Source organism: Comamonas testosteroni, from assembly GCF_000761245.1.
GTDB classification, from domain to species: domain Bacteria; phylum Pseudomonadota; class Gammaproteobacteria; order Burkholderiales; family Burkholderiaceae_C; genus Comamonas; species Comamonas testosteroni_C.
Window position 1 is genome coordinate 115343 of the sequence record NZ_AWOR01000099.1, and the last position, 56212, is coordinate 171554.

Annotated in this window: 51 protein-coding genes and 1 pseudogene (2 of these 52 cut by a window edge); 27 read left to right on the top strand and 25 right to left on the bottom strand. The window is 60.9% G+C overall.

Annotated features, from left to right (window positions below):
• A protein-coding gene (locus P353_RS25830) for a suppressor of fused domain protein (RefSeq protein WP_034375965.1) crosses the window boundary here: on the top strand, window positions 1-402 show its 3' end. It extends 726 nt beyond the left edge of the window; only the last 402 of its 1128 coding nucleotides appear in the window; its start codon lies off the left edge, out of view; it ends in the stop codon at window positions 400-402.
• 81 nt (window positions 403-483) lie between these two features.
• Here P353_RS25830 and tsaA read toward each other — a convergent pair whose 3' ends face one another.
• The gene (tsaA, locus tag P353_RS25835; protein WP_034375967.1) at window positions 484-966 is read right to left on the bottom strand and encodes a tRNA (N6-threonylcarbamoyladenosine(37)-N6)-methyltransferase TrmO; all 483 of its coding nucleotides are present in this window, start codon (window positions 964-966) and stop codon (window positions 484-486) included.
• Window positions 966-1391: a TOBE domain-containing protein gene (locus P353_RS25840; protein WP_034375969.1), complete on the bottom strand. Its 426-nt coding sequence runs from the start codon at window positions 1389-1391 to the stop codon at window positions 966-968. The genes tsaA and P353_RS25840 overlap by 1 nt, the downstream gene beginning before the upstream one ends.
• A gap of 140 nt (window positions 1392-1531) precedes the next feature.
• On the opposite strand from P353_RS25840, the gene P353_RS25845 reads away from it, so the two are divergent.
• Both P353_RS25845 and P353_RS25850 read left to right on the top strand, forming a co-directional pair.
• Entirely contained in the window at window positions 1532-2065 is a 534-nt protein-coding gene (locus P353_RS25845) for a GNAT family N-acetyltransferase (protein ID WP_034375972.1), read from the top strand.
• 155 nt (window positions 2066-2220) lie between these two features.
• A complete protein-coding gene (locus P353_RS25850) occupies window positions 2221-2502 on the top strand; it encodes a YkvA family protein (protein ID WP_034375975.1) in 282 nt (93 codons plus the stop codon).
• Between the two features lie 61 nt (window positions 2503-2563).
• Here P353_RS25850 and P353_RS25855 read toward each other — a convergent pair whose 3' ends face one another.
• Window positions 2564-3481, bottom strand: coding sequence for a crotonase/enoyl-CoA hydratase family protein (locus P353_RS25855; protein WP_034375978.1), 918 nt, complete (start codon window positions 3479-3481; stop codon window positions 2564-2566).
• 140 nt (window positions 3482-3621) lie between these two features.
• Here P353_RS25855 and P353_RS25860 point away from each other — a divergent pair, with 140 nt between their 5' ends.
• Both P353_RS25860 and P353_RS25865 read left to right on the top strand, forming a co-directional pair.
• Window positions 3622-4254: a TetR/AcrR family transcriptional regulator gene (locus P353_RS25860; protein ID WP_034375981.1), complete on the top strand. Its 633-nt coding sequence runs from the start codon at window positions 3622-3624 to the stop codon at window positions 4252-4254.
• Between the two features lie 31 nt (window positions 4255-4285).
• Window positions 4286-5935, top strand: a complete 1650-nt coding sequence (locus P353_RS25865) for an AMP-binding protein (protein ID WP_034375984.1) — start codon at window positions 4286-4288, stop codon at window positions 5933-5935.
• A 335-nt stretch (window positions 5936-6270) separates the two neighbouring features.
• Here P353_RS25865 and P353_RS25870 read toward each other — a convergent pair whose 3' ends face one another.
• Window positions 6271-7344, bottom strand: coding sequence for a linear amide C-N hydrolase (locus P353_RS25870; protein ID WP_034375987.1), 1074 nt, complete (start codon window positions 7342-7344; stop codon window positions 6271-6273).
• Between the two features lie 41 nt (window positions 7345-7385).
• Here P353_RS25870 and P353_RS25875 point away from each other — a divergent pair, with 41 nt between their 5' ends.
• Complete coding sequence (locus P353_RS25875; protein ID WP_232776924.1) at window positions 7386-7949, top strand: hypothetical protein; 564 nt, start codon at window positions 7386-7388, stop codon at window positions 7947-7949.
• Window positions 7950-8021: 72 nt separating this feature from the next.
• On the opposite strand, the gene P353_RS25880 is transcribed toward P353_RS25875, so the two are convergent.
• A complete protein-coding gene (locus P353_RS25880; protein WP_034375990.1) occupies window positions 8022-9653 on the bottom strand; it encodes an ATP-binding cassette domain-containing protein in 1632 nt (543 codons plus the stop codon).
• A 168-nt stretch (window positions 9654-9821) separates the two neighbouring features.
• The gene (locus P353_RS25885) at window positions 9822-10739 is read right to left on the bottom strand and encodes a LysR family transcriptional regulator (protein WP_034376197.1); all 918 of its coding nucleotides are present in this window, start codon (window positions 10737-10739) and stop codon (window positions 9822-9824) included.
• A gap of 421 nt (window positions 10740-11160) precedes the next feature.
• On the opposite strand from P353_RS25885, the gene P353_RS25890 reads away from it, so the two are divergent.
• Together P353_RS25890 and P353_RS25895 are read left to right on the top strand one after the other, a co-directional pair.
• Complete coding sequence (locus P353_RS25890) at window positions 11161-11556, top strand: VOC family protein (protein WP_034376199.1); 396 nt, start codon at window positions 11161-11163, stop codon at window positions 11554-11556.
• Window positions 11557-11699: 143 nt separating this feature from the next.
• A complete protein-coding gene (locus P353_RS25895) occupies window positions 11700-12344 on the top strand; it encodes a DUF2625 domain-containing protein (RefSeq protein ID WP_034375993.1) in 645 nt (214 codons plus the stop codon).
• Between the two features lie 127 nt (window positions 12345-12471).
• On the opposite strand, the gene P353_RS25900 is transcribed toward P353_RS25895, so the two are convergent.
• The 3 genes from P353_RS25900 to P353_RS25910 all read right to left on the bottom strand — a co-directional run bounded on the left by P353_RS25900 (window position 12472) and on the right by P353_RS25910 (window position 14762).
• Entirely contained in the window at window positions 12472-13014 is a 543-nt protein-coding gene (locus P353_RS25900) for a DUF1697 domain-containing protein (RefSeq protein ID WP_034375996.1), read from the bottom strand.
• 274 nt (window positions 13015-13288) lie between these two features.
• Window positions 13289-13984: a hypothetical protein gene (locus P353_RS29710; protein WP_198529160.1), complete on the bottom strand. Its 696-nt coding sequence runs from the start codon at window positions 13982-13984 to the stop codon at window positions 13289-13291.
• A 79-nt stretch (window positions 13985-14063) separates the two neighbouring features.
• Entirely contained in the window at window positions 14064-14762 is a 699-nt protein-coding gene (locus P353_RS25910) for a hypothetical protein (RefSeq protein WP_034376203.1), read from the bottom strand.
• Here P353_RS25910 and P353_RS29390 point away from each other — a divergent pair.
• Window positions 14647-15000, top strand: a complete 354-nt coding sequence (locus P353_RS29390; protein ID WP_198529170.1) for a hypothetical protein — start codon at window positions 14647-14649, stop codon at window positions 14998-15000. The two genes, P353_RS25910 and P353_RS29390, sit on opposite strands and share 116 nt — an antisense overlap.
• 484 nt (window positions 15001-15484) lie before the next feature.
• Here P353_RS29390 and P353_RS25915 read toward each other — a convergent pair whose 3' ends face one another.
• The 4 genes from P353_RS25915 to P353_RS30215 form a co-directional block, all read right to left on the bottom strand.
• On the bottom strand, window positions 15485-18664 hold the full coding sequence (locus P353_RS25915) for a tetrathionate reductase subunit A (protein WP_034376205.1): 3180 nt from the start codon (window positions 18662-18664) through the stop codon (window positions 15485-15487).
• Window positions 18665-18772: 108 nt separating this feature from the next.
• Complete coding sequence (gene nrfD, locus P353_RS25920; protein WP_034375998.1) at window positions 18773-19813, bottom strand: NrfD/PsrC family molybdoenzyme membrane anchor subunit; 1041 nt, start codon at window positions 19811-19813, stop codon at window positions 18773-18775.
• A 13-nt stretch (window positions 19814-19826) separates the two neighbouring features.
• Window positions 19827-20675: a sulfate reduction electron transfer complex DsrMKJOP subunit DsrO gene (gene dsrO / locus P353_RS25925; RefSeq protein ID WP_034376002.1), complete on the bottom strand. Its 849-nt coding sequence runs from the start codon at window positions 20673-20675 to the stop codon at window positions 19827-19829.
• 260 nt (window positions 20676-20935) lie between these two features.
• On the bottom strand, window positions 20936-21064 hold the full coding sequence (locus tag P353_RS30215) for a hypothetical protein (RefSeq protein ID WP_269799983.1): 129 nt from the start codon (window positions 21062-21064) through the stop codon (window positions 20936-20938).
• Window positions 21065-21267: 203 nt separating this feature from the next.
• On the opposite strand from P353_RS30215, the gene P353_RS25930 reads away from it, so the two are divergent.
• From P353_RS25930 to P353_RS25940, 3 genes are read left to right on the top strand one after another with little or no spacing between them, the layout of a single operon-like run.
• A complete protein-coding gene (locus P353_RS25930) occupies window positions 21268-21579 on the top strand; it encodes a glycine zipper domain-containing protein (protein WP_034376005.1) in 312 nt (103 codons plus the stop codon).
• A 25-nt stretch (window positions 21580-21604) separates the two neighbouring features.
• Entirely contained in the window at window positions 21605-22006 is a 402-nt protein-coding gene (locus P353_RS25935; RefSeq protein WP_080750689.1) for a phage holin family protein, read from the top strand.
• 1 nt (window position 22007) lies between these two features.
• Complete coding sequence (locus P353_RS25940) at window positions 22008-22382, top strand: hypothetical protein (protein WP_034376011.1); 375 nt, start codon at window positions 22008-22010, stop codon at window positions 22380-22382.
• An 89-nt stretch (window positions 22383-22471) separates the two neighbouring features.
• Here P353_RS25940 and P353_RS25945 read toward each other — a convergent pair whose 3' ends face one another.
• Window positions 22472-23518, bottom strand: coding sequence for a quinone-dependent dihydroorotate dehydrogenase (locus P353_RS25945; protein WP_034376014.1), 1047 nt, complete (start codon window positions 23516-23518; stop codon window positions 22472-22474).
• Window positions 23519-23552: 34 nt separating this feature from the next.
• On the opposite strand from P353_RS25945, the gene rpiA reads away from it, so the two are divergent.
• Window positions 23553-24251 carry a ribose-5-phosphate isomerase RpiA gene (gene rpiA, locus P353_RS25950; RefSeq protein WP_034376018.1) on the top strand — a complete coding sequence of 233 codons (699 nt, stop codon included), beginning with the start codon at window positions 23553-23555 and terminating at the stop codon, window positions 24249-24251.
• A gap of 119 nt (window positions 24252-24370) precedes the next feature.
• Here the strand turns inward: rpiA and P353_RS25955 are convergent, their stop codons facing one another.
• The 5 genes from P353_RS25955 to P353_RS25975 all read right to left on the bottom strand — a co-directional run bounded on the left by P353_RS25955 (window position 24371) and on the right by P353_RS25975 (window position 31763).
• Window positions 24371-25069 carry a glutaredoxin family protein gene (locus P353_RS25955; protein WP_052085026.1) on the bottom strand — a complete coding sequence of 233 codons (699 nt, stop codon included), beginning with the start codon at window positions 25067-25069 and terminating at the stop codon, window positions 24371-24373.
• Between the two features lie 219 nt (window positions 25070-25288).
• Window positions 25289-27340: a M3 family metallopeptidase gene (locus P353_RS25960; protein WP_034376021.1), complete on the bottom strand. Its 2052-nt coding sequence runs from the start codon at window positions 27338-27340 to the stop codon at window positions 25289-25291.
• Window positions 27341-27542: 202 nt separating this feature from the next.
• Window positions 27543-28397: a bifunctional methylenetetrahydrofolate dehydrogenase/methenyltetrahydrofolate cyclohydrolase FolD gene (folD, locus tag P353_RS25965; RefSeq protein ID WP_034376025.1), complete on the bottom strand. Its 855-nt coding sequence runs from the start codon at window positions 28395-28397 to the stop codon at window positions 27543-27545.
• A gap of 148 nt (window positions 28398-28545) precedes the next feature.
• On the bottom strand, window positions 28546-29199 hold the full coding sequence (locus P353_RS25970) for a response regulator transcription factor (protein ID WP_003055354.1): 654 nt from the start codon (window positions 29197-29199) through the stop codon (window positions 28546-28548).
• Entirely contained in the window at window positions 29196-31763 is a 2568-nt protein-coding gene (locus tag P353_RS25975; protein WP_034376028.1) for a PAS domain-containing sensor histidine kinase, read from the bottom strand. The genes P353_RS25970 and P353_RS25975 overlap by 4 nt, the downstream gene beginning before the upstream one ends.
• 309 nt (window positions 31764-32072) lie before the next feature.
• Between P353_RS25975 and aceE the strand changes: the two genes are divergently transcribed.
• The 6 genes from aceE (at window position 32073) to P353_RS26005 (ending at window position 40621) form a co-directional block, all read left to right on the top strand.
• On the top strand, window positions 32073-34787 hold the full coding sequence (gene aceE / locus P353_RS25980) for a pyruvate dehydrogenase (acetyl-transferring), homodimeric type (RefSeq protein ID WP_034376030.1): 2715 nt from the start codon (window positions 32073-32075) through the stop codon (window positions 34785-34787).
• An 18-nt stretch (window positions 34788-34805) separates the two neighbouring features.
• The gene (gene aceF / locus P353_RS25985; RefSeq protein WP_034376032.1) at window positions 34806-36491 is read left to right on the top strand and encodes a dihydrolipoyllysine-residue acetyltransferase; all 1686 of its coding nucleotides are present in this window, start codon (window positions 34806-34808) and stop codon (window positions 36489-36491) included.
• A gap of 115 nt (window positions 36492-36606) precedes the next feature.
• Window positions 36607-37482, top strand: a complete 876-nt coding sequence (locus tag P353_RS25990) for a hypothetical protein (protein ID WP_034376033.1) — start codon at window positions 36607-36609, stop codon at window positions 37480-37482.
• A gap of 94 nt (window positions 37483-37576) precedes the next feature.
• Window positions 37577-39412 (top strand): dihydrolipoyl dehydrogenase, encoded by a 1836-nt coding sequence (gene lpdA, locus P353_RS25995; protein WP_034376035.1) that lies wholly within the window; start codon window positions 37577-37579, stop codon window positions 39410-39412.
• A 110-nt stretch (window positions 39413-39522) separates the two neighbouring features.
• On the top strand, window positions 39523-39915 hold the full coding sequence (locus P353_RS26000) for a HipA domain-containing protein (protein ID WP_034376037.1): 393 nt from the start codon (window positions 39523-39525) through the stop codon (window positions 39913-39915).
• Window positions 39916-40144: 229 nt separating this feature from the next.
• On the top strand, window positions 40145-40621 hold the full coding sequence (locus P353_RS26005; RefSeq protein ID WP_080750694.1) for a GFA family protein: 477 nt from the start codon (window positions 40145-40147) through the stop codon (window positions 40619-40621).
• Window positions 40622-40764: 143 nt separating this feature from the next.
• Here the strand turns inward: P353_RS26005 and P353_RS26010 are convergent, their stop codons facing one another.
• The 3 genes from P353_RS26010 to P353_RS26020 all read right to left on the bottom strand — a co-directional run bounded on the left by P353_RS26010 (window position 40765) and on the right by P353_RS26020 (window position 44350).
• The gene (locus P353_RS26010; protein ID WP_034376042.1) at window positions 40765-42135 is read right to left on the bottom strand and encodes an MFS transporter; all 1371 of its coding nucleotides are present in this window, start codon (window positions 42133-42135) and stop codon (window positions 40765-40767) included.
• A gap of 751 nt (window positions 42136-42886) precedes the next feature.
• Window positions 42887-43243, bottom strand: a complete 357-nt coding sequence (locus P353_RS26015; RefSeq protein WP_034376044.1) for a zinc ribbon domain-containing protein YjdM — start codon at window positions 43241-43243, stop codon at window positions 42887-42889.
• Between the two features lie 195 nt (window positions 43244-43438).
• Window positions 43439-44350, bottom strand: coding sequence for a LysR family transcriptional regulator (locus P353_RS26020; protein WP_034376046.1), 912 nt, complete (start codon window positions 44348-44350; stop codon window positions 43439-43441).
• Between the two features lie 157 nt (window positions 44351-44507).
• Between P353_RS26020 and P353_RS30220 the strand changes: the two are divergent.
• From P353_RS30220 to P353_RS26030, 3 genes and pseudogenes are all read left to right on the top strand, one after another.
• Window positions 44508-44744, top strand: a pseudogene (locus tag P353_RS30220) (MFS transporter); the annotation flags it as partial.
• Between the two features lie 106 nt (window positions 44745-44850).
• Window positions 44851-45798, top strand: coding sequence for an MFS transporter (locus P353_RS26025; RefSeq protein ID WP_269799984.1), 948 nt, complete (start codon window positions 44851-44853; stop codon window positions 45796-45798).
• The gene (locus P353_RS26030) at window positions 45795-46196 is read left to right on the top strand and encodes a hypothetical protein (protein WP_034376049.1); all 402 of its coding nucleotides are present in this window, start codon (window positions 45795-45797) and stop codon (window positions 46194-46196) included. The genes P353_RS26025 and P353_RS26030 overlap by 4 nt, the downstream gene beginning before the upstream one ends.
• Before the next feature lie 31 nt (window positions 46197-46227).
• Here P353_RS26030 and P353_RS26035 read toward each other — a convergent pair whose 3' ends face one another.
• From P353_RS26035 to P353_RS26045, 3 genes are all read right to left on the bottom strand, one after another.
• Window positions 46228-48078, bottom strand: coding sequence for a DUF2201 family putative metallopeptidase (locus P353_RS26035; protein ID WP_034376050.1), 1851 nt, complete (start codon window positions 48076-48078; stop codon window positions 46228-46230).
• Between the two features lie 6 nt (window positions 48079-48084).
• Complete coding sequence (locus tag P353_RS26040; protein ID WP_034376051.1) at window positions 48085-49152, bottom strand: AAA family ATPase; 1068 nt, start codon at window positions 49150-49152, stop codon at window positions 48085-48087.
• Window positions 49153-49240: 88 nt separating this feature from the next.
• Window positions 49241-50179: a LysR family transcriptional regulator gene (locus P353_RS26045; RefSeq protein WP_052085022.1), complete on the bottom strand. Its 939-nt coding sequence runs from the start codon at window positions 50177-50179 to the stop codon at window positions 49241-49243.
• 177 nt (window positions 50180-50356) lie between these two features.
• Between P353_RS26045 and P353_RS26050 the strand changes: the two genes are divergently transcribed.
• The 5 genes from P353_RS26050 to P353_RS26070 form a co-directional block, all read left to right on the top strand.
• Entirely contained in the window at window positions 50357-51700 is a 1344-nt protein-coding gene (locus tag P353_RS26050) for a DUF3100 domain-containing protein (RefSeq protein ID WP_034376054.1), read from the top strand.
• Window positions 51701-51715: 15 nt separating this feature from the next.
• Window positions 51716-52891 (top strand): M20 aminoacylase family protein, encoded by a 1176-nt coding sequence (locus P353_RS26055; RefSeq protein ID WP_034376056.1) that lies wholly within the window; start codon window positions 51716-51718, stop codon window positions 52889-52891.
• A gap of 397 nt (window positions 52892-53288) precedes the next feature.
• Window positions 53289-54572, top strand: a complete 1284-nt coding sequence (locus P353_RS26060) for a cation:proton antiporter (protein WP_034376059.1) — start codon at window positions 53289-53291, stop codon at window positions 54570-54572.
• Window positions 54562-55722, top strand: a complete 1161-nt coding sequence (locus tag P353_RS26065; RefSeq protein ID WP_080750691.1) for a YbdK family carboxylate-amine ligase — start codon at window positions 54562-54564, stop codon at window positions 55720-55722. Before P353_RS26060 ends, P353_RS26065 begins: the two co-directional genes overlap by 11 nt.
• A gap of 175 nt (window positions 55723-55897) precedes the next feature.
• Window positions 55898-56212 carry the 5' end (the start) of a GGDEF domain-containing protein gene (locus P353_RS26070; protein ID WP_034376211.1) on the top strand. Its footprint extends 915 nt past the window's final position, so 315 of the gene's 1230 nt are visible here — the first part of the coding sequence; the start codon lies at window positions 55898-55900; the stop codon falls past the right edge of the window.

The following is a 56212-nucleotide window of genomic DNA, read 5'->3' on the forward strand; positions in this document are numbered from 1 at the left end:
ACGGGCGTGCTCTACAACGATGTGCTTGGCTTCAGCCATCGCAAGCGCCTGCTGCGCAGCCCGCAGACCGTGATACGTCTGGGAAGCCTGGGCGTGCGCGACCTCAAGGCCATGCTGCCGGCTCGCCTGCCCCATGGCCGCCCGCTGATTCTGGCGGGCGATGGTTCCACGCTGGAGCTGGTGCCTGCCGGCGACAGTGAAGGCGGGATGCTGGACTGGCATAGCGACCACGAGCTCAAGCTCAGCCTGACTCAGGCTCAGATGCAGGCATGGAAGCAAACTGTCAAGGGACGCGACGGTGAGTACACCGTGCCCGGACTCGATGGTCTGGTCTGGCAGGTCAAGAGCAGTGTAGTGACGGATAGCCAGGGGCGTGTGACCGGCAGGTACGAAGAGCGTTAAGTACCATGCCATGCATCAAGTAGCTGCAGGCCCTTTGGAGATAGATGTCTCAACTGCTCCAGTTCGGAACACAAGTAGCTCTTAACGCATGCGCTCATCGGAGAGTCTGCTTGGCAACTGATCCAGTCCTCTGGCAAACCAGCCTATGCGTTCTGTCTCGCGCACATCCAGCTGCGGTACATAGGGTTTGATATCGAGCACGGGCGTGCCATCCAGCATGTCGTTACCGCGGAAATGCAGCCAGCATCCGTCCGTGCCAAGTAGCTCGACAATGGACAGACCGATGCGGTTGGGCCTTGCCGGTGCCCTTGTGGCAAAAACGCCATGGCTGCGGGTATCCATAAAGGGCACGACTTCCAGCTTTTCCGTGGCCTCATGCAGGTGCGTGAGCAGGATCAGGTATTGAAACTCCTGCACATCGCGCAAGCCCGCGGCAAAAGGCGAAAAAACCTCGATCTTTCCCTCATGCTGCTGGGCAGCCACGGTCTGTATGGGCATGCCCACGGCATGCTTGAACGGGCTGTGTACGCGGCCTATGGGCTGCAGAACAATGGATTCGTTCATCAGGGCAGCACTGCCAGCACGACCTGGGATGCCTTGAACAAGGCCGTGGCCGTCTTGCCCACGGCAAGGCCCAGATTTTCGGTGCTTTCCTGGGTGACCATTGCCACCACCTGCAGGCCTTGAGCATCAATGGTCACTTCGGAGTTCACCGCGCCGGGCTTGATCCGGGTGATTTTGCCGTTGAGCTGGTTGCGTGCCGAAAAGCGTACGCCTTCGCAATCCGTCACCACCATCACGGAAGGTGCCTTGACCATGGCGATCACCGAGCTGCCGGCCTTCAGGCCCAGGCTGACGGCGCTGCCATGTGTGATGGTGGCCACCAGTTCGGCCTGGTGTTCGGTGCGGATCTGGACCTCATCGGTAACGATGCCATGGCTGATATGGGAGACATGACCCTTGAACTGGTTGCGTGCGCTGCTTTGCATGAGGGTTTCCTTAAAATGCCGCTGGGAACTTGGACCTATTCTTATAGCACCCGGACCAGTGCAGTTAAACGCTGCGAGAGCCACGGCTGCTGCAACCTTGCCCATAATACGGCTCTGATTTGGGTGCCTGAGGCCAAGAAATGAGTGATCTGAACATCGTGCAATGCACGCACGAACGCCACGCCGCTGCGATTCTGGACATTTTCAACGATGCCATCGTCAACTCCACGGCGCTCTACGACTACCAGCCGCGCACGGCGCAAAACATGGTCAGCTGGTTCGAGGCCAAGCGTGCAGGCGGTTTCCCCGTTATCGGCATTGAGGATGCACAAGGGCAGTTGCTGGGCTTTTGCAGCTGGGGAGGTTTTCGCGCCTACCCTGCCTACAAGTACACGGTTGAGCATTCGGTCTATGTCCATCCACAGCACCGGGGCCGAGGTTTGGGGCAGCAACTGATGGAGCTGCTGATTGCCGAAGCCAGGCAGCGTGGTGATGTGCATGTGCTCGTCGGTGCCATCGACGCCGCCAACGCGGGCAGCATTGCACTGCACAAGCGTCTGGGTTTTGAGTCTGTGGGCCTGATGCCACAGGTGGGCTTCAAGTTCGGGCGATGGCTGGATCTGGCCTTCTATCAGCTCACGCTGCAGACGCCGCTGAATCCGGTGGATGGTTGAGTTGCTCCGAAAAATCAGCTTGCAGCGATTGACTACAAAGCACTGCAGTGCCTGGATACATTTTGTGCCGCCAGAAAATGGCTGTGCTCTTGTTTTTCTGGACAGCGGTCGCAAGCTAAAGGCTGGTGTTTTGTCGCTTTGAAGGGGTCACCGCTATGTGGAAACTGGGCCGTTTGCTGAGTCGCTTTCGCAAAGAGCTGCTGCTTGCCTGGGCTGTGCTGCGCGACCCGCGCTCTCCCAGGGCCGCCAAGCTTGCCACTATGCTGGCGGCTCTCTACCTCATCACTCCCCTAGACTTCGTGCCCGATACCATTCTTGTTCTGGGCTGGCTGGACGACGGCCTGATCGGTTTTTTGCTGCTGCAACTGGCTTTCAGACTTTTGCCAGCTGAACTGCTGGGCTCACTGCGCGAACGCGTGGGTGCCAAAGCTGCTTGAGCAGCTGTCTCTAAACCTTGGCGACCAGCGCTGATACATCGGGCACTGGTCGTTTTTTGGTTCATTGCTTGGATGTCAGACGGGCAACCTGGGTCTCCAGTCTTTCAATCTCGCGGCGTGCCTCGTCGCCTTCTGGTATGTTGCGGCCTGAGTCGCGCCACTGTACGGCAGCCTTGAAGCCTTCAGCCTGTGCATAGCGGCGAAACCACATGCCTTCGGGGTTGTGGCGTGTGATGCCGTCAAACACCGTGGCCAGCATTTGGCCTTGTTCCAGACCCATGGTCAGCATGGTCTGGTTGACCACCAGCTTGTGCATGGCCAAGTGCCCGCGCGGCACAGCGGCAATGCGGTTGGCTATGGTCATGGTGCGGGCCTCCAACTCAGATGCGTCTACGGCTTCGGTGGCCAGCCCCCATTCAGCAGCTTGCGCACCGCTGATCACATCGCCTGTGAACATCATCTGCTTGGCTCGCATCGGTCCCAGACGCTGGGTCCACATTGCTGTGGTGGGGCATCCCCATACTCGTGTGGGCATATAGCCGATGCGGGCGTCATTAGCCATGATGAGCAGATCGCAGCACAGTGCAATATCGCTGCCACCAGCCACAGCGGCACCGTGTACCTTGGCAATCGTGGGCTTGCTGCAACGCCACAAGCTCATGAAGTCTTCGGTATTGCGCTTCATGAAAGCATAGTCTTCCATGGGATCCCAAGGCGCTTTTTCCTGCTGACAGGGGTGCTCAATTTCCTGTTCGGCGGTTTCTGCCAAGTCATAGCCACCGCAGAAGCCCTTGCCCGCGCCCTCAACAACGATGACATGGATATCCGGATTGTCCTGAGCCCACTCCACGGCCTTGCGAATCTCGCGCGGCGTCTGGTTGTTGATCGCATTCAGGCGCTCGGGGCGATTGAGTAGTAGCCGTGCAATGCGTGGATTGTGGGCGTCTGTGGTGATCGACAAAGTGCTGTAACTGGGCATGGATAGTCTCCTGATTGAAATGTGAAAATTTCAATAAACTATGAGTAATTAATTGATAAATAACTGTTTTTGACAGTCAGTATTGACTCTATGTGTATTTGTTTTTACAGTCAACTTAGACTGTCAAATTGGAGGTGAGTATGTCTGGCAACCTCAAAGCGGCTGAGAGCAGCACCTTGCGTGAACAACAGAAGCATGCGACACGTGCGCGCATTTTGAACAGCGCCATGACCTGCCTGATGGATCTGGGCGTTGCGCGTACCACTACGCTGGAAGTGCAGCGCCGAGCGGCAGTCAGCCGCGGTGCATTGCTGCACCACTTTCCTACGCATGCAGAGCTGCTTTGCGCAGTCGTCGATGCCATCGTAGTGCGCAACGAAGAGGCAGTCCTCAAGCATCTGCGCCGCAAAGCAAGGCGTAGTGACCCTGTCGAGCATGCGATTCACACACTGGTCGATAGCATGAGAGAGCCTTCATTTCTGGCTGAGCTGGAGCTGTGGGTAGTGGCACGTACCGATACCGAGCTGCGTGAAGCCCTGGTCGCTGCAGAGCGCAAAGCCTTGCGCGACAGGATGCGCGTACTTGATGAAATCTTCGCGCCACTGAGTGCCTTTCCGGCCTACGAGTTGGTAGTCAGCACCAGTGCTGAATTTGTGCGCGGTCTGGCGGTCTCTGGCATTTTGCGCAGCAACCCTCAGTCGGTGAAGGCGCTGACTCAGCAATGGATATGGGCAGTGAGGCAGCTGCTGCCACTGAAGCCGCCTGGCCAATGATTTTTTCTCATCACACACGGAGGAGATTGAGATGCCCCAGCTATCGAGCCCGCTGAACCGGTCCTACTGGCCTGCAGACACTTCGCGTGAGGTGCTTAACATCACCGAAGGGCAGGCGCTGCGTGAAGCGGCCTTGCAGGCGCCTGAGCGATGGGCGCTAGTAGAGAAAATGCCTGCCGGTTGGACGTCGCTGACCGGCGTTGCCGAGACTGGTAGACGCTGGACTTATGCGCAGTTGCTGGACGACGCTACGGCCTGTGCATATTGGCTTCTGCTGCGATACAAGCCTGGGCAGCGCATCTGCCTGTGGGCACCGAATGTGCCGGAATGGGTGATTTTGCAATACGGTGCATCGCTGGCCGGTATGGTGTTGGTCACCGCCAACCCGGCGCTGCGCGCACAGGAGCTGCAATATGTGCTGCGCCAGTCTCGCTCATGTGCCTTGTTCCATATCGACCGATTTCGCGGCAGCGATATGGCGGGTATGGCCAAAGCGACAGCTGAAGGGATGGCGGGTGTGGTCGATGTTATAAGCCTCAGCGGCTGGCTAAATGAGGTGCGACAGTTCCCGCGAGAAGGCTGCCTGCCCGATGTGGACCCGCGCAGTCCTGCGCAAATCCAGTACACCTCGGGAACTACGGGCGAGCCCAAGGGCGCATTGTTGCATCGTATGGGTTTGGTCACGAATGCATGTTTCGTTGCCGCACGTGCGCAGCAGCATGAGGATGTGTATGTCAGCCCCATGCCACTGTTCCACACGGCAGGCTCGGTGATGAGTGTGCTTGGCTGTGCCACTACCTTGTCCACTCTGGTGCTGGTCGTGGCTTTCGATCCAGACCTGGTTCTGCAGGCCATCGAGGACGAACGCGGCACCCGCTTTGGCGGCGTGCCCACTATGCTGCTCGCTTTGTTGGAGCAGTGTAAGGCCAAAGACTATGACCTATCCAGCCTCCAGTTGGCCATGTCCGGCGGGGCTCCTATACCGGTGGCGCTGACCGAGCGCGTGCGTGCCGAGCTGGGTTGTGATCTAGTCACCGTCTATGGTCAGACCGAACTCAGTCCCATTGTTTGCCAGACTGCACCCGATGACAGTGCCGCAGACAAGGCTCGGACTGCAGGTCAGCCGCTATGGCAGGTCGAGGTTCGTATCGCAGGGCTGCACGGCGAAGTCTTGCCTGTAGGTGAAGAAGGTGAGATTCAGGCGCGCGGCTATCAGGTCATGCTGGAATATTTCGAGCAGCCAGAAGTCACGGCTCAGACCTTGCTTAGCGATGGCTGGTTGCGCACGGGCGACCTGGGCATCATGGACGAACGCGGCTATTGCCGCGTCACCGGCAGGCTCAAGGACATGATTATCCGTGGCGGTGAGAATATCTACCCTGTGCAGGTAGAAGGCGTGTTGATGAAGCACCCGGCCGTGGCCGATGTTGCGGTGTTTGGCATGGCCGACGAGCACTGGGGTGAACAGGTGGCAGCTGCGATCCGCTTCAAATCTGGAGTAGATGTTTGCCCTGCCGAGGAACTGAGACAGTTCTGCCGCCAACATATCGCGCCCCACAAAACGCCAGAGCATTGGTTTATCTGCGAGGCTTTTCCGTTGACGGGTTCGGGAAAGGTGCAGAAATTTCGTCTCAAGGAGCTTGTGCGCGATCAGCAATTGAGCACATTGCCTAGACAATGACTCTTTGAAAGCATGGCTGCCAGCGCTTGCTTGCCAATGGCTGGCGCTGCATGAAGCGGTCAAGGTGTGGGTACCACAGCCCTCGCACCTGCCATGGTCTTGCGGTACTTTGATATTCCCGTCTGTCAAGCCCTGGGGCAAGACTTGGCTCACTGTACGTACGCCGAAAATTACCAGCCATCAAGATAATGCATGGGCCATAAATACGGGCCTACAGCTTGTAGTCAACAGCCAATACCATGAGCTTCCAAAGTACTTCGGCGGCCCGCTTTTTGGGCTTTGATGCCTATGCAGGGTGAGGCCTTGGAAGAGGATGTCTAATTCAAAGAGTAGCCTTAGATTCCCAGAAACTGAAAAGGCTTGGAGGGCTTGAATTCCGTGGTGGCATTGCCCGAATAGGTATGGCTCTGGTCGGCGCCCAGGTCCAGCTTCATGATCTTGCCGGTTTGCGCATTGAAATCCAGGGCCTTGAGATCGACCCAGAAGGTATTGGGTGTGAGAGCCGACTCGAAGAAGTACAGCTTGCGCTGGTGGTCAAACACCGTCCGCCAGCGGGTGGACGAGATATTGGGCTGATCGGGCGTGCTGATGCCGTAGGGTACCGAGACATTGCGGATTACGCTGAACACACTGGCCAGTGCCTTGTTGGGATTGGGGTCCTTGGGAATGGCGTTCACATAGAACGAGGCCCGCGCAAAGCGATCGGCTGCGCGGTTGGTGCCGGGCAGCATGATCGTGCCGCCGATCTGCTGCCAGTAGCTGTCGAGCGCCAGTTGCTGATCGAAGGTGGGAGAGTTGGTCATCACCTGGTACTTGCGGCCATGGTGAATGACTTGCTTGCCCTGGATGTATTCGACGATGGCGCTGTCGCCGCTGGCGTCCGACATGGACAGATGCAAGGTGGTCAGGCGGCTCTCTCCGGGCACATTGTCCGAGACAATGATGAAGGGCTCCTGCTCCAGCGCGGCCACTGCCTCCTTCACGCTGGCAAAGTTGTCCAGCACATATTGCGCCCAGGCGGCAATCGTCAGCCCGGGTTTGCTCTTGGCATCAAAGCTCGGATACTGGGACTCCACCAGCCACAGCAGGTTGGCGTTGAGACCGGCTTCATTGACGCCGTCCGTGGTCGAGATGTCATAGCCCGAAGTGATGACGCTGCCGTATTTGGATTTCCAGCGCAGCGTGTTCTGGCCGGTCTGACCGTTGCGTTCCATGCCGCGCGGCAGCACCCAGAGATTGCTGACAATGTCGCTTTTCCAGTCCATGGAGCGGGCCGTCATGACCTGACCGTCCACACCGTGGAAGACCAAGCGGGTGCAGGCCCAGGCGCTGGTGGTAGCGGCCATGGCTGAAGCGGCCATCAGCAGGACGGCCAGTTGGGGGCGGATGCGCGGCATTCTGGATTTCATCAAATCTACTCCTTGGTCCGTAAGCATGATTGGAGACTGGCGTGACTGCTGCCGTGATTGAGCATGACAAGGCCTTGCCTGGCGGCTGGCAGTCCCATGCGCATAGCCTAACCGACCAGGGCTGCCTGGAGGCAAGCCGCATCTCGCCCCGTCCCTATGCCACGCACCATAGAGGCGGCTGGCATACTGACACCATGATGGCAAAGCCCTTGATGTCCCTGGCGTTGCTGGCGCTGACCGCTTTGGCGGGCTGTGATTCGGACGCCCCCCCAGCGCCTCTGAGCAAGCAGGCGCAGGCCACGCGTGATGCGGCGCCGGAGCAGGTCTTCAAGGGCGTGCTGGCAGGCCAGCCGGTATTCCTCTTGGTCCACGACTGCGAGGCCTTTCTCGTGGAGCCTCTGGAAAAGGGGGAAGTCCACTGGGAAAAAGTACTTGCTCCTGAGCCATACCCGTTCTTCACCTCCTGTCAGCGTCAGTCCATCCGTTACGAAGCAGGCGTGCTTCAGGTCACCCTGGGACGAATGGCCTTTGGCGCAGGCGGCTGCTGCGCCACGGGAGGCGACTACCGCTCCATGGATGGCCGAAACTGGAAAAAGACCTCCTGAAGCCTTGAAGTCGAAATCAGGGGCGCCAGGTGCGAGCCCGCAGGCTGGAGCGCTGCGTGCCGACTCCTGCGATTAGAGCGCTGTCAATGTCCATCTCCCAGAGGCAAAGCTGAGCTGGTGCGTCAACTCAAGAGCCTGGAGCAGCATCGCATCGTGCGAGACGATGAGCAGCGTGCCTGGGTATTGGCGCAACATGTTCTCCAACGCCTGCAGGGACGGCAGATCCAGGTGGTTGTCGGGCTCGTCCAGCAGCAGCAATTGAGCAGGTTCGTCGCGGTAGAGCGCGCAGGCCATGGCGGCCTTGAGGCGTTCGCCCCCGCTGAGCTGTCCGCTGGGCTGGTCGACATGGCGCGCGTCCAGCCCTAGCTGCGCCAAGCGCATGCGCTGCAGCGACTCGGGCGTGCACGGACTCGCGGCCAGCAACTGGCCCAGTACCGACGATGCGGGTTGCAGCAGGCTCTGGTGCTGGTCGAGCACGGCATGCGTCACATTCAGCTTGCATTCGCCCGCCAGCGGCTGCAGCTGAGCGGCCAGCAGTTGCAGCAGCGTGGACTTGCCGCAGCCGTTTGGTCCGGTGATGGCCATGCGTTGACCGGCGCGCAGCACAAGGCTCAGAGGTGAGTGCCTTGCCACATGAGGCAGTTGCACTTCGCGCAGCTCGGCCACTATGCGATCTCCGAGGTTCGTCAGTCCCTGCGGCAGATGCCAGTGAATGCTCTCGGCTTGCCAGTCCACCTGGCGCTGAAGCGCCAGGGCGGCTTCGCGCACGCTCTGGTTCAGAGCTTCACGCGCTGCGGTCTGCTGGGGCGCCAGCTTGCCGCCTGAAGCTTGGGCGCGCTCCTTGCCTGCGTCCAGCAGAATCTTGGCCTGGTTGCCGTTCTTGCCCAGTTTTTCACCGCGTGCCTGCCTGCGACTCTGGCGTTCCTGCTGCGTGCGCAAGGCCTGCTCGGCGCGGCTGCGCTCCTGCTTGAGGCGGGCCAACTCGTCTTGTGCATTCTGGCTTTTTTGGCGCTGGACTTCTCTGTAGAAAGAGTAGTTTCCGCCATAGATGTTGATTGCGCTGGGGGTCAGTTCCGCAACAGCGTCCATGACCTCCAGCAAGACTCTGTCATGGCTGATCAGCAGCAGGCCGCTGCGCCATTTCTGTAGTTGCTGCGCCAGGGCAGAGCGGCTGGCAGCGTCCAGGTGATTGCTGGGCTCGTCCAGAATCAGAAAGTCGGCCTGGGACAGTTGTGCACCCAGCAGCGCCACGCGCATGGCCTGGCCGCCGCTGAGCTGGCTGGCAGGTGTTTGCGGTCCCAGCTGAGGCAGGCCGATCCGTTCAAGCTGCATCTGAAACTGCTGACGTATGTCCCAGCGCTCGGCCAGCAGTTCGTAGTCGCTGGCTTCGCAGCTGCCTTGTTCGATACGCTCCAGTGCCTGCAGCGTGTCGCCCAGGCCTGCGAGTGCAGCAAGGTTCAGGCCGGGACGCGATGCCAGCGGGTTTTGCGGCAGATAGTGAATGCGGCGCGCTCGTGTCACGCTGCCGCCGCCGGGAGACAACTCTCCAGCCAGGATGCGGGCCAGTACGGTTTTGCCCACGCCATTGCGGCCCACCAGCGCCGTGCGCTGTGAGCCGAAGCTGCAGCAAAGATTGGAAAAGAGCGGCCACCCGTTGGGCAGCGTGTAGGTGACGCCATGCAGCGTCAGGCGAGCTTCTGTCATAGAACCATGCGATGGGTTGATGCCTAACATCCCCAGGCTGCACATGTGGACGGCAGCGATTGGGAGGAGGGGAGGTGGCCGTCAATCAGACGGCGGCATCAATGGCGCATGGGTGAAGAGCCTCGGTGGAAGTTGAAGTGGTCGATTTTAGGCTGTGCGGCGGCGAGGTCAAGCAAGGTGTCGCGTGGATACCGCTGCCTGATTGCCGAACTTCGCCAGCACCGTCAGCACGCTGGCGACCGCAGGATTCAGCGTTGGCAATTGGCGATGGGCGATGGCCATGGGGCGCATCAAGGTGGGTGACAGATGCCGTATTTGCACGCTGCTCAGTTGCTGCTGCTCTTCCATGGCTTCCAGCGGCAGCAGGGCCGCAGCCTGACCGGCCGCCGCCAGGCTTTTGAGCGCCTCGGTATAGGTCAGCGCAACGAACGGCCGAGGACTCAGGCCTGCCTGGCCGAACCAGCCGGCAATCAGGCCGTGCATCTGCGTGGCGGAGGCAAAGCAGGCCCAGGGGCGGCTTGCCAGCCATTCGGGGCTGACCCGTTCGGGGACCTCCCAGGCGGCGGGCAACAGGGCCACCATGGGATCGTTACGCCAGGGCGTGAGCATGATCTCGGCCGTCTCCGCCTGCGGGCTGGCGACCAGGCCGATATCGAGCGTTCCGGCCTTGAGGCGCTGCACGGAGTCAGCCGAGCCCACAGCCTCCAGCTTGATGTCTATGCCCGGGTTGTGACGACTCAGTGCGTCGAGCATCAGCGGAAACAGCCGGATGTTGACCCCGGCCGATACGCCCACCTTGACCAAGCCGGCGCGGCCGCTGGCGTGACGCTGCACCTGATCGATCAGGTCGTCGCCAGCCTCGAGCAGCTTGCGTCCTTTCTGCACCAGTACCTGGCCGGCCGATGTCAGCTCCGCTTGACGCCTGCCGCGCAGCAACAGCGTGGCGTTCATGCGCGCCTCCAGCTCCTTGATGTGCAGGCTGACCGTGGGTGGTGCCAGATGCAGCGCCTGGGCTGCTGCGGCAAAGGTACCGAGATCGGCTATGGCAATCAGCGTCTGCAGCTGATCGAGATTCAGGTTTCGCATGGGCTTTGAATCAGATTTTCTGAACTGAATGGTCAGAGCATTCAACTTTACAGATGTTTGGCCGCCATAGACCATTGGCCGACCATGAAAAATCATCGAATTGAAGACCGCAGCGCGGGATATGACGCATTGGATGACAGGGCCTCAGCTGTGCCCAAGCACGGGCTGGAAGGCGCTGGAACCGGGGATGCCCGAGCGCGGCGCTGGTTGGCACGAGTCCGGGGCTGGCTGGAGCGTGCCGAGGCGCGAGTGATGACTGGGTTCAGGGTGCCTCCGAATGGCGGCTGAAGAGGATTGTGGGACGGTTTTCAAAGCGCTGCCGCTTATGGCTGAAGCGCGGAGGCGACGACAGCAATCCTCTTGTCAGCACCGGGTCGGCGTTACATTGCGGGTTGCTGTGTCAGAGAGTCTTGGAGAGCTTATGTTGCTCAAACAAATTCAATCCGTCGTGCTGTTCGTCCCCGATATCGACGCTGCAGCCATCTGGTATGCCGAACTGTTTCAGGTGAAGGTGCAGTATGAGAATCATCACTATGCTTTCATCAGCACGCCGTCATGTCTGATCGGATTTCATCCACTTGATAGTAAGTGCCCAGGCGGAGCCGGTGGGACAACCGTTTATTGGGAGGTGGGCGATCTGCATCTGGCGCGGCAGGAACTGGAGCGACGAGGAGCAGTCTTGTTCCGTGGCCCGATCGTCACCAGTCTTGGCGCTGTTGTGGCCATATTGGTCGATCCGTTTGGCTGCACCATAGGTCTGAATCAGGCTGGCAGTCAGCCGGTACAGTCAATCCAGAGCTTGTCGGAGGCCAGCTAGTAGTCCAGACCCAGGATCGAGCGCGAATGCGCAATCAAGCTTAGGTCGAGTGGGGCATCGATCTGCCGTGTTCAGCCTGACCCAGGACGGGCAGGCTCAGTGTCAAAATATCGGCATTGTTTGCTTTTCTTCATGAGGAATCGATGCGTGCATTGGCGGAGCTTCTGGAGCGTGACGAACCGGCTTTGCCGCTGATCCAGACCTGGGCGCATGATGCGAGCATTCCTGTGGAGTGCCTTCCTCCTTCGGCGCAGAGCGACTCCGTGTTGCTGGCATTGCAGGTCACGACGCGCTCGCCGCTGGGGGCAGTCGCACATGGAACCGGCGGAATCCTGGTTGACGGAGGCTGGCTCAGAATGCTGGGCTGCGGGCATGCCAGGCTCACACGCGATCTCGCGAGCTGGAATCGCGGGCGTAGTAGTGGGTTCTTGTTGATTGCCGACGATGCGGTGGGCGGATTCTTTGCAATCAACGGCGGAGCGCTCGGTGAAGATCTGGGTGCTGTCCATTACCTGGCTCCGGATACCTGGGCCTGGGAGTCCTTGGGGATCGGGCACACGGCATTCATGCAATGGGCTTTCACCGAGCGGCTGCGCGATTTCTATCGAGACTTGCGCTGGGAAGGCTGGGAAACCGAAGTGGCCGACATGGGCAATGACGCCTGCCTGAGTTTTTATCCCTTTCTTTTCACGGAACAAGGCAGTGTGTGTTCAAGCTCGCGCAAACCGGTGCCTGCGGCCGAACACTATGCTTTCATGAGCCAGAGTGAATTGCCAGACCTGGGCTGATCCTGGGCAAGCTCCGAGGCAGCTGGGGACTTTCGATCCGTTGAGCGGTCAGCTCCAATTGATTGTGAAGTGGCGAGGGGCGACCGGCTTGCTGGCCTGCGCTGCGCATCACAGACTCAGTCTGGAATCAGCGTTTGGCTGACCCCACTCCACCACCATCAAGTGCAGCCGCCATCTCGACCAGTTTGGCAATCGTGTTGATATTTCTGGCCGTGCCTGAGGCTGCTGCAGGGATCTTGAGTCTGGAGTTGCCCATTCCCGAACCGTAAGCCACATAGATTTCACGCCGACCCAGTTGCAGTTGTTCGTCGTTGCGACCCGTGACCTGGGACAGCGCGTCTGCAGGAGGTGTCTCCTTAAGAAAGATGGCGACAGCGCGGTTGCCGGGGCACTCGGGAAAGGGATTGGCCTCCAGCACCTGCGTCATCTGCTGGAGCGTACGCACAAAGACTTCTATGGGCTTTCCCGCGTAGCTGGCCAGGCGTCGCGCCAGGGCCGACTTGAGTTGCTGTGCGGAGCAATCTGCTTTCAGCACCACGTTGCCACTGGCGATATAGGTCCGTACCTGTGTAAAGCCTTCGGCCTCGCACATGGACTTCAACTCCGCCATGGAAAGTTTGCCGGTTCCGCCGACATTGACGGCACGTAGCAGAGCGATATAGATGGGCATGACCGATACCTTGGCGGGATCTCGAAGGAGTACGCCAGCCTGCGAAGGTGGATAAGCACGATGCGGAGCAAGGGCGCTGATGGAGAGGCTAGCGTATCGCAATAGCTGGCGAGATCTGGCAGCCGGGCCTCGGATTACACATGAGATGCTGAAACTCGGGCAAGAGTTGAGCCTAAGCCAGCCTGGCTTAGGCGAGGCAGGGCCTCGGCAGCAGCCAGCCATTGCCAAGGCGGTGGCAGACCTGCCGGTCACAGCCTCCTGGATTGAACGCTCATCAATTCGGGTAGAGGCTTGTCGTCTGGTTGGACGCGGTTGCCTGTTCAGGCCTGCTGCCGGACGCCACCGGAGCGGGGCTGGCCTGCGCAGATGCATCTGGCCCGTAGTGGTTGCGGCGCTCCTCTGCGGTCATGGACTGAGGACATTTGGAGCCCGTGATCTCCAGTGCCACGCGCGCTGCAGGGTCCATGCAGTCCATCGCCAGTGAAGCTGCCTTCATGCCCTTGTTCCAGAGCTCGCGGCTCATTTTCAGGCGCGTGCAATGCTCGTCCGTCCAGGTCGTTCCGAAGCTCACGCCAAAGCCGGGGCCGTTGGCACTGCCGCTGCTGCTGCCCATGCAGGTGTCGTTGCTGGTCGTGAGGTTAGGGCCGCTCACGCTAGGCACGTTCTTCACGGTGTAGCTGCCGCTGTACTCGACGATATTCCTGGATGTCCCGGATACGCTGCTGTTCAGATTCTGGGTGGTTGTGCCGCTGGTCGTTATGTTTTGATCCGAGCTTGAAGTGGAGTGGCTTTCCATGCTGGATACCGATCGACTGTTCGCCGCAGCAACCGGATTGACGATGGTGATGGACTGATTCTGTTGTGCTCCCACGGACGAGGAGCTGGAGAGGCTTTGTGCACTGCTGTCGGCGCTCTGCGCAAAACCGCACACAGGGACACAAAGGCTTAGCAAGGCGATCGAGGCTTTCATGCTGTTTCTCCCTTGACCCCGAGTCTTGACCTGGTAAGCCTCGACTCGGGGGCAATACAACTGGGTTCGCAGGCCTTGTTTAGTTGGCTGCCGAGTTGGCCCATCCATAGGCATTGCCCGAAGTGCCACCGCCGTTGGAGCCACCGATGGCGTTGCCCAGGCTGAAGCCGGTCGTTGTCGCGTTGCCGACAGAGCTCGCACCAGAGTGATTGCTGGTCGAGGTTCCGCCAGGGCCGGAGAGCGCCTGCGAGTTCGCGCCAAAGTAGGAGTTGGTATGGGCCGTGCTGTTCACCGCCGCAATGCCGTTGCCCATGGACGCGGTGCCAGCGACATTGTTGGTGCTCGAGTTTGCGTAGCCTCCCGCGCCCCCGCTGACCAGCTTGCCCGGGGCCTGACCCTGGTAATTGCTGCCAACATCCGAATGTGCGTTGGCATTGGTTGCTCCATAGCCTCCCGCAACGCCGCCCCCGGTGGTTGCCGCAAGGCTGGTGACGGTTCCCGTGGTGGAAGCGCTTCCGCCGACACTCGAGTGTCCTGCGGCCACGGGTCCCCAGGAACCGCTCATGCCGGTACTGTTCCCAAAGCCGCTTGCTTGAGCACCTGCTGTCGCGCTATTGAAGCTCACAGCACTGCCCGTGCCTGAGCTCGCAACCGAGGAATAAGTGCCCGACGAGGCATTGGTCCCCGTGTTGGTTGCGGCAAGGCTGGAACTGCTGGCCGCAGCAGATGCCACACCAGCCAATGCAACAACCGCCATGACAATCAAAGACTTCTTCATGATCATTCCTTTGAATAGCCAGTTCTCGGACAACCGGGAAATTTCCAAGCGAAAGACCATTTGCCACAGCCCAATGATCAGTGCCAACCGCCATCACGTTTTGGCCTGGCACATGTTGTTCCAAAACGTTCCTTCGGTTAATGGCAGTTTCAATAAGCCGGATGAAAACAGAAATACCTTGTTTGGGCATGCACCGAGGCCCTGTCAGGTGGGCAGTGCTATTTTTATAATTTATTGAATTTCAGAACTTCATTGCTATCAACAATGAAGCGTAATTAGACGTTTGAGGCACTGTTTTAAATTGTAAATTTCAAAACAATATGGACATTGATATGCAGGGTCTTCTTTAGGTGAGAGCTTCCATCCAATAAGGAAGGTTTATTTTTCCTTTGATTTTAAATACCGTTTCTGAGTGGTTTTTGATTGTAAATGTTGTGCGATTCAATGCGATAAAACAGTATTTACTGAATTTATGATCAATTGGTTTGAACTTTCTGGACCTGAGGGCGAAAGACGGCCTGACCTAAATCACGGATATGGCCTGCCATGTTCCATATCGGGGTGAATCGAGTCCGGCCTCGGTATTTGCAGCAAGCTAAATCGGTGGATGCGGCAATGCCGCAGACCCCAAGTAGCGCTGCGGCTTGCCGGCAGCTCTCCCTGCGCAGGTGCGAGCGATGGGATGTTTCGTTCCTAGCGCCCGCCAGAGTTTCAAGCCGACATCAAGCTTTTCGAACCTTCACCGGCAATCCTTGCCTGACCACCGCGCCTGATACCCAGTCGATCCAGACATTGTCCTTTTCCGGCCGGGTAGGATCGGCAAAGCCCAGAGCATTGAGGTTCACGCCATTGCCGTGCTGTGGGTTGGCATGGGTGGGCTGGCCGTCGACCTGGTGGGCGACGGTGCCTAGTTGCTTGTGACCGTAGCCATGCTCAATGGCGATCGCACCGGGCGCGATACCTGCGCGTACCAAGGCCACGCCTTGGAGTTTGCCGCCGGGGGTGCTGAGTTCGATGTGGTCGCCATTGGCGATGCCCAGCTTTGCCGCGTCGGCCTTGTTGATGCTCACAGGATTGTGGGGGTGCACCTGGCGCAGCCGTGAGGCGGCGATGGACATGCTGCTCATCAAGTTGGACTTGTAGCTGGTCATGGTCAGCGGCCAGTCTTGCTCGGAAAACACTTGACGCATGTCCGAGCCATCGGCCAGGCGCGTGGGGTACCAGGTGGGGCAGCCGCTGTAGCGCTCGCCCGTCATGGAGTGGCGCATTTTGGAGAGGCCTTCGTTCCAGAAGGTGACGGGGAACTTGGCTTGCAGCTTGATCTGGTCGCCCTTCCACGCATCGTCCTGGCGGTCAAAGCGGCCGCCACGGCTCATGACCATGGCGACGCGGCGCACTTCTTCGGGTTTGACGCGGGTTTCGACCGAGTGCATCCACTTTTTCAGGCCCGTGATCTCGATGTCGTCATCGCTGGCTTCGGGCACGGGCTTGCCGGCCTGGTAGGCGATGTTGCACATGCCGCGCAGGTAGAAGTCTTCGGCGTTTTCCAAGTCCAGCGGCTCGCCATCCTTGGTGGACATGGCGTTTTTGCCAAAACCAGGCAGGCCCAGCTGCTTGGCCACGGCAAAGATAAAGGTCTCGAAGCTGATGTGCTGGCCGTCGGCCGTTTTGGCGGTGGCGGCTTCCACGGTGGGCCAGCGCACAGTGCTGCTCTTGGCCACCACGTCGGCCCAGGGCGCGCCAATGCCCCAGCTCTCATAGGTGACGGTGTCGGGCACGATGTAGTCGGCCAGGGCAGAGGTCTCGTTGATGAAGGGGTCGACCGAGACGAACAGCGGCAGCTTTTTCACATCCTTGACGGCATCGGCCAGCGTGTTCTCAAACCCGCACATGGCGTAGATGGGGTTGCTCATGTGGTTGATCCACGCCTTGACCGGGTAGGGGTAGCCCAGCATGCCGGCGGCCAGCATTTCGCTGCTAAGGCCTCCGGGCGCGGGGTACCAGGGCGCTTTGGCGGGGTAGGGGTTCTGGCCCGCTTCCTTTTTGCGCTGGAATTCGCTGGTCTTCTCGTAGGGGAACTTGGTGCGCGACAGGGCCACGCCCTTGGGTTTCACGGCCCCCTCAAACTGCGCAAAGTTGTAGCGCGGGCCGGGGCCAAAGGGGCCGAACGGGCCAGCGTCCATGACCCAGCCACCGCGCACGTTGAGGTTGCCGATCAGGTTGTTGAGCATGGCGATGGCGTAGGCAGTGTAAAAGCCCGAGCCATTCATCGTCCCGCCGTGCGAGTTGGCCACGGCCTGTTTGCCATGGCTGGTGAATTCGCGCGCCAGGTCTTCGATCTCCTTGACCGGCACGCCGCACAGGGTCGCGTATTCCTCCAGCGTCTTTTTGTGTGCCTCGGCGCGCAGTTTGACAAAGGCGGTGCAGACAGCGATGGAGGCAGGTTCCTCGGTCGCATCCGCAGCTTTAAGGGGCGTGAATTCGCGCTCCACGATCAGCTCAGCTGCGGTGGCCACGGTGTGGGCCACCAGCTTTCCATCGGCCAGTTGCACTACATACACGTCTTCGGCGGGCGTTTTTTCATCGACAGGTTCCGGCATGGGCAGACCGATATCGGCGCCGCGCAGGAACTGGCCAAAGCGCGGGTGCTTGGGCTCGTTGATCAGCAAATGGGTGGCGTTGCTCCACGATGCTTCGCCCACGGCGGCCATGGCGGCAGGGCCGGGCTGGGTGAGGAACTGCTTGTCGTAGCGCTCGTTGTCGATGATCCAGCGGATCAGGCCCATGGCCAGCGCCAGGTCGCTGCCGGGCTTGACGGGCAGCCAGCGGTTGTTGTCGCCCGCAGCCAAGCTGGACGAGGTGGGCAGCATGGGCGAGACGACGACGTATTGATAGGTGTTCTCGCCGCGCGAGCGCGCCTCGGCCAGCTCGCGGCCCACGCGCTGAAAGGGGTTGCCCGATTGCGCGGGCGAGGTGCCGATGAACAGGCCAAAGCGGGAGTTCTTCCAGTCCGGCTTGCCGTGGGGCATGCCTGCGATGTCGCCTAGCGCTGCGCCCGTGCCCACGCGGTAGGTCTGGCCGCAGTAAGAGCCGTGGTTGCTGACGTTGATGGTGCCGAACGACTGCTTGGCAAAGCGGTTGACCAGCGGCGTGCGGCCTTCGTTGGCGGCCTCGGTCAGCAGCAGCTGATTGGACTTGGGGCCGTACTCGGGATTGGCTTCGTCAATCAGCGTCTTCACATCGCGGATGGCGCGCAGGCCGTCCAAATGGCCTTCGCCAAACAGGTCGCCGCCTTCGCAGATTTCCTGAACCAGCTCTTCGAGCGTTATGGTCTTCCACTGGCCCGAGCCGCGCGGGCCGACGCGCTTGAGCGGCTTGAGTACGCGGTGCTGAGCCTTCTGGTGCTCCAGCATGGCCGAGCCGCGTGCGCAACTGGTGGCGCGGCCTTCCAGGCCGTTGTCGCCGCCCAGCATGGCGTAGACCTCGCGCACCGGCGTTTCCATGGGTGCGGGGTTGGTGGTGGCCAGCGGGTGGTAGGGATTGCCGGCGATGCGGATGATCTGGTTGTGATCGGTATCGACGCGCACGCGCACGCCGCACTGCGTCCAGCAGCCCAGACATGACGAGGGGCTGACCACCTGTCCGACTTGGGTGGACAGCTTGCCGCTGACGGGGTCGATGCGGAATTCTGGCGTCAGCGAGTTGCCGCGCGTGGCGTTCTGGGTGGATTTTCCCGAGCTGCCGGTGATCAGCCCCTTGGCTCCCTTGGCCACCGTTTCGCCATAGCCTGCCGCAAAAGCCGCCAGGCCGCCAGCCACGGCGCCGCCGCGCAGCAGCAGGCGGCGACGGGCGACATTGGCATCATCTTGAGATTGTTCAGGGGAGGGTTTCTTGTCTGTCATGGTCTTGCCCTTTGTGTGAGGGAAGGGCAAGCGCTGCAGCGTTTCTATGGTTTTGATAGCTGCTGGCGCCTGCTGGAATTGCGGTAGAGGCCTATTTGGCTTGAAGTGTTAGGCTGTAGAGAGGGGCTTGCGAGCGGGGAACAGCTCCAGCGCCCAGGTGGCCAGCGCAACCAGTGCCACGCATAGGCCTGCCATGCCCAGCATGCCCATCAGGCCTTCACCGCCCAGAGGCATGCTGTACAGATACAGGCCTGCTCCAAACTTGGGTACGCCCTGCACGCCCATGAACAGTGCCCAGCGGAAGGCCCAGGCCGATGCCGCCAGGCCCGTGCCCAGCACCAGGGTGTAGCCCTTGGCTGCCAGACGATGCTCGCCGCGCAGCAGGGCCATCACCACAGCTGCGCCAAACACAGCTGAGCCCAGCATGGAGATGCGCCAGACAGGGAACTCATTGAACAGACGTACAGCCATGTCAAATGAAGGGCTCTGGCCCGCGATGCCTGCAATTCCCCAGGTCAGGGCGCTGGCAATCAGGCCGGTGGTCAGCCACAGGCCCAGATTGCGCAGCCCTTGCAGGGCTGCCGCATCGGGCTGCAAGGATCGGGGCAGAAAGCGGTAGAGCACAAAGCCCATGCCCACGGTGGCCAGCCAGCCGCTGAGTGCCAGATTGATCGGTACCCACAGCGTGTTCCACAGCGGGCGCGAGCGGATGACCATGATTTCGGCACCCGTGTAGACCACGATGCTGAGCGTGGACAGCACCAGTACAGGCACCAGCAGGCGCATCAACCGCTGCTCACCCCGCCACCACAACGCGCACATCAACACGCACAGCCCGACAAACGTGGGCATGAGCATGGCACCCAGGCTCATCCACGACCAGGGCGTGAGGTGGGCATAGAAATGCCAGAAGCGCGCAGGCTGGTGCAGGTCGGCCAGCAGGGCCACAGGTGCTGCAATCGCACTCATGGCCAGCACCAGCACGGCAGTGGGCAGCAGGCGCTGGAGCAAGCCTTGGGCTGGGCCGAACGCACAGACCGAAGTCAACAGTGCGGCCCCCGTGGCCATGCCGACTAGAAAGAAATACTGCACGGCCCAAGGCAGCCATGCCGCTTCGTAGGCCGGGGTCAGGAGTTCAATGATTTGCATGAGGGCACTCCATTCACAGATGTTCGGCAACAAGGCGAACCGTGGCCTGACCATCGACACCGTTCACAAACTCATCGGGCAGGCCGATGTAGAAGACGTGCGGCTTGGTCTTCATGCCGGGTTTGAGGACCTTGATGTCGTCCTTGTGAGCATTGATGCGTTGGTTGATTTCGCTGTGCGCGTCGTTCAGGTCGCCAATCACGCGCGCGCCTCCCACGCAGCTTTCCACGCAGGCGGGCAGCAGACCGGCTTCCAGGCGGTGTTCACAGAAGGTGCATTTGTCGGCGGTCTGCGTTTCGTGATTGATGAAGCGCGCGTCGTAGGGGCAGGCCTGCACGCAATAGCCGCAGCCCACGCAGCGCTCGTTGTCGACAAGAACAATCCCGTCGGTGCGCTGAAATGTGGCCTGCACCGGGCAGACGGGCACGCAAGGCGGTTCGTCGCAGTGGTTGCACAGCCGCGGCAGACTGACCATGGCGGCAGCCGTGTCGCCGGACTGGTCGATTTCGTACTGCAGCACCGTGGTGCGGAATTGGCCGATGGGGGGCTGGTTTTCGACCGAGCAGCTCACCGTGCAGGCCTGGCAGCCAATGCATTTGCGCATATCGACCAGCATGCCGAAGCGCTTGCCTTCCATGCCGGGTCGGCGCAGGGGCTGGAAGCTGGGGTCGCCGGGCAGCGCTGCGCGGGCGCTGCCTGCAACGCCGAGGCTGGCGGCCATGGCAATCAAGTCCTGCAAAAAACCGCGCTTGGTGGGCGCTGTCACTGCCTGCTGAGGTGTCCGGGCAATGGATGGAGTGCTGCAGGTGCAGGCCGAGCTGCTGGTTGAGCAGTCGGAGAGTTCTCGTTTCTGAAGTGGCATGGCCCTTCCTTTCATCGTCGCACTGGCACCAGAAAACCCTGATGCTTTAAACATAAAAGAGTATTAAATTTTTATCTTTTATGTCTAATTGACTATATGAAAGTTGCCGTTTGCGCTACTTGATTTGAGTCAAGTCTTCGCTTGCCAAAGAGTTCTTTGAATGAAAATCTCGCAAGAAGATGACTTGCCGCCGAGCATGCAGTCACTTTATTAATGAACTGTTAAGCAATCAGTGTGTTGTCGTATGTAATCCGCTTTGCTCAGTGGCATGTGCTGGAAATCCAGCGATGCATGCACGGCATGCCTGAGTGCAGGCTGAATTTCATCTGCTGCGCCACCGCAAAGGCTGCCGCAGCAAGCAGGAGGTGTGGGGCCTTGAACAGCTTCATATTCCTTGACGTGAGGCAGTTTCGCTGCTGTCCGACAGTGCTGCGGGCCCGTGAGATTCTTGGAGGCGGTGCGTTTTCTGTAAGATGTTCACATGCTGCAGGTTTTATGAGCGGCCGGCCCTGATGCTTGCTGCTTTGCAGCTATCTTGGTGCACTGCCCAGTGCATGCGATATTCCAATTTCGTCACATTGAAAGGATCGATATGTCACGCTCTGTTTCCGACGCCGTTTCCACCGCCCAAGACGATCTGGAAAAACTGGTCAGCGATCTGCGCGGTCTGCTGTCTGCCCGTGAACTGGACAAGGTTCCCGAAATCAGCGCGCTGCGTCAGCGCATCGACGACAGCATGGTCAACGTGCGCGAATCTGCTGTGCGTGCCGCTCAGGATGCCGCTCGCCAGGCGCGTGAGGCTGCCGATGTGGCCGATCGTTACGCTCACGATGAACCCTGGCGCGTCGCCGGTGCAGCGCTGGCAGTCGGCGCTCTGCTGGGCTTCATGCTGGGTCGTCGCTAAGCATTGCCGAGTTGCAAAAGGACAAGTGCCTGTGAATTTGATTTCACTACTAGGTCTTGATTCCCTGATGGAGCGCTGGCGTGCCAACCTGAACGAGGCTGCGATTGCGGCCGAAGATCGGGTTGATCTTGCCCAGCTTGAATGGCAGCAGCACAAGCGCAGCATGCAGACGCTGGCGGTGCTGGCCATTGTGCTGGGCGCACTCACCGTGGTCGTGCTCATTGTTCTGTCCATGGCTGTGCTCGTGCAGTTCTGGGACAGCGAGCATCGCCGGCTGGTGGCTTGGCTGCTGGTCGGTGGCTGGGTTCTGATCTGGGGCCTGGGGCTGTGGCGTCTGCTGGCAGCCGTCAGGCAACTGTCCAGTCCCTTCAGGCTGACACGGCGCGAGCTCAGATCGGACTGGCAAGCGCTGAAGGAGAAGATTTAGCATGAATAGCGTCTCTCCCGATTCGCGATCCGCGGAGTTGGAGCCCGTCAAGCCTGCAGGCATGGATGCTCTGCTTTGGAATGAGGCGACCGCCGAGCAGAAACTGGTGCTTTTGCGCATTGCCAAGCAGCGTGCACGCATCAAGGCCAGAGCTGCTGCCAAGGCTCAGGCGCTAGCCCTGGGCAGGGCGCAGACCTCGCATGTGGACGCGGATGCTCCCTTGCCCGAGCGCCTGTTGTCGTTCGCGCGCCTGCATCCGCTGGCAACGGCCGCAGCGGGCGGCTTGCTCATGGTTCTGGGGCCAGGCAAGCTGATTCGCTGGGGCAGCGCTGCGCTGCCCTGGATCCTCAAGCTGCAGCAACGCGCGCGCGGCTGAATGGTCCTGAAAAAACAGCCCGTCAGGCGCATGCTTGACGGGCTGTTTCTTTTGCCGCGGTAAGGCCACGCGTCATGTCCAGTGCCACATCAGTGCATATGGGCGATGGCCTGGGCTGCTTCGGTGACCAGGTCGGGACCGCGATAGATCAGGCCGCTGTAGATCTGTACCACATCGGCGCCCGCGCGGATCTTGCTCACGGCATCAGCGCCGCTCAGGATACCGCCCACGCCGATGATGGGGAAGCGACTGCCAAGGGCTGAGCGCAGCTGGCGAATGATCTGGTTGCTGGCTTCCAGCACGGGCGCGCCGGACAGACCACCGGTTTCTTCGGCATGCTGCAGACCCTTGACGGCATCGCGGCTGATGGTGGTGTTGGTGGCAATCACGCCATCCATGCCGTGGCGCTGCAGTGTTGCCGCAATCACGCCGACCTGCTCTTCATCGAGGTCGGGAGCGATCTTCACAAACACCGGCGTGCGCTTGCCATGCTGGCTGGAAAGCTGTTCGCGGCGATCGGCGACAGCACCCAGCAGAGCATCCAGCGCCTCGTCGCTTTGCAGCGCACGCAGATTCTTGGTGTTGGGCGAGCTGATGTTGACCGTCACATAGTCGGCATGAGGGTACACGCCGTCCAGCGCCTTGATGTAGTCGCTGGTGGCCTCTTCGATGGGGGTTGTGGCGTTCTTGCCGATGTTCAGACCCAGCAGCATGGCACCGCCATTGGCGCGTACTTGCGAGCGACGCACATTGGCCAGGAACGCATCCAGGCCCTCGTTGTTGAAGCCCAGGCGGTTGATCAGCGCATTCTTTTCAGGGATGCGGAACATGCGGGGCTTGGGGTTGCCGGGCTGGGGACGGGGCGTGACGGTACCCACTTCCACAAAGCCGAAACCCATGGCGGCCAGCGCATCGATGCAGCGTGCATTCTTGTCCAGGCCGGCTGCCATGCCTACACGGTTCGGGAACTTGAGGCCCGCAAGCTCGATGGGGTCGCTGACCAGAGGGCGCGCCCAGGCTTTTTGGAGCAAGGTATTTTGACCCTTGGCCATGAGATTCATGGTGAAGTCGTGGGCCGCTTCGGGGTCCATGCCGAAAAGAATAGGACGCGTCAGTGAGTAAGGAATAAGAGACATGGGGATAATCGCAGGATTACCTGGATTTTCCCTCATGACGACATCTGCTGCACCTCTTTCTCAAGATGAACTGAAAACTTTGGTCGGACAAGCTGCCCTGAAATATGTGGTCGCTGGTGAAATTGTGGGCGTGGGCACAGGCTCCACGGTCAACAAGTTCATTGATGCACTGGCTGCCATCAAGGATCAGATTCCTGGCGCCGTCTCCAGCTCCGTGGCCAGTACCGAGCGCCTGAAGGCCTTGGGCATCAAAGTGTTCGATGCCAATGAAGTCACCAGTCTGGCCGTCTATATTGACGGTGCCGACGAGATCGACGGCAACGGCCATATGGTCAAGGGCGGTGGCGCGGCGCTGACGCGCGAGAAGATCGTGGCGGCGCTGGCTCAGCGCTTTGTCTGCATTGCCGATGAGTCCAAGCGCGTGCCGGTGCTGGGTAATTTTCCGCTGCCCGTGGAAGTGATTCCCATGGCGGCGGCCCAGATCGCCCGTCGCTTTGAAGCCATGGGTGCTGACGTGACGGCGCAAATTCGCATGAAGGATGGTGCACCGCTGGTGACCGACAACGGCCAGCATATTCTGGATGTCCGCGGCCTGAAGATCGCCGAGCCTCTGGCCTTCGAGTCCGAAGTCAACCAGTGGCCAGGCGTGGTGACCGTCGGCGTGTTTGCCCACCAGAAGGCTGCGGTGTGCCTGCTGGGAACCGCTCAGGGCGTGCAGACGCTGGAATACTAAGCAGCAAGCCGCTGTCCGAAAGCCACCTGCCTGCACAGGTGGCTTTTTTATGAAATTGATAGCTTCTAACGTTTTATGGGTAAGCGTTAGAGCTTGATTTCATTTGAAATTTATGAGTCCTAGAAGCGCAGACCCGCGGGGTTGTCAGGCGTGTGGGCACCAGGAGCAGGGATTGCGGGGGGCGCGATGCGTGCAGCGGGACGCTCTGCAGGCTTGGCTGCCTCGGTCGCGGCTGGTGCCTGCACGGTCAAGGGCTTGGCTGCGGGAGCTTTGTAGTTCTTCGGCAGCTGGGGCTGCTTGGGGTAGCCGGCAGCGCTCAGGTACTGGTCCCAGCTGTCGGCGCCAAAACCCTTGAGGTGCTGGTTGCCGATGGTGGCAAAGGGCAGGCTGTCCTGCCCGCTGAGCTTTTTGAGCGCCGCCACATCGCTGCTGGTGTCTATGCTGCGTTCACTGAACGGGATGCCGCGGTCTTGCAGATGAGACCGGGCCTCGTCGCAGGGCTCGCAGTCCTTGCCCGTATAGATCGTGACGGGATAGCGGTTGGCAGTCTGGCGCAGCTCGTAGGGCAGTTGTGCGTTGGCCGAAGACGCCGAATCTTCGGCGCTGCTCACGGCTTCGGTGCTGGGCTTGGCGTTGGGGCTGATGGCCCGGTCGGAATAGGTGACCCGCCCGTCGGGGCCTACGCTGCGGTAGAGATTCTGAGCCGGGCTGACTCCGCTCGCCAATGCGGCAAAGGTGGCTACAAGCGTCGTCAGCAGCAGTGCGTTGCGGGACGTCGGTTTCTCGGCCGAAGGCCGGGCAATGAAAGATCGTGGCATCTCAATCTTGATCAATGAAGTGCAATGAAGAGGTCTGAGGGCGCGAACGCCAATGGGCAGAGCATAGCCTGCATGAGGGCTTGTATGCAGCCAGGCTCCGGTCTGTCTTGATCTGGTCCCGGTGCGCAAGTCAGCCAGTGTCAGTCTAGGCCTTCTGCTTGCAGTCACGGGCATAAAAAAGCGCCCTGGAAGGGCGCTTTTTGGGAGGCCGCGCAAGACTCAGGCGGCCTGGCTCATGCCTTGGTGGCGCAGCAGGGCGTCAATCTGCGGCTCGCGGCCACGGAAGGCCTTGAAGGATTCCATGGCAGGGCGGCTGCCGCCGGCCTCCAGGATAGACTCGCGGTATTTGCGACCGGTCTCGGGGTTGGGTGAGCCGTCGGCAAGCGCGGTTTCTTCAAAAGCCGCATAAGCGTCCGCGCTCAGGACCTCGGCCCATTTGTAGCTGTAGTAGCCAGCGGCATAGCCGCCGGCAAAGATATGGCTGAAGGTGTGGGCCATACGGTTGTAGGCTGGCGATTGCAGCACGGACACCTCGGCGCGCACCTGGTTCAGCAGCGCCATGAAATCGTCTGCCGGGTTGTGCTCGGTGTGCAGCAACATGTCGAACAGCGCGAACTCGATCTGGCGCAGGGTCTGCATGCCGGACTGGAAGTTCTTGGCCGCAATCATCTTGTCGTACAGCGCACGGGGCAGGGCCTCGCCCGTGTCCACATGGGCGGTCATGTGCTTGAGCACATCCCATTCCCAGCAGAAGTTTTCCATGAGCTGGCTGGGCAGCTCGACAGCATCCCACTCCACGCCGGCGATGCCCGAGACATCGCGTTCGTTGACCTGCGTGAGCATGTGGTGCAGTCCGTGACCGGTTTCGTGGAACAGGGTGATCACGTCATCGTGCGTGAGCAGCGCGGGCTTGCCGTCCACTCCGGACGCGAAATTGCAGACCAGATGGGCCACAGGCGTTTGCAGCTGGTGGGTGTCAGGGCGCAGCCAACGCGTGCGCACATCGTCCATCCAGGCGCCGCCACGCTTGCCCTTGCGTGCCTGCGGGTCCAGATAGAACTGGCCGACCAATTGAGGGCCTTGTGCGCTGGAGCGCTCGATGCGGTAGAACTCCACGCAGGGGTGCCAGACCGGGGCTTCATCGCGGCGGATGGAGACTTCGAACAGGGTCTCGACAATCTTGAACAGGCCGGCCAACACCTTGGGTGCCGGAAAATACTGCTTGAGCTCCTGCTCGCTGAAGGAATAGCGGGCTTCCTTGAGCTTTTCGCCGATGAAGGCCCAGTCCCAGGGCTGCGGGTCGGCAATGCCGAGCTCAGCCTTGGCAAAGGCACGCAGATCGGCCGCATCCTTTTCGGCATAGGGACGGGCACGTTGCGCCAGATCACGCAGAAAATCTGTGACCTGCTGGGGCGAATCGGCCATCTTGGGCACGACCGAGACCTCGCCGAAGTTCTTGTAGCCCAGCAGCTGCGACTCTTCCAGGCGCAGGGCGAGGATTTCCTTCATCACCGCGGTGTTGTCAAAGCGTTTGCCATCGCCCTCGGCCTGCTCGGAAGCTCGGGTCACATAGGCCTGATAGATCTTCTCGCGCAGTGCGCTGCTCTTGGCAAACTGCATCACCGGCAGATAGCTGGGCATCTTCAGCGTCAGCTTGTAACCTTCCTTGCCATCGGCTTCGGCGGCGGCCTTGGCTGCGGCGATCACATCGGCCGGAACACCGTCCAGCTCGTCAATCTTGGCGTAGTAGGCAAATGCATCGGTGGCGTCCAGCGCGTTCTCGCTGAATTTCTGGGCCAGCTCGGCCGAGCGCGCCTGAATCTGCGCGAAGCGTTCCTTGGCAGCGCCCTGCAGTTCGGCGCCCGAGAGCACAAAGCCACGCATGGCATGGTCCCATGCGGCGCGCTGTTCCTTGTTGAGGCTAGCCGGGTCAATGGCCTTGTACTTGGCGTACAAGCGCTCATCGGCGCCCAGATTGGTCCAGAACTCGGTGACTTTTGGCAGGGCGTCGTTATAGGCCGCGCGCAACTCGGGGGTGTCGGCCACGCTGTTGAGGTGGTTGATGGCCGACCAGGCGGTGCCTAGCTTTTCGGTCGCCACATCCAGCACGGCAGAGATGGCTTCCCACTGTGCGGGGAAGTCCGGTGCAACCACGGTCTCCAGCGCCTCACTGGCACGGGCCAGCAAAGTGTCGATGGCGGGTGCCACATCCGCAGGCTGAATGCGGTCAAACAAGGGCAGGGAGGAGGGTTCGAGAAGTGGATTGCTCATGCTGTATTAAGTGCCGGCAAGGTCGGGAAAATCAAGCGCTCTCAGGGTATTTATTGCTATCGCCTTCATAGCGTCAGCCTGTGGTCAGAAGCGTGCTTGCGCCAGGGCAGTGTGCAAGCGCCACCGCGCAGCAAAGCTCTCGTCCCTCTCGGTCGCTCAGAGCCAGAGAGGGAGGAGAAGCCGCGGAGCGGCTCGAAGGGAGTTAGCCAGCGGCGCGCTCTGCCGATTCCATGGTGTTGACCAGCAGCATGGTAATCGTCATGGGGCCGACACCACCGGGCACAGGGGTGATGTAGCCGGCCACTTCCTTGACTCCGTTGAAGTCGACATCGCCGCACAGCTTGCCTTCGGCGTTGCGGTTCATACCCACGTCGATGACCACAGCACCGGGCTTGACCATGTCGGCGGTCAACACATCCACCTTGCCCACGGCCGCGACGATGATGTCGGCCTGGCGTGTCATGGCGGCTAGATCGGCGGTGCCGCTATGGGTGACGGTGACCGTGGCGTTGGCGGCCAGCAGCATCATGGCCATGGGCTTGCCCACGATGTTGGAGCGGCCGATGACCACTGCGTGCTTGCCGCGCAGATCCTTCATGCCGATGGATTCCAGCATCTTCATGCAGCCATAGGGCGTGCAGGCCTTGAAGCCGACTTCGCCGACCATCAGAGCGCCGGCGCTGGCCACGTGGAAGCCGTCCACATCCTTGGCAGGGGAAATGGTTTCGATGACCTTGTGGTCGTCAATGTGCTTGGGCAGGGGCAGTTGCACCAGAATGCCGTGAATGCTGGGGTCGTTGTTCAGCGCTTCGACACGTGCCAGCAGTTCGGCTTCGGTCATGGAGGCGTCGTACTTTTCCAGCACCGAGTGGAAGCCCACGTCTTCGCAGGCCTTGACCTTGTTGCGCACATAGACCTGGGAAGCTTGGTTGTCGCCCACCAGAACTACGGCCAGGCCGGGCGTGACGCCCTTGGACTTGAGCGCTGCCGCGCGTGTGGCAACTTCCTTGCGCAGTTGTTCGGAGAGGGCTTTGCCGTCGATGAGTTGGGCTGTCATTGCTGGAGTACCAATAAAAAATGCTGCTAGCCCTTGATATACAAGCACTAGCAGCTATCAGAATAGGAGTTGGCTAAAGCGCGAGGCCTGGCCAGTGCTCCTAGGATTATCTCGCGATTGGAATGGCTTCCAATTTCGCGGGGAGCACTTAATTGACGGCAGCAGCCGCCTTGGCCGCAGCGCTGGTTTGGCCCTGCCCCAGAGCGATCTTGAGCAGATCGGCCACGGTGTTGGCGTTGAGCTTTTCCATGATGTTCGCGCGGTGTGCTTCCACGGTCTTGATGGAGATACCCAGATCGTCGGCGATCTGCTTGTTCAGGCGGCCGGCGACGATGCGCTCGAGCACCTGGGCTTCGCGGCCCGTGAGCTTGGCCAGCAGCGCATCGCGGCTGGCGGCCTGCTGATGGCCGGTAAAGGCTTCGCGGGCGTGATCCAGCATGCGCTCGACCAGACCTAGCAGCTCTTCTTCGTTGAAAGGCTTCTGGATGAAGTCCAGTGCGCCTTTTTTCATGGTGTTCACGGCCATGGGTACATCGCCGTGGCCGGTGATGAAGACGATGGGCAGAGGAGACTTGCGCTCGATCAGTCGGTCCTGCAGCTCCAAGCCGGTCATGCCGCCCATGCGGATGTCGACGATCAGGCAGGCCACTTCACGCGGGTCGTAGCGCGACAAAAAGGTCTCGGCTGAGTCAAAGCAACGCACGCGGTAGTCCTTGCCTTCCAGCAGCCATTGCAGCGAATCACGGACTGCTTCGTCGTCGTCAACTACGTAAACAGTGCCTTTTTTGGGAATCAAACTCATGCAATCGTCCTCTTTATGGGTTCGCTTGTCGTGGTGAGTGTTGTCGTCTCCACACCCGTTGCCAACGGTAGCCAGAATGAGAACCGGCAACCAGTGACTTCGCTTCCATTGTAGAGGTTCTCGGCATGCATTCGACCCTGATGTGATTCGACAATCGAGCGGCAAAGGTTCAGGCCTATGCCCATGCCTTCGCTCTTGGTGGAGAAGAAAGCTTCGAACAAGTGTTCCAACACTTCCGGCGGCAGGCCCTTGCCCGTGTCTTCCACAGTGAACTCCACACCAGGCAGGCTTTCAAAGATCTGGGGGCGCACGCGCAGTTCCACATTGCGTTGACCCAGCGGGCGGTCGGACATATCAATTGACTCAGCACTGTTTTTCATCAAATTGATGAGAACCTGCTCGATGAGGATGGCATCGGCCATTACCGGCGGCATGCGTTCGGCAATATGCGAGGTCAGTTGAACATTGCGGCGGCGCAACTCGATACCGGCGAGCTCCAGCGCCTCACTCACCATCTCGCCTACCTGGGCCAGCGTGCGATTGGGCTCGCTCTTTTTTACGAAGGAGCGGATGCGCTGAATGATCTGTCCGGCACGCTGAGCCTGATGTGCCGTCTTTTCTAGCGCAAATTTCATCTGGTCCGGCGTGAGCGTGCCGTTTTCCAGGCGTGTCAGCATGCCCGAGCTGTAATTGCTGATGGCGGTCAGGGGCTGGTTGAGCTCGTGCGCCACGCTGGATGCCATCTCGCCCATGGTGATGAGGCGGCTTGCGGTCTGGGCTTTTTCGGCCTGTGCCGCCGCCTGTTCCTCGGCCAGGCGGCGTTGCGTGATGTCGGTGGCAATCACCATCTGGGCCAGACGGCCGTCCACCCAGCTCAGATAGCGCGAGCGGACTTCCAGCCATTTGCCTAGGCTGGGCACGAAGATCTCGGCGTTCTCGCTGCGTGCGGCAGTCAGTGTGTCCGTGGGCAAGCCCATGAGGCCATCCTCGTTCTCGGCTTCGGGCTGGTGGCGAATTGGCAGCTTGCCGGCCTGTGCGACCAGCTGAAGATGCCCTTCGGTGTGCGAGCCAAACCACTGGCGGTACAGCTTGTTGGCAAACAGCAGCTCGGCACTGCCCAGAGGAGCCACGGAAACAGAAGCATCCAGCGCTTCCAGCACAATGGTGAAGCGCTCGTACGAGGCAGAAAGTTGTTCGCGAATCCGGTTGGGTTCGGTAATGTCCGTCATGGACGACATCCACCCCGTATGCTGGCCATGGGCATCAATCAGCGGCGATACATACAGGCGCGCGTCAAACAGGCTGCCGTTCTTGCGCTTCACACGTACCTGAAAGCCGCCGACTATGGTCTTGCCCGACAGCTCCTCGCGCAGCTGCGAATGCAGATTGTCGTAGTCGTTATCGGGCCAGTAGGAATAGGGCGGAACCTGGCCGACCAGATCCTTCTCGCTCCAGCCCGTCATCTGGCAGAAGGCCGCGTTCACATAGGTGATGCGGCCGTGCAGATCCAGTGCTCGCATGCCGGTCAACACGGAATTTTCCATGGCACGGCGGAAGTTGGTCTCCGCCACCAGGGCCTCCTGGGCACGCTGACGGCGGCGCGTGTGGCGCCAGGTGGCCAGCAGCAGCCATGCCGTCATGGCCGACAACGTGCCCACCAGCCAGAACAGGCCGCTGCCGACAACGCCCAGCGAGGTCTGATAGGCCTGTGCGCGCATCATCAGTGCCGTGCCCACGGGGGAGACGGGCACTTCGTATTCATTCGCAATGGCACGCCAGTGCAGCAGCTCGGTAGGCGTCTTGCGCGGAGCCAGCGGAGTGCCGGCCAGCACATGGTTGTCGGCATCGCGCATGGTGATGGCGTAACGGGCCATCACTTCCGTGGGAGTGCCATAGCGCAGCAGACTGTCGACCGAAAACTCGGCCAGCAACTCGCCTTGGTAGCGGCTGTTGGCGCTGATGGGCACATGCAGCTGCAGCAGTGGCGGCAACTCATTGGGCTGGGCTTTTTCCTGCACATAGATGGGCTGCAGCATCTCGCGGGCCTGTTCATAGGCTTGGAGGGTTTCACCCTGATGCAGGCCTTCGCCAATGGCACGCAGCTGATCCGTGGCCACTGTGGGGGCGGACTGGCTGTACACAACCTGACGCTTGTCGTTGATCCAGGTGATGGATTGAAGCTCGGGGTACTGGCTGATCAGCGCTTCGGTGCGGCCGTCGAAGTCGGCTTTGCGCATCTCGCGGTTGCCGATGTCACGGGCCATGCGCATCAGTTGCTCCTGGCGTTCCAACAGGCGCAGGCGCACGCGCTGCTGGGCGTATTCCACATCGCGGCGCAGCGCCTCCTGCTCGCGATCCACTTCTTCCGTGCGCAAATACCAGAACGACGCAATGATTGCAGCCATGAACATCAGCACCGATGCCAGCGGCGCGAGCGCGGCATAGCGATCCTGCCGGGTCGGCGACAGGCTGCGCCACCAGCTACGCCACCAGCGCACAGGGGATGCAACGGATTGCGCGCTTTTTACGTCCTCTTTTTCTCGTTCGTGATTGCTTGTTTGCATGCCTCCAGTGTAGGGGAGAGACCAAGTGGAATCTGCGACTATTTCTGTCGCGTAAAAGACAATCTATAGAGGCTTCACTGTATGTGCATTTGCAGCATTTTTTTATATAGTGAAATCACAAAGCACAATTTGAAATTCAAAAAAAATGTGCGAAACTCGCCAGCGATCGACACAGTGAATCGGTTTAATCCGGGGAGCACCCGAAGGTGCTGTGCCACGCGTTATGCGGTGTGGCGCTTGCCGCACCCGTGTGATTCCGCACTCACTGCTTCGTGATAAAGCTACCCCCTCTCGAAGGAGACACTCACAATGACAGCTCAGACTGATCTCAAAGGCGCTGGCTTGCCTGCCGGCCTGGACCAACAAGAATCGCGCGAGTGGATGGATGCCCTCTCTGCGGTGATCGACCGCGAAGGTGCGGACTATGCTCACAAGCTGATCGAGGATCTGCTTGAACACGCTCGCCAGAACAGCGTGGACATGCCTTTCTCGGCCAATACCGGCTACGTGAACACCATCGAAGCTGACCAGGAAGCCAAGTGCCCTGGCAACCTCGAAATCGAAGGCCGTCTGCGCGCCTACATGCGCTGGAACGCCATGGCGATGGTGGTCAAGGCCAACCGCCTGCACCCCGCTGACGGTGGCGACCTGGGTGGTCACATCGGCTCCTTCGCATCGCTGGCCAATATGTTTGCGGCCGGCTTCAACCATTTCTGGCACGCCGAGAACGAAAACCACGGTGGTGACTGCCTGTACATCCAGGGTCACGTGTCGCCCGGCATCTACGCCCGCGCCTACCTGGAAGGTCGTATCTCCGAAGAACAACTGCTGAACTTCCGCCAGGAAGTGGACGGTAAGGGTCTGTCGAGCTACCCCCACCCCAAACTGATGCCAGACTTCTGGCAGTTCCCCACGGTGTCCATGGGCCTGGGCCCACTGATGGCCATCTACCAGGCTCGCTTCCTGAAGTATCTGCACGCACGCGGCATTGCCAACACCGAAAACCGCAAGGTCTGGGTGTTCTGCGGCGACGGCGAAATGGACGAAGTGGAATCGCTGGGTGCGATCGGTCTGGCCGCTCGTGAAAAGCTGGACAACCTGGTCTTCGTGATCAACTGCAATCTGCAGCGCCTGGACGGTCCGGTGCGCGGCAACGGCAAGATCATCCAAGAACTGGAAGGCGAGTTCCGCGGTTCCGGCTGGAATGTCATCAAGCTGATCTGGGGCAAGGGCTGGGACGAGCTGCTCGCCAAGGACAAGGATGGCGTGCTCAAGAAGATCATGATGGAGTGCAACGACGGCGACTATCAGGCCATGAAGGCCAACGATGGTGCCTACGTGCGCAAGCATTTCTTCGGCCGCGATCCCCGCGCTCTGAAGCTGGTCGAGCACATGAGCGACGACGAGATCTGGAATCTGCGCCGCGGTGGTCACGATTCGCAGAAGGTCTACGCTGCTTTCAACGCTGCCAACACTGCCCAAGGTCAGCCTACCGTGCTGCTGGTTAAGACCGTCAAGGGCTTTGGCATGGGCAAGATCGGTGAAGGCAAAAACAATGTTCACCAGACCAAGAAGCTGAGCGACGAGGACATCAAGGCCTTCCGCGACCGTTTCAACATCCCGATCCCCGACAGCCAGATCGCTGATATCCCCTTCTACAAGCCGGCCGACGATACGCCGGAAATGAAGTACCTGCACGAGCGCCGCAAGGCTCTGGGTGGCTACCTGCCACACCGCCGTCAGGAAGCCGACGAGAAGTTCACAGCTCCTTCGCTGGACACCTTCAAGGCGATTCTGGAGCCCACACCCGAAGGCCGTGAAATCTCCACGACCCAGGCTTATGTGCGTTTCCTGACGCAGCTGCTGCGCGACAAGAACATCGGCCCCCGTGTGGTGCCAATCCTGGTGGACGAAGCCCGTACCTTCGGTATGGAAGGCCTGTTCCGTCAGATTGGTATCTACAACCCCGCTGGTCAGCAATACACCCCGGTCGACAAGGACCAGGTGATGTACTACCGCGAAGACAAGGCCGGTCAGATCCTGCAGGAAGGCATCAACGAAGCCGGCGGCATGTCCAGCTGGATCGCTGCAGCCACCAGCTACAGCCATAGCAACCGGGTCATGATCCCGTTCTATGTGTACTACTCGATGTTCGGCTTCCAGCGCATTGGCGATCTGGCCTGGGCTGCTGGCGACCTGCAAGCGCGCGGCTTCCTGCTGGGCGGTACATCGGGCCGTACCACGCTCAACGGCGAAGGTCTGCAGCACGAAGACGGTCACAGCCACATCCTGGCCAACACCATCCCCAACTGCGTGTCCTATGACCCCACCTTCGCTCACGAAGTGGCAGTCATCATGCAGGACGGCCTGCGCCGCATGGTGCAGAACCAGGAAAACATCTTCTACTACATCACCCTGCTGAACGAGAACTATCCCATGCCTGGCCTGGAAGCAGGCACGGAAGAGCAGATTCTCAAAGGCATGTACATGGTCAAGCCGGGTCAGAAGGTTCCCGAGAGCGGTCTGCGCGTGCAACTGCTGGGCTCCGGCACCATCCTGCGCGAATCGTTTGCGGCGCAAGAGCTGCTGGAGCAGGACTGGGGCGTTGCTGCTGACGTCTGGAGCTGCCCATCGTTCAACGAACTGACCCGCGAAGGCCAGAATGTGGAGCGCTTCAACATGCTGCACCCCCTGGAAACCGCCAAGGTTCCTTTCGTGACGCAACAGCTGGCTGGTCATGCAGGTCCCGTGGTCGCATCGACCGACTACATGAAGGCCTACGCCGAGCAGATCCGTCCTTTCATGCCCAAGGGCCGTACCTACAAGGTGCTGGGTACCGACGGCTTCGGTCGTTCGGACTTCCGCTCCAAGCTGCGCGAGCACTTCGAAGTCAACCGTCACTACATCGTCGTGGCTGCACTGCGCGGTCTGGCTGATGAAGGCAAGATCAACGCGACCACTGTGGCCGAAGCGATCAAGAAGTACGGTATCAACACCGACAAGATCAACCCGCTGTACGCCTAAGAACGGGAGATATCGAACATGGCATTGACAGACATCAAAGTCCCCGACATCGGCGACTTCTCCGAAGTTGGCGTGATCGAAGTGCTGGTCCAGGTGGGTGACACCATCAAGGTCGAGCAGTCCCTGCTGACCGTGGAATCCGATAAGGCTTCCATGGAGATCCCTTCCAGCCACGCTGGCGTGGTCAAAGAGATCAAGGTCGCTCTGGGTGACAAGGTCAAGGAAGGCTCCGTGATCGTGGTGCTGGAGACCGCTGATGCGGCACCCGCACCTGCAGCGGCCGCTCCAGCCCCCGTAGCTGCAGCACCTGCGTCCGTGGCCGCCGCTCCTGTGGCAGCTGCACCGGTTGCCGCAGCGCCTGTTGCTTCCTCCACCGTGGACCTGAAGATCCCCGATATCGGTGACTTCAAGGACGTGGCCGTGATTGAAATGCTGGTCAAGGTGGGCGACACCGTGGCCGTTGAGCAATCGCTGTTCACTGTCGAGTCCGACAAGGCTTCGATGGAAATTCCATCGCCCTCGGCCGGCACCATCACCGCGCTGAGCATCAAGCTAGGCGACACCGTCAACATCGGTGACGTGGTCGGTCAGATCACGGTGCAGGGCGCTGCGCCCGCTGCCGCTCCTGTGCAAGCTGCCGCCCCCGTGGCTGCACCTGCTCAGGCCGCTGCACCTGTGGCTGCTGCTCCTGTTGCCTCCGCCCCGGTGGCATCGGCTCCTGTGGCTGCTCCTGCGCACAATCCCACCGTGGCTCCCTCGGGTCAGCTCCCCCACGCATCGCCTTCGGTGCGCAAGTTCGCTCGCGAACTGGGCGTGCCTCTGGCGGAAGTCAAGGGTTCGGGCAACAAGGGCCGTATCACGGCTGACGACATTCAAGCCTTTACCAAGTCGGTGATGGCCGGTGCCGTGCAGACCCTAGCTCAGCAGGCTGTGGCTCCCAAGTCCTCCGGCGGCAACGTCGGTGGTCTGGAAGTGCTGGCCTGGCCCAAGGTCGACTTCGCCAAGTTCGGCGCTGTCGAGCGCAAGGACCTGTCGCGCATCAAGAAGATCTCTGGCGCCAACCTGCACCGCAACTGGGTGGTCATTCCCCACGTCACCAACAATGACGAGGCCGACATCACCGAGCTTGAAGCCTTCCGCGTTTCGACCAATGCCGAAAGCGCCAAGGCCAAGAGTGATGTCAAGGTGACGATGCTTGCTTTCGTCATCAAGGCCGTGGTGGCTGCGCTCAAGAAGTTCCCTGAGTTCAATGCCTCTCTGGACGGCGACACCCTGGTCTACAAGCAGTACTTCAACATCGGTTTTGCCGCCGACACGCCGAACGGCCTGGTCGTTCCCGTGCTCAAGGACGCCGACAAGAAAGGCATTTTGCAGATCAGCCAGGAAATGGGCGAGCTGGCCAAGAAGGCCCGCGACGGCAAGCTGGGTGCTGCGGACATGCAAGGCGGCTGCTTCTCGATCTCGTCTCTGGGCGGCATCGGTGGCACCAACTTCACGCCCATCATCAATGCGCCTGAAGTTGCCATCCTGGGTCTGTCCAAGGGCGCCATGAAGCCCGTGTGGGATGGCAAGCAGTTCGTGCCTCGCCTGATGCTGCCTCTGAGCCTGTCGTACGATCACCGCGTCATCGACGGCGCAGCTGCCGCACGTTTCAACGCCTATCTGGGCGCTGTGCTGGCCGACTACCGCCGCATCCTGCTCTAAGCAGCTGACAGGCAGGCCGATTTTTAGCGAAATCGGCCTGTAGCGCTTATCTGAATTGCGCAAGCAGCTATCTTTTTAGATGCATTGCGCTTCACCTTGCCAGCCCATGAGTGAGATGAAGAACCTGAGACAGCATCCCATCGAGCACCTGCGTGGCGTCATTCCCGGTATCCGGCCTTTTCCGGATGCGGCTGACGTCTTCGCCGAGCCGGTCGAGAAGTACGCGCGGCATTTTCTGCCGCTGGTCAGCATCGACCTGGCGCTGCTCGACGATGCCTGGAGCGGGCCGATTCATCTCGTCGCCCCTTGCGAGCCCTACGAAGGGCAAGTCGGGGAGTGGGGAGGCGAGGAGTTTGGCAACGCGCTGCTCAAGCCTGACTGGCTGGCTTTCAAGCTCAACGAACAAGGCAGGTACGAGCTGCTGGGCGACTGGCGCTACTTCATGCTGGAGCAGGATCGTGCCGACTGGTCGGAAAAATCGCTCGACTGGCGCGAGGTGCGCACCCAGCATCGTGAACTGGTCAAACTTGGGGGTGTACCGCCGTTTGAACTGAACCACGAGTCCAAGTACTCATGGCGCGATGTGATGGAACTGCATTACGCAGCCCAGCACGTGGCATATGAGCAGGCCAGGCGGGACTTCCTGGCCCATGGCTGGAATGCTGCGAACGAGTGGGACGACTCCGCTGAAGTTGCCAAGCTGCCGCTGTATGAGCCAGGCACCGATTGCTACGAAACCAGCTCCGGGCGCTATCTGCTCGGCGTGCTGGGCGGCCCCTCCTGGGGCGGAAACTGGAGCAATCTGACGAATGAGCTGCTGAGCGACACTGGCGCGGACGATGGCATTCACCCCATCCACCCAGAAACTGGCGCGCACTTCGAGTTCATCTGCAGTGCCAATGCCGATGCCTTTGCCGCAACCGGCACCGAAACCCTGCTGTTCTACGAGCCCGAAAGCCGTACCGTATTGCTGACTTTTGACTGGAGCTAAGGCGTCAGCCGCCAGGCTTCAACCCGGAAATATCGTTTTCAGCTGCCCGAGCGAATCGGGCGGCACAGAGACAAAAACCAAGATAGGAGCGCATATGAGCCTCATCGATATCAAGGTGCCCAATATCGGCGACTTCGCCGAAGTGGGCGTGATCGAACTGCTGGTCAACGCCGGCGACACCGTGTCCGTGGACCAGTCCCTCATCACCGTGGAGTCGGACAAGGCCTCCATGGAAATTCCTTCCAGCCATGCTGGCGTCGTGAAGGAAATCAAGGTCAAGGTCGGTGACAAGGTTGCCGAAGGCTCCATTGTGCTGTCGCTGGAAGCCGCAGCCGGTGCTGCCGCCGCTCCCGCACAGGCAGCAGCGCCCGCCGCAGCCGCTCCCGCACCTGTGGCCGCCCCCGTGGCTGCCGCTCCAGCTCCCGTGGCCAGCAACTTTGCCGGTACCGTGGACATGGACTGCGACGTCGTCGTTCTGGGCGGTGGCCCTGGCGGCTACTCCGCCGCTTTCCGCGCAGCCGACCTGGGCCTGAAGGTCGTGCTGGTCGAGCGCTACGCCACCCTGGGCGGTGTCTGCCTGAACGTGGGTTGCATCCCCTCCAAGGCCCTGCTGCACGTCGCAGCTGTGATGGACGAAGTCAAGCACCTGGAAGTGGCAGGCGTGAAGTTTGCCGCTCCTGAAGTGAACATCGACCAGTTGCGCGGCCACAAGGAAAAGGTCATCGGCAAGCTGACCGGCGGTCTGGGCCAGATGGCCAAGATGCGCAAGGTCACCGTCGTGCGCGGCTATGGCAACTTCGTCTCGGCCAACCACATCGAAGTCGAAGAAACCACCGGTTCCGGCCAGGAAAAGACCGGCAGCAAGAAGATCGTTCAGTTCAAGAACGCCATCATCGCCGCGGGCTCGCAAGCCGTGCACCTGCCCTTCATGCCTAAGGACCCCCGCGTGGTTGATTCCACCGGCGCCCTGGACCTGAAGGAAGTGCCCAAGCGCATGCTGATTCTGGGCGGCGGCATCATCGGCCTGGAAATGGGCACCGTCTACAGCACGCTGGGCGCACGTCTGGACGTGGTGGAAATGATGGACGGCCTGATGCAGGGAGCTGACCGCGATCTGGTCAAGGTCTGGCAGAAGATGAACGCGCCGCGTTTCGACAACATTATGGTCAACACCAAGACCGTGGGTGCCGAAGCCACGCCCGAAGGCATCAAGGTCACGTTTGCTCCTGCCAAGGACGGCGTCACCGTGCCCGAACCCCAGACATACGACCTGGTGCTGCAAGCCGTGGGCCGCACGCCCAACGGCAAGAAGATCAGCGCCGACAAGGCTGGCGTGGCCGTGACCGACCGCGGCTTCATCGACGTCGACATCCAGATGCGCACCAACGTGCCCAACATCTTCGCGATCGGCGACATCGTGGGTCAGCCCATGCTGGCGCACAAGGCCGTGCACGAAGCGCATGTGGCCGCCGAAGTCATCGCCGGTGAACTGCAAGGTAACAAGGAGTTGGCAGCTGCCGCTTTCAACGCCCGCGTGATTCCTTCGGTCGCCTACACCGACCCCGAAGTGGCATGGGTCGGTCTGACCGAAGACCAGGCCAAGGCACAAGGCATCAAGGTCAAGAAGGGCCTGTTCCCCTGGGCTGCCTCGGGCCGCGCCATCGCCAACGGCCGCGACGAAGGCTTCACCAAGCTGTTGTTTGACGACTCCCCCGAAGCCCACGGCCACGGCCGTATCCTTGGCGGCGGCATGGTCGGCACGCATGCCGGCGACATGATTGGTGAAATCGCCCTGGCCATCGAGATGGGTGCTGACACCGTGGACATCGGCAAGACCATCCACCCCCATCCAACCCTTGGCGAGTCCATCGGCATGGCGGCGGAAGTGGCGCACGGTTCCTGCACGGACGTGCCACCGGTGCGCAAGTAAGCGTAGTGATTAGGTCTCAGGACCTGCTCAAAATAAAGGCAGCCTTAGGGCTGCTTTTTTATTCTGATGTCTGCTTGCGCTGAATTGGCAAGCGCTGGAGACATATTTGATTGTATTTTTATCTATGCCTGCTGAGCTTCAATGCGCTGATTGGCAACCATGATGTGCATGGCAAGAATTTTTCGCTGCTGTACAAGGTTAGGAGCCCTGTGCTGGCACCGTTCTACGATCTGCTCTCTACAGCGATTTACCCCCAGCTGACGCCCAAGATGGCAATGAAGGTGGGCAGCAAATACAAGTTCAGCGAGCTGGAAGCCAGGCACTGGGAGCAGTTTGCCGAAGAATCAGGCCTCGCCAAGGCTGCGACGCGCAAGCGTTTGCAGCAGTTGGCGAAAGAGCTACCCGCTGCCGCCCGCAAGCTGCAGGCTGCGCCATCGCATGGTAATGCGATCGTGCAGCTGATAGAGCAGCGCTGTGCTTTGACGCTGAGGCGCTTGGCTTGAGCACGCGTGATTTCACGCCTAGATCGGAGCGCAGCGATGCCAATTAAATTTCCCGAACGGGAAATATGTATTTAAATCAGCTGCGGCAAGTTAAAAATTTCCTGATCGGGAAATCCCAAGTTTCATAGCTTCTAGTGGTTGTTGCATAAGTGTTTGAGTCTGATTTGACCGATATTGGATGGCGTTGATTTCAACGCTCGCCACATACCCCCCCTTGATGGAGACCGTCATGCTCATTCCCAGCCTCGATCTATCCCAACCGCTACAAGCAAGCTGCCATTGCGGCGCAGTGCGTTTTTCAGTGCTGCTCAGCGACGGGCTGAACACCGCACGGCGTTGCAATTGTTCGTTTTGCCGCATGCGCGGTGCGGTGGCGTTGTCGGCAGAGCTGAGCGGAATCGAGGTGCTGCAGGGACAGGATGCGCTGACGCTCTACCAGTTCAATACCGGGCAGGCCAAGCATTTCTTTTGCAAGCATTGCGGCATTTATACCTTTCACCAGCGGCGCTCGTCGCCGCATCAGTACGGTGTGAATGTGGCTTGCATAGCGGGCATGAGCCCGTTTGACTTTGCCGAAGTAGTGGTGAGCGAAGGGCGCTCGCACCCCAACGACCGCCGCGCAGGTGCTGCTGCGGGCAAGTCTGTGGCGGCGGGCTGGCTGAGTTACAAGGCGAATCCCTTGGCCGAAGCGCAGCTTGAGGAGTAATTTTGATAGCTGCTAACGCTTTGCAGGTAAGCGTTAGCGGTCATTTTTAATGAAATTTCTGAGTTCGGCATCGAATCAGCCAGCCAGATAGGCCGGCGGGCGGTGCAGGTGGGGCGCTGCCTGGCAAGCGCGCCCGCCATGGCTTAGCCGCGCCTGGCCTTGGTGCCGCGCACCGCTACCATTAGCACCAGTGCCGAGAGGATCAGCATGACCAGCACGAGATAAATGCTGTAGTGCCTGTTGCCTGTGTACTGGGTCAGCAGGCCGGCCAGCGTGGGGCTGGCGGCCGAGCCCAGGTTGCCCAGGCTGCTGATGAGGGCGATGCCACCGGCGGCCACGGCCGGTGACAGATAGTCGCTGACTAGGGCAAAGAACAGTGGGGGCAGGGCCGCAAGTCCGATCAGCGTGAAGGCCAGTGCAATCAGCGAGCCCTCAAGATGGCCGTGCATCTGCAGGGTGACGATCAGGCCGGCAATGGCCATGCCGGTGGCGATGAACAAATGCCAGCGGCGGTCGCGGAACCGGTCGGAGCTGGCACCGAAGGCAATCATGCCGAAGAAGCCTGCGACAAAGGGAAGGGCCGAGTAGACGCCGACATGCAGCACGTCCTGCACGCCCAGGCCCTGAATCACGGTAGGCATCCAGAAAACAAACAGATAGGTGGCACCGTGCATCATGAAATACACGAGTGACAGGGCATAGACCTTGGGGTCGTGCAGCAACTGGCCCAGAGTGGCGCTGCTGTGGGCCGCCTTGTGCCCGTGGCCGCCATGATGAGCAACTTGGCCGCCGTCGTTGGCGATGTTGTGTTGCAGGCGCGCTTTTTCGGCGTCTGTCAGCCAGCCGGCATCGCTCGGCTTGTCCTGGAGATAGAAGTAGAGGATCAGACCCAGCATGCAGGCGGGAGGGCCCTGAATGAGAAACAGCCACTGCCAGCCATGCAGACCGTCGATGCCATCCATATATTTGAGAATGGCGCCGCACAACGGGCCGGCCGCAATCGCCATGGCCATGACGGCTGAGAGAAAGATGGAGATCACGCGGCCGCGGCGTGCCGAGGGATACCAGTAGGTGAAGTAGAGAATGACGCCGGGAAAGAAGCCGGCTTCGAAGGCGCCCAGTAGAAAGCGTGCCACATAGAACTGCATGGGAGTGGAGACCCAGGCCATGGCGGTGGCGATGACGCCCCAGACCAGCATGATGCGCATCAGCGTCTTGCGCGTGCCAATCTTCTCCAGCAGCAGATTGCTGGGCACTTCAAACAGAAAGTAGCCGATGAAGAACAGGCCAGCGCCAAAGCCGTAGGCGGCGTCGCCGAAATCCAGCGTCTGCTTCATCTGGATCTGGGCGTAGCCGATGTTGATGCGGTCCAGGTAGGCGACCATGTAGCAGATCAGCAGCAGGGGCAGCAGCCGCCAACTGACCTTGGCATACAGCGCGTTGTCTGCATCGATGTCGTTGCTGGTGTCCTGCCTGGGCGTTGCGCCCGAAATGGTCGTCGCGCTTGGGGTCATGCTTGCCTCTTGGAAGTTGGTATGGGGCGCTGGGCGCTTCCTTGCGGCGCGGGTTGCAGCATCACGACGTAGACGCTACAAGCCACTGCGCTAGGGCTATGCCGGGCTTTTTTGTTGTCTTGAATACAGGGGGAGCTGCGCAGAGGCTCACAGCATCAAGCCGTGGGGCATAGGCTGCCAAGTCTTGGTGCAAGGACCTCACGCGGTCACGGCGGAGACTGTGGTTGTGACCAGTGATTGGGCTGCTTGCCTTCGAGTTCCCGGTTCATTTCCTGCTACTGCCCTTCATGGCCTGGACCTGGCTGCGCACAGGTATGCATCAGCCTGTCTTGACCTCTGCGGGGGGCAGAAATCAAGGAGTTCGAGGGGGCAATGTAGGGCTGGTGCCCTGAACGGACTTAACGCATGCCGCAATTTAGTTGCCAGATCATGACATCCGAGGGTAAACCTTAGGGTCGGCCTTGCTGCGGCAAGGCAACGGGAGATGCTGCAGTTTCGCGCAGCGATAGCGTGCGCCCATGCTGCACTTGCGCAGGGCAGGCAGCCGTTTCATCTGCGGATAGCTGATGTGGCTGAGTATGTATTTTTGATAATGGCCAGCGCTCTGAGTATGGGAGAAGGAGCCAGTTGGGCTTTTATTCGCACAAGCGGGTTGCCAGAGCTTTTGAGCCGCCGCATTAAGCTAGCGGATACGCCCGGCATGGCTCCGGGCGTTGGTGGATCGCTGGGTTCAGCGATGGGGCGTGCTGCCTCAGGCCTTTTTCAGAAACTCTGATTTGAGAATGAATGGACCCTGATCCGTCTTGCAATCCACGTCATGGTCGCCGTTGTCATAGACTAGGCGAATGCCTTTGATCTTGGTGCCTTTTTTGATGACGGTAGAGGAGCCTTTGACCTTCAAGTCCTTGACCAGCAGCACACTGTCGCCGTCGGCCAGCGGCGTGCCGTTGGCGTCCTTGATGACGCGGGGGCCGTTGTCTTCATCGGCGATGGCTTCTGCATGGGCCGACCATTCATGGGCGCAGTCGGGGCAGATCAGCAGATCGCCATCGGGGTAGGTGTTGTCCAGACCGCATTGGGGGCAAGAGGGTAGGGTGGCTGTGCTCAAGGATTAGCTTCCGTTCAAAGAGTAAGCACCAAGCCTAGCTGCTAAACAGTAGTGTCCCGGATTGGTGCGGATTGCAAGACCACCATGCCCAAGGCTGGGGCGCAGCCGCATGGCATGAATTTTATGTTTTTGATAGCTTCTGGCGCTTTCTGGGTAAGCGCCAGAGGCCGTTTTGTCTTGAATTTTTGCGGGAAATCAACGCACCAGATGCCCGGCCAGAAAGTCGATGAACACCCGTGTCTTGCGCGGCAGGTGGCGGCTGCCGGGGAAGACCAGATGAATCGGCTGGTTGGGCAGGGCGTACTCGGGCAGCACGCGCTGCAGCTGGCCGTTGCGCACATCGTCCTGCACCAGCCAGTCGGGCAGCACGGCTACACCCAGGCCCGCCAGCGCCAGCGCGCGAATCGCGCTCGATGAATTGGACTGGTGGGCGGCGCGGCCCTGCACCTCGGTCTGCTGGCCCTGGGCGCTTGCTAGCACCCAGTGCGTGGGGCTGTCCAGATTGCTGTTGGCAATCCAGGGCAGATCGGCCAGGTCTTGCGGCTGCTTCACGGCTTGCAAGCCAGTCAACCGGGGGGATGCGATCAGCCAGATTTCGTAATCTGCCAGCTTGCGGCTTTTGAGGCTGGAATCGGCCAGGCTGCCCAGGCGCACAACCAGGTCGAGCTTTTCGGCCACCAGATCGCTGAGCGAGGAATTGGCATCGTGGTGGATGGCAATGCCTGGGTAGCGCTGCACAAACTGCGGAATCAACGGCAGCACATAGCGTTCGCCAAACTCGGCCGTGGTGCTGATGCGCAACTGCCCGCGCAGGCGGCGGCTGCCGTGCTGGGCATTGTCAAATGCAGCTTCGATATGGCCGAAGATCTGCTTGAACTCGTCATAGAACTGCTGGCCGCTTTCCGTCAATGCCACCGATCGCGTGCTGCGCACGAGCAAAGTAATGGACAGGGCTTCCTCCAGCGCCTTCACATGCAGGCTGGCCATGGCTTTGCTGATGTTCAGGTAGTCGGCGGCCTTGGTGTAGGTACCCAGCTCCACCACGGCCAGAAAAGTCTGCACGCGATGAAGCTGGGTATGGATGGCGGTGCTTGCGGTTGCGGCCATTGTTTAGTTCAGTCAAACAAAGTATCAAGCATAGCGGTATCGACGCGCTGGGGTGCGCTCTCTACCATGCGCAGCTCAAAGGAAAGACATGAGCTACCGCTACCGCATTGCCCTGGTGTTTTTGACCGGGTTTTTTATCGACTGCATCAATATTTTCATGCCCGCTGTCGCCTTGCCCCGGCTGGCTGCCGAGTTTGAAGTCGCCAGTCTGGACACGGCATGGGTGGGTAATGCCTACATTCTGGGTTTGACCTTGGTGATTCCCATCAGCACCTGGCTGGCCAGTCGCTGGGGCGCGCGGCGTTTGCTGGCGGCTTCCATGCTGGTGTTTGCGCTGGCCGTGGCGGCTTGCGGTATGGCGGGCAGTTTTGCGGCCGTCGTGGGCTGGCGCTTTGTGCAAGGCATGGCTGGCGGGTTGCTGATTCCCGTGGGGCAGGCCATGGCCTTTGCTCCGTTTCAGGGGGGGCGAGCGCGCACGCATTTCCACTATGGTCATGGCCGTGGCCCTGATTGCACCGGCCTTGTCGCCGGTGCTGGGCGGGCTGATTGTGGACAACAGCTCCTGGCGCTGGGTGTTTTTCGCCAATACTCCGTTGGCTCTGGCTGCCGCGCTGCTGGCATGGTACTGGGTGCGTGACCCTGCAGAGTCGTCCGAGCCATCGGCTGTGGCCAAGCCCGATATCACCGGGCTGCTGCTGATCAGCACCGCGCTGGCGGCCGTGCTGTTGGGCATGTCGCTCTACGGCGCAGGCCATGGCTGGGGCGGGGCGCTGTTGTGTCTGGCCGTGGGGCTGGTGGCCGGCGCGCTCTATGTGCGCCACTGCCGCCGCGTGCCAAACCCGGTGGTTCAGCTGCGCTTGCTGCACAGCCCGCGCCTGCGTGTGTCCATGGCCGTGTACTACGCCGTGCCCGGCGTGTTTACCGGCGTCAATCTGCTGAGCCTGTTTTTTCTGCAAGACCTGCTGGCGCTGAGCGCCCAGCGCTCTGGCATGTTCATGCTGCTCTATGCCAGCGGCGCGCTGCTGGCCATGCTGCTGTGCGGCCGCATCTATAACCGCGTGGGCGCGCGGCCGCTGTTTGGGGTCAGCCTGCTGCTGCACAGCTTGGGCATTGCCTGCCTGGTGGCGGTGAACAGCGTGGGCGATCTGCCAACCCTGGTGCTGGCCTATGCCTTGATGGGCCTGGGCGGCGGCCTGGCGGCGAACGCCGCACAAACCACGGCGCTGATGGATTTTCATGGCGCCGATATGCCGCAGGCCAGCGTGATCTGGAACATCAACCGCCAGATGGCCTTCAGCGTGGGCGCGGCCCTGTTTTTGATGATCTTCAACCTGCTGCAGCCGCATATCGGCGCGCTGTCGGCCTATCACGCAAGTTTTGCCGCCGCCGCTTTGGCCGGGTTGCTGCCGCTGAGCTGTTTACATACCTTGAAAGAAAAACAAGCATGAACGACCACAACCTCAAAGCCGCCGCCCAGAGCATTCACGATGTGCATGTGCTGATCCACACCGTCTTTACCCAGCAGAGCGACGCCGCACAGGCCGCTTTCCAGGCGCTGATGTCGGTGTTTGCCGAAGGCTTCAGCATGGTCACCACGGGCGGCCAGATCGTGACGCTTGCCCAGGTGCAGCAAATGTTTGAAGGCGCTGCAGGTGCCAGGCCGGGCTTGCAGATTGCGGTGGATGCGCTGCAGTCTGTCTGGCATGCAGGCCCGCATGTGGCCTTGCGCTACCGCGAAACGCATAGCTTGGCAGGCGTTGCCACGGCGCGCTATTCCACGGCGCTGCTGGAAGTCACCACCAGCGGCGTGCTATGGCATGCGCTGCATGAAACGGCGATTGCCTGATGCCCCACTTCCGCTCCACTGCAGCCCGGCTTCAACTCATCACAAAGATGGGCGCTGTGGTGCGAAACGGCAGCCTGCGGCCGGGGGGCAGCAGATAGGCATGCTCGCGCGGTACGCGCAACGGGTCGCATTCGCCGTCGGTGATGATGAGCATGGGGCCGTCCTTGGGAAAGTCCTCAGCCTGCACCAGCAGGTCCACGCCGGGCTGCAGCACGGTGCCGCCCCGGCCTTTGAGGGCGATGCGCTGGGCCATGTCGGCCGCTGGCAGATAGCCCAGGTCATAGGCCGCCGCGTCGCAGCAGATCAGGCGCACGGCGGGCACATCCTTGGCCTCGGCATAACTGGCAATGCTGCCCAGCGCCTTGGCCAGCACATGGCGCTCCATTGAACCCGAGGTATCCAGCACCACGCCAAAGGTGCGGCCTTCCAGCCAGCGGCTGTCGGCCTGGATGCGAGGGCGGGGAATATCGGGCGTGGCGCTTTGGCGGCGGCTGATGCGTGCATAGCTGCGCCGCGTCTCTATGGGCGGAAAGTGGTGGTCAAACCAGCGCGCCAGCTCTACCTGCCAGTCAATCGGCGGCTGCAGCAGGGCGCGGATTTCCTCGATCAGCCCCGCAGGCAGCAGGCCGCGCCCGCTTTGCTCGTGGCGCAGCAGGCCTTTGCCCAGCTGGGTGCGGCAGAACTCGTCGATATCGGTGAAACTGCCTTCAAAGCCCTTGCCGCCCACATTGCGCTCCAGCATGTCGCCCTGGCCACCGGCCAGGGTGCGCAGCTTGCGCATGCGGCGCAGATCGCTCGCGATGCGGTCGTAGACCTCTTCCGCGCTGAGTCCGCGCAGCTCTGGGTCGTAGAGCAGGCCTATGCCCGGCGGCTGGCCCACATCCATCTGAATCAGCCAGTCATTGATGACAAAGTCGCAGGCCACATTCCATAAAAACGGCTCGCGCCCGCGCCGACGGCTCAGGTGGCGCAGGGCCACATGCAGCACTTCGTGGGCGATGACAAAGCGCAGCTCCAGCTCCGTCAGGCGTGGGCCGGGGTTGATATAGATGGTGCGAAGCACCTCATCGACAGCGGCGACGGAGATCTCCTCGCGCTCGCAGATGCTGGCGTCCTCAATGATGTCAAACGCCGCGACCATGCTGCCCAGCAGCGGAAAGCTGTCCATGAACCAGTGGCGTGCGCGGTCCAGCGCGCTGCTGGCGGGGCGGCTCTGGCCAAACTCGCGGCGCACGCCTGCGGCAATTTCCACGGACTGGGTCACAGATCGGGCCAGGCCCGCGGCAAACATTTCGGACCAGTTGCTGTATCTGCGCCAGTACGGCTTGCTGGTGGCAGTGGCGGGCTCAGGCCACTGCTGCGGCAGCGCCAGGCTGGGGTGGGCGCCACCCAGGCCGGGGCCGGCCAGGCTCAGGGCCTGCGCCCAGGCGGGAATGCCTTGCTCGCAGAACTGCGCATACCACTGGGCCTCGTCGCGCTGGGGCAGGCCGTCGGGCAACTCCATGCCTTCGGGCGGGCGGCCGAGCTTGATGGTCTGGATAAAGCGCGCCGTGACCACGTCGCAGGCTGCGCTCCATTGCGCCCAGTGGCTGCGGTCGCGCTGAAACAGCTCCAGCGCGTAGCTGAGCGTTGCCCGGCCTAGGCAATACGCCCATTCCTCAGCGCTGGCCATGCGCTTGGGGTGCACATCGATCTGCCCGGTCATGCGCTGGTGGTTGAGGCCGGCCTGCGCCCAGCCATGGGCCGGACACTCCGAATGGGCGCTGTGCAGATAGCTGAGACTGCGGCTGAGTTCGCTGAAGATGGGATGTGCCTGCAGCATGGCCAGGCCTTGCGTATAGGCCTGGGTGGCAGGCGTTTCGCGCATTGGGGGTTTGGCCATCAGGCGTCAGGCCCTGGCAGCTTCGCGCGCTTCAACCAGACGCGGCAGGTCGCGCACTATTTCAACCATATACCAGGCGGGCAAGGTCTGGCTGTCGCTTTCGGCGGTGACGATCTGCGCCATTTCCAGGCTGATCTGGGCCAGCTCCTTGAGCATGGCCTTGGAGCGGTGCACGGTCTGCTGCAGCTCGCCGCCGCTTTGCTGCTTGTCGGCGGGCAGGATCTTGAGCAGACGCGCACGGAAGGCCTGGGCCAGGAAATACAGCACATCTCTGTCCTGCGGAGCATGGGGCCAGTTGGCGTCGCCCTTGAAGATGGCATCCAGGCGGTGGCGGTCGTCGGCGAGCTTGTAGAAAGCCTTGAACTGCGCTGCATGCTGGGGCGTGAGGCAGCCGCTGCTCAGGGCTTCCAGCGTATGCAGATTCAGTGCATCGCCGTAGGAGAGCAAGGCGTCGCTGAGCATATGCCAGGAGCGCGGCGTGGAAAACGCCTCCTCATGCTTGGGCGGCTGGCTCCACAGGTGATCGGGACGCTGGGCCAGGTATTCCAGCACCAGAGCATGCAGCTGGGCCTGCTGGGCCCATTGCAGCCACTCGCTGGCGCTGACCTTGAGCTGCACATGAATCATGCGGTTGATCAGTGCCGAGGACATGGTGCGCACAATCGCCGAATCCTGCGCGCGGTTGCCGGCGGCGATGACGATGGAGCCCTCGGGCATCACATACTCGCCCACACGGCGCTCCAGAATCAGGCGGTAGAAGGCCTTTTGCACATCCTGGCTGCAGGCGTTGAGCTCGTCCAGGAACAGGCAATAGGGCTGGTCACGCGCAATCATGGCGGGCGGGCAGAAGCGGGTTACGCCGTCAATGATCTGCGGCACGCCCAGCAGATCCTCGGGCGCGAGCTGGCTGCCCAGCAGCGACACGCAATCAAGCCCCACGCTTTGCGCAAAGTTCTGGACCAGTGCCGATTTGCCGATGCCCGGAGGACCCCAGATGAATACGGGGCGTACGGTGGTGACGTTGAGAAGGAATTCGCTCAGTTGCGAGGGAGTGAGAGCCAGACTGGTTTGCATGCTGCGTGCAGTCTAAGGCAAGCGCAGCGGTGCTCTGAATATGCGCAGGCAGCCACGACTTCGAGTCTTGTGGGCCGCGAGCCACCGCTCATGGCTCTTGAAATGCCTGCATGCCTTGCATGCAGTACAGCAGAAAGCGATTGGCGGCCGGGGACAGATGGCGGCCGGTGCGGGTGATGAGCTGCATCTCCGCGTCCTGAAATGCAGGGTTGTGAATGGGGATGGCGCGCAGGCGCCCGCTTGCGAGCTCGGCCGTGACGGAGCAGGGCGGCAGCAGGGTCACGCCCTGGCCGCTGGTGACAAAGGCCAGCAGCACGCTGATGAGATTGCTGGTCAGCGCGGGGCTGAGGTGAATCTTGTCCTTGTGTTCGGCATATTCCACGAGCTGGCGAATGCCATACACGCCTTGCAGCATGGCAATAGGCCATTGGCTGAGCTCCTGCAGCGAGGTCTGGTCAGCGCTGGCCAGCGGGTGCTGGGAGTGGACGATGGCGTGCATGGGCTGGCGCGCCGTACCCCGCGCGGTGATGTGGCTGTCGGCGGGCGGGTAGTAGACCAGACCGATCTCGGCTGCGTCCTCGCGAATGCGGCGCATGATCTCGGTCGTGCCGTAGATTTCCAGCGAGATGCTGACGCCCGGATATTGCCGCCGAAAATTGCGTATGGGCCCGTCGATCAGCTCCTGCGCAAAACCCTCGCCGCTGACCACGCTGACACTGCCGCTGTGCAGGCCGCGCAGCGCATCGACCTTGGCCAGCATGTCGTGGCGGTGGGCCGTATGTTCGCGGTGATAGTCCAGCAGCAACTGGCCGGCCTCGGTGGGGACCACACCGCTGCGATGGCGCTCCAGCAGGGCAACGCCCAGCTCCTCTTCGAGCAGGCTGATCTGGCGGCTGACGGCCGAGGGTACGATGCCCAGTTTTTCGGCTGCGGCACGAACAGAGCCGCAGTAGACGGCTTCAAACAGATAGCGGGCGCGGGAGTCTTGAAAGGCGGGCATGTTGCGATTGTCGTCGCCAAATTGCATCTGTATTCATACGTATGTTCACTTTTTTAGAACAGAAAAAGAATGCGTATGCAATAAATGCATTGTTATATTCAGCGCCCGCATGGGTGAGCGCCAGCTTGGGCTGGCCGTGCCCATTTTCAGGGTTCAAAGCTATTTCAGCGCGTCGGCAGCGGCCGTCGTGCGCAAGGAAAGTTGATGCGTACAGAGGTGCAGCCGGCCAAGGCCGCGTTGAATGTGGGCAGCGTGGTGCAGGTATTTGCACTGGCGCTGGTGATCGCGGCATTGTCCGAGTGGCTGGGGCCGCTGCCCATTGCGCTGGGCGTGGGCAAGGTGGTGCTGCTGCCCATGATCTGGGCGCTGCTTATCGGCCTGGTGCTGGGCCTGTTGCGCAAACGTATGCCGGGCCCGCTGCAGCTGAGCCTGTACAGCCAGAATCTGGCCGCCGCTGTGCTGTCCTGTGCGCTGTTTCTGTTCATTGCCAAGCTGGGCCTGCTGGTGGGCGGTTCGCTGCCCAAGCTGGCCGAGGTTGGCTGGGGTCTGGTGTTGCAGGAGCTGGGCAATCTGGTCGGTTGCGTGGCCCTGGGCATGCCGGTGGCCTTGCTGCTGGGCATCAAGCGCGAAGCGATTGGCGCGACGTTCTCCATCGGGCGTGAACCGGGTCTGGCCATCATCGGCGAGCGCTTCGGCATGGATTCGCCCGAAGGCCGCGGCGTGCTGGCTGAGTACATCACCGGTACGCTGATCGGTGCCATCTTCATCTCGCTGCTGGCCGGCTTTGTCTCCAGCCTCAATATCTTCCACCCACTGGCCCTGGGTATGGGTGCCGGCGTGGGTTCGGGCAGCATGACGGCCGCCGCCGTGGGCGCGATCGCCGCCCAGCATCCCGAAATGAGTGACCAGATCGCCACTTTTGCCGCTGCCGCCAATCTGATCGCAACGACGGTGGGCACGTATCTGACGCTGTTCATCTCGCTGCCCCTGGCCCTGCGTGCCTATCAATGGCTGGAGCCGATTCTGGGCCGCAAGCGCAAGCAAGCCGTGGTGGAGCAGGTCGTGGATCTGTCGGCTGCCAATGACGAAGAGCAGGCACCGGTGCCGGCGCTGGGTCTGGGCATGCGCTTCGCTTCCTGGGTCCTGGTCGGCGCCATGGTGCTGATCGGCAACCGCATCGGCCATGGCGTGCCGGTGATGGATGCGCTGCCCGGCGTGCTGCTCATCATTGCTGCCGTGTTTGTCGGTGATCTGATCTACGTCGGCACGCGCCGCATGCTGCCTGCCGTGTGCTGGATCTCGTTCATCGCCATGGCCATGACCTTCCCGCTGACGCCTTATGCTGCCGAGGTGGCTGCGCTCACCGGCAAGGTCAACTTCCTGGCCATGATCACGCCCATGCTGACGTTCGCGGGCCTGTCGCTGGCCAAGGACATTCCGGCCTTCCGTCGCCTGGGCTGGCGCATCGTCGTGGTTTCTCTGCTGGCCAATGCTGGCGTGTTCCTGGCCGCGACCCTGATCGCCCAGACCTTTGTCCATACGCTGTAAAGCTGGAGCAAGACCATGATGAACACCATCAAGTGGCCCGGCCAGCAGGAGCTGCAAGCCTGGCGTCATGACTTTCACCGTCACCCTGAAACCGCGTTTCAGGAGCACCGCACCAGCGCACGTGTGGCCGAACTGCTGAAGAGCTTTGGTCTGGAAGTGCACACCGGCCTGGCCGGTACAGGCGTGGTTGCCGTGCTCAAGGGCAATATGGGCGCGGGTCCCTCCATTGGCCTGCGCGCCGATATGGACGCGTTGAATGTGACGGAGCTCAACCAGTGCGAGCATGCGTCCACGCACGCAGGCCGCATGCATGCCTGCGGCCATGACGGCCATACCAGCATGTTGCTGGGGGCGGCCCAGGCCCTGGCCTCAGCGCCCGATTTTGCGGGGATAGTGCATTTCATCTTCCAGCCCGCCGAGGAAAACGAAGGTGGCGCGCGCGCCATGATAGAGGACGGGCTGTTCCAGCGCTTCCCCATGGACGCGGTCTACAGCATGCACAACTGGCCGGGCCTGCCCGTGGGTACGGCTGCGGTGCATTCCACGGCCGTGATGGCGGCCTTCGACATCTTTGACCTGACGCTGAGCGGCAAGGGTTGCCATGCCGCCATGCCTCATCTGGGCAAGGACGCACTGCTGGCTGCCTGCCAGCTGGTGACTCACCTTCCCGCGCTGATTGCGCGCGAGCAGGAGGTGCACAAGCCGGCCGTGCTGAGCGTGACCAGCTTCAACGCCGGCGATACCTATAACGTGATGCCCGAAGTCATCAAGCTGCGTGGCACCGTGCGCTGCTTCGACATGCCTCAGCGTGCGCGCATCGAACAACGTTTTCGCGATGCGATTGCCGCGACATGCGCACTGCACGGCCTGGAGGCCAAGCTCGACTACCGCGTCAGCTATCCTGCGACCATCAACAACCCCCAGCATGCCGAAGTCTGCGCCGAGGTGCTGACTGATGTGCTGGGCGAAGGCAAGGTGCGCCGGGACATGGTGCCCAGCATGGCCTCTGAAGACTTTGCCTTCATGGCGCAGGAATGCCCGGGTGTCTATATCTGGCTGGGAAATGGCGAGGACAGCGCTTCTTTGCACAACCCCAGGTACGACTTCAACGACGCCAATCTGTCGCTGGGCATGCGTTACTGGGTGGAACTGGTGGGAGCGCTGCTGAAGGGCGGCAAGCTGCTGGCCTGACGAAGGGCTTTTTCACATGCATCAATGCCGGGGCAACGCAGAGTTGAGCCCGGCATTTTTCATGCTGGGACGATTTGCAAAACTCTAACATGCAATGCATTCGGACACAGAAATGTCGGAAGGCTGACACCCTGTAACGCCATTCGATCTGGCGCCCCTATGATGTTTGTAGCGCTCCGCGATAGCGCCTGTTGTGTTCCAAGCAGGCCACGGAGCGTGCGTGGCGACCGCCTTGATCCTCTGGAGAAGAGCTGGTCGCGCAATAGCAGGTGTTGCATTCCGGCGCATGTCCGGGCTTTCAAGCGGCGCTGACCGCATCTCTCGCAACGCTGCCTGCACCAACCCTGGTGCCGTGACTATGTCGCACTGTACGGGTCTTGATACAGGAGGGCGCTTTATGCCGTTTGGCAATCTGGAGGCGGGCATCTGGCCTGCCGGTTTTCCGCCGCTGCTGAGTTGGTGCGTGCTGGTAGCGGCCGCAGCCTTGCTTGGCCATATGGTTCACCGTTTTTCCGGCTATCCGCGCATGCTGGGCTACACCCTGGTTGGCCTCGTGGCCGGCTGGGTGGGGTTTGGCGATCTGCCCTGGCCGTTGCAGGGCAGCACGGCCTTGCTGCTGGAGGTGGCCGTGGGCGTCAGCCTGCTGCTGGCTGCCTCCCAGGTCTCCCTGCCCTGGCTGCTGCGCCAGCCCTGGTTGCTGCTGCAAAGCCTTGGCGAGTCGCTGGTCACGCTGGCGGTGGTAGCTGCGACCTTGCTGGCGCTGGGCTGGGGCTGGGCCGTGGCGCTGGCCGTTGGTGTGATTTCCATGGCGGCCTCGCCGGCCGTGTTGCTGCGTATTGCCGAGGATTTGCGTGCCAGCGGTGCGGTGACCGATCGCAGCCTGCTTCTTGCCACCATCAGTACCTTGCTGGCGCTGTTGGGGGCGTTGGTGCTGACGGTGGTGTTTGTGCCGGTCGCCGAAGCGGCGGGCGGTGGCCTGCAATTTTCGACGGCGGGCCTTGGACGCCTGCTGCTGAGCTTGCTTCTGACTCTGTTCTGGGCCTTGCTGGTCACGGTTGCGTTCTGGCCTGTGCTGCGCTGGCAGTCATCGCGCAGCGACACCACGGCCCTGTATCTGCTGGCGGCCATGGCTGCGGTCTGTCTGCTGGCCGAACAATGGGGCGGCTCGGCCGCACTCGGCTTCGTGGTCGCAGGGCTGATGTTGCGCAACTTCAGCCCCATGCCCCTGGTCTGGCCCCAGGCCTTTCAGGCGGCCCATGCCATGCTCAATCTGCTGATGTTCGTGCTGGTGGCCAGCATGGCCTCTCAGGTGAATCTGTCTTGGGCCATGGTTTCGGTGGTGGCCAGCGTTGTCCTGGCAAGGATTCTGGGGAAGTTCGGCTCCATCTTGCTGTTGGGCCTGGGGACCGGCATAGGCTGGCGCAGGCAGTGGCCTGTGGCTTGCGGGCAATTGGCTTTGTCGGGTCTGGCTCTGCTGATGCTGTCCGGTATCGCACTGCAATGGACCGCCTTCAACGCCAGCGTGGCTCAGCAGGTGGCGGCCATTGCCCTGCCGGTGATTGTGGTGTGCGAGGTACTGGGCGTGCTGCTGGCTGCTACCGCCCTGTGGCGCAGCGGCGATGCCCATCGCGGTGTGGGCCGAGCGGCCTTGCAAAGAGGAGGGAAGCGTCATGACGCATGAGATAGAACAAAGTCAGCCGGCTGCGGCGGAGGCCGGCGGTCTGGGCGAATTCGCGCCATCACAGGCCTTGACGTTGGGCGTGGAGCTGGAGTTGCAGCTGCTCAACACCCATCACTACGATATGACGCCATATGCGCCCGATATGCTGGCTCTGCTCAAGAACGCCAAGGTGCCGGGCTCCATCGTGCCGGAGGTGACCTCCAGCATGATCGAGATCTCGACTGGCATCTGTCAGGATGCACAGGACGCCTATGAGCAGCTGACGGTTACACGCGATGCCCTGGTCAAGGCGGCCGACCGACTCAATATCGCGCTGGCCGGTGGCGGCACGCACCCGTTCCAGCAATGGCACCAGCAGCGCATTTATGACAAGCCGCGCTTCAAGGAGCTGACGGCGCTGTACGGCTATCTGACCAAGCAGTTCACCATCTTCGGCCAGCATGTGCATGTGGGCTGTCCCAGTGCCGACGATGCGTTGATGATGCTTCACCGGCTCTCGCGCTATATCCCGCATTTCATTGCGCTGTCGGCATCCAGCCCTTTTGTGCAGGGCCAGGACACGGCATTTGACTCCGCGCGTCTCAACTCGGTGTTCGCATTTCCGCTTTCGGGTCGTGCGCCGTTTGCCCTGCACTGGGAGGACTTCGAGCGCTACTTCGCCAAGATGGCGGCCACGGGCGTGATTCACAGCATGAAGGATTTTTACTGGGATATCCGCCCCAAGCCCGAGTTCGGCACCGTGGAGGTGCGCGTCTTCGACACGCCGCTGTCCATCCATCGCGCTGCGCAGCTGGCGGCCTATGTGCAGGCGCTGGGTGCCTGGTTCCTCAGCGAGCAGCCCTTCGAGCCTAGTGAGGACGACTATCTGGTCTATACCTATAACCGGTTTCAGGCCTGTCGATTCGGGCTGGACGGCACTTATGTGGACCCCGCGAGCAGCGAGCAGCTGTCGCTGCGCGAGCATATAGGGCAGACCCTGCAGCGCATCACCAGCCATGCACCGGCATCAGGCAAGAGCGCGCTGCAGGAGCTGGCCTTGGTGCTGCAGCGCGGCAACGATGCGAGCTGGCTGCGTGAGAGCTATGCACAAGTGCAGCAATTGCCCGAAGTGGTGCGCCAGGCATCGCTCAGATTTTCCGGCCGGCCCTGATCGGTTTTGACATCTTGGGCTCTGTATAAGACGTTAAAGTTGCAAATACTTACGAGTGCGGGTTGATAAGGCTTGAACAAAGCATGTGCCAGTCCGGCTTTGTCGATCTGCAGCTCTGGCGGTTTTCATGGTCTGAGCCATGCAGCACCTGTCTTTACCGGATATGAGCGATTTCATGGTTGCGACCGTCATCCTGGGCATGCTCTGCGTGCATCTGTTGTGTTTTTGCGTACTGTTCATGCTGATCGGTCGCAGATTGCCCGGCAGGAAAATGGGCATGGAGGTCTTTGCACTGGGCAATCTGCTGCTGGGTTGTGCCTATGTGCTGCAGCTGCTGGGCGGCAAGCCGGGCTGGAGTGCGGTGAGTGTCCTCAATCACACGCTGACTCTGTGTGCTCCGGTGGTCTATGCACTGGGCGCGATGCGCTTCTTCAATCGTCCGACTCCGGTGTGGCGGCCACTGCTGATTCTGGCGCTGGTCTATAGCGCG

What these genes read in the sequence shown, in the direction of transcription:
- folD (WP_034376025.1), bottom strand. Translation starts at nt 28,397, where the DNA reads ATGACAGCCCAACTCATCGACGGCAAAGCCCTCTCCGAACAACTGCGC.
- P353_RS26040 (WP_034376051.1), bottom strand. Translation starts at nt 49,152, where the DNA reads ATGCAAACCAGTCTGGCTCTCACTCCCTCGCAACTGAGCGAATTCCTT.
- P353_RS26045 (WP_052085022.1), bottom strand. Translation starts at nt 50,179, where the DNA reads ATGCAATTTGGCGACGACAATCGCAACATGCCCGCCTTTCAAGACTCC.
- rpiA (WP_034376018.1), top strand. Translation starts at nt 23,553, where the DNA reads ATGACGACATCTGCTGCACCTCTTTCTCAAGATGAACTGAAAACTTTG.
- P353_RS25900 (WP_034375996.1), bottom strand. Translation starts at nt 13,014, where the DNA reads ATGCCCATCTATATCGCTCTGCTACGTGCCGTCAATGTCGGCGGAACC.
- P353_RS25885 (WP_034376197.1), bottom strand. Translation starts at nt 10,739, where the DNA reads ATGCGAAACCTGAATCTCGATCAGCTGCAGACGCTGATTGCCATAGCC.
- P353_RS26020 (WP_034376046.1), bottom strand. Translation starts at nt 44,350, where the DNA reads ATGGCCGCAACCGCAAGCACCGCCATCCATACCCAGCTTCATCGCGTG.
- P353_RS25870 (WP_034375987.1), bottom strand. Translation starts at nt 7,344, where the DNA reads ATGAAATCCAGAATGCCGCGCATCCGCCCCCAACTGGCCGTCCTGCTG.
- P353_RS25945 (WP_034376014.1), bottom strand. Translation starts at nt 23,518, where the DNA reads ATGTCTCTTATTCCTTACTCACTGACGCGTCCTATTCTTTTCGGCATG.
- P353_RS25850 (WP_034375975.1), top strand. Translation starts at nt 2,221, where the DNA reads ATGTGGAAACTGGGCCGTTTGCTGAGTCGCTTTCGCAAAGAGCTGCTG.
- P353_RS26050 (WP_034376054.1), top strand. Translation starts at nt 50,357, where the DNA reads ATGCGTACAGAGGTGCAGCCGGCCAAGGCCGCGTTGAATGTGGGCAGC.
- nrfD (WP_034375998.1), bottom strand. Translation starts at nt 19,813, where the DNA reads ATGCAAATCATTGAACTCCTGACCCCGGCCTACGAAGCGGCATGGCTG.
- P353_RS25975 (WP_034376028.1), bottom strand. Translation starts at nt 31,763, where the DNA reads ATGCAAACAAGCAATCACGAACGAGAAAAAGAGGACGTAAAAAGCGCG.
- P353_RS30215 (WP_269799983.1), bottom strand. Translation starts at nt 21,064, where the DNA reads ATGAAGCTGTTCAAGGCCCCACACCTCCTGCTTGCTGCGGCAGCCTTT.
- P353_RS25960 (WP_034376021.1), bottom strand. Translation starts at nt 27,340, where the DNA reads ATGAGCAATCCACTTCTCGAACCCTCCTCCCTGCCCTTGTTTGACCGC.
- P353_RS26010 (WP_034376042.1), bottom strand. Translation starts at nt 42,135, where the DNA reads ATGACCCCAAGCGCGACGACCATTTCGGGCGCAACGCCCAGGCAGGAC.
- P353_RS25890 (WP_034376199.1), top strand. Translation starts at nt 11,161, where the DNA reads ATGTTGCTCAAACAAATTCAATCCGTCGTGCTGTTCGTCCCCGATATC.
- P353_RS25915 (WP_034376205.1), bottom strand. Translation starts at nt 18,664, where the DNA reads ATGACAGACAAGAAACCCTCCCCTGAACAATCTCAAGATGATGCCAAT.
- P353_RS25955 (WP_052085026.1), bottom strand. Translation starts at nt 25,069, where the DNA reads ATGCCACGATCTTTCATTGCCCGGCCTTCGGCCGAGAAACCGACGTCC.
- dsrO (WP_034376002.1), bottom strand. Translation starts at nt 20,675, where the DNA reads ATGCCACTTCAGAAACGAGAACTCTCCGACTGCTCAACCAGCAGCTCG.
- P353_RS26055 (WP_034376056.1), top strand. Translation starts at nt 51,716, where the DNA reads ATGATGAACACCATCAAGTGGCCCGGCCAGCAGGAGCTGCAAGCCTGG.
- P353_RS25840 (WP_034375969.1), bottom strand. Translation starts at nt 1,391, where the DNA reads ATGCAAAGCAGCGCACGCAACCAGTTCAAGGGTCATGTCTCCCATATC.
- P353_RS25865 (WP_034375984.1), top strand. Translation starts at nt 4,286, where the DNA reads ATGCCCCAGCTATCGAGCCCGCTGAACCGGTCCTACTGGCCTGCAGAC.
- aceE (WP_034376030.1), top strand. Translation starts at nt 32,073, where the DNA reads ATGACAGCTCAGACTGATCTCAAAGGCGCTGGCTTGCCTGCCGGCCTG.
- P353_RS26030 (WP_034376049.1), top strand. Translation starts at nt 45,795, where the DNA reads ATGAACGACCACAACCTCAAAGCCGCCGCCCAGAGCATTCACGATGTG.
- P353_RS26005 (WP_080750694.1), top strand. Translation starts at nt 40,145, where the DNA reads ATGCTCATTCCCAGCCTCGATCTATCCCAACCGCTACAAGCAAGCTGC.
- P353_RS26065 (WP_080750691.1), top strand. Translation starts at nt 54,562, where the DNA reads ATGACGCATGAGATAGAACAAAGTCAGCCGGCTGCGGCGGAGGCCGGC.
- P353_RS26035 (WP_034376050.1), bottom strand. Translation starts at nt 48,078, where the DNA reads ATGGCCAAACCCCCAATGCGCGAAACGCCTGCCACCCAGGCCTATACG.
- P353_RS25930 (WP_034376005.1), top strand. Translation starts at nt 21,268, where the DNA reads ATGTCACGCTCTGTTTCCGACGCCGTTTCCACCGCCCAAGACGATCTG.
- P353_RS25970 (WP_003055354.1), bottom strand. Translation starts at nt 29,199, where the DNA reads ATGAGTTTGATTCCCAAAAAAGGCACTGTTTACGTAGTTGACGACGAC.
- P353_RS29710 (WP_198529160.1), bottom strand. Translation starts at nt 13,984, where the DNA reads ATGAAAGCCTCGATCGCCTTGCTAAGCCTTTGTGTCCCTGTGTGCGGT.
- P353_RS25910 (WP_034376203.1), bottom strand. Translation starts at nt 14,762, where the DNA reads ATGAAGAAGTCTTTGATTGTCATGGCGGTTGTTGCATTGGCTGGTGTG.
- P353_RS25990 (WP_034376033.1), top strand. Translation starts at nt 36,607, where the DNA reads ATGAAGAACCTGAGACAGCATCCCATCGAGCACCTGCGTGGCGTCATT.
- P353_RS25940 (WP_034376011.1), top strand. Translation starts at nt 22,008, where the DNA reads ATGAATAGCGTCTCTCCCGATTCGCGATCCGCGGAGTTGGAGCCCGTC.
- lpdA (WP_034376035.1), top strand. Translation starts at nt 37,577, where the DNA reads ATGAGCCTCATCGATATCAAGGTGCCCAATATCGGCGACTTCGCCGAA.
- tsaA (WP_034375967.1), bottom strand. Translation starts at nt 966, where the DNA reads ATGAACGAATCCATTGTTCTGCAGCCCATAGGCCGCGTACACAGCCCG.
- P353_RS25895 (WP_034375993.1), top strand. Translation starts at nt 11,700, where the DNA reads ATGCGTGCATTGGCGGAGCTTCTGGAGCGTGACGAACCGGCTTTGCCG.
- P353_RS25845 (WP_034375972.1), top strand. Translation starts at nt 1,532, where the DNA reads ATGAGTGATCTGAACATCGTGCAATGCACGCACGAACGCCACGCCGCT.
- P353_RS25880 (WP_034375990.1), bottom strand. Translation starts at nt 9,653, where the DNA reads ATGACAGAAGCTCGCCTGACGCTGCATGGCGTCACCTACACGCTGCCC.
- P353_RS25855 (WP_034375978.1), bottom strand. Translation starts at nt 3,481, where the DNA reads ATGCCCAGTTACAGCACTTTGTCGATCACCACAGACGCCCACAATCCA.
- aceF (WP_034376032.1), top strand. Translation starts at nt 34,806, where the DNA reads ATGGCATTGACAGACATCAAAGTCCCCGACATCGGCGACTTCTCCGAA.
- P353_RS25860 (WP_034375981.1), top strand. Translation starts at nt 3,622, where the DNA reads ATGTCTGGCAACCTCAAAGCGGCTGAGAGCAGCACCTTGCGTGAACAA.
- P353_RS26060 (WP_034376059.1), top strand. Translation starts at nt 53,289, where the DNA reads ATGCCGTTTGGCAATCTGGAGGCGGGCATCTGGCCTGCCGGTTTTCCG.